General features: G+C 60.9%; 54 protein-coding genes and 1 rRNA gene. 23 read left to right on the forward strand and 32 right to left on the reverse strand.

Annotation, left to right across the window (positions count from 1 at the left end; genetic code table 11):
* Positions 1-150: 150 nt before the first annotated feature.
* A complete protein-coding gene (locus IGW03_RS26150) occupies positions 151-780 on the forward strand; it encodes a LysR substrate-binding domain-containing protein (RefSeq protein ID WP_194725477.1) in 630 nt (209 codons plus the stop codon).
* A gap of 91 nt (positions 781-871) precedes the next feature.
* Here IGW03_RS26150 and ttdB read toward each other — a convergent pair whose 3' ends face one another.
* Genes ttdB through IGW03_RS26165 form a run of 3 tightly spaced genes read right to left on the reverse strand, consistent with a single transcriptional unit; the run spans position 872 to position 3377 of the window.
* Positions 872-1480, reverse strand: coding sequence for a L(+)-tartrate dehydratase subunit beta (gene ttdB, locus IGW03_RS26155; protein WP_194725478.1), 609 nt, complete (start codon positions 1478-1480; stop codon positions 872-874).
* The gene (ttdA, locus tag IGW03_RS26160) at positions 1477-2376 is read right to left on the reverse strand and encodes a L(+)-tartrate dehydratase subunit alpha (RefSeq protein ID WP_194725524.1); all 900 of its coding nucleotides are present in this window, start codon (positions 2374-2376) and stop codon (positions 1477-1479) included. Before ttdA ends, ttdB begins: the two co-directional genes overlap by 4 nt.
* 23 nt (positions 2377-2399) lie before the next feature.
* Positions 2400-3377, reverse strand: coding sequence for a Bug family tripartite tricarboxylate transporter substrate binding protein (locus IGW03_RS26165; RefSeq protein ID WP_194725525.1), 978 nt, complete (start codon positions 3375-3377; stop codon positions 2400-2402).
* Positions 3378-3680: 303 nt separating this feature from the next.
* Here IGW03_RS26165 and IGW03_RS26170 point away from each other — a divergent pair, with 303 nt between their 5' ends.
* Complete coding sequence (locus IGW03_RS26170; RefSeq protein WP_194725479.1) at positions 3681-4430, forward strand: SDR family NAD(P)-dependent oxidoreductase; 750 nt, start codon at positions 3681-3683, stop codon at positions 4428-4430.
* A gap of 82 nt (positions 4431-4512) precedes the next feature.
* Here IGW03_RS26170 and IGW03_RS26175 read toward each other — a convergent pair whose 3' ends face one another.
* Positions 4513-5505 carry a LysR substrate-binding domain-containing protein gene (locus tag IGW03_RS26175; RefSeq protein WP_194725480.1) on the reverse strand — a complete coding sequence of 331 codons (993 nt, stop codon included), beginning with the start codon at positions 5503-5505 and terminating at the stop codon, positions 4513-4515.
* A gap of 126 nt (positions 5506-5631) precedes the next feature.
* Between IGW03_RS26175 and IGW03_RS26180 the strand changes: the two genes are divergently transcribed.
* From IGW03_RS26180 to IGW03_RS26200, 5 genes are all read left to right on the forward strand, one after another.
* The gene (locus tag IGW03_RS26180; RefSeq protein ID WP_323745030.1) at positions 5632-6477 is read left to right on the forward strand and encodes a transketolase; all 846 of its coding nucleotides are present in this window, start codon (positions 5632-5634) and stop codon (positions 6475-6477) included.
* A 1-nt stretch (position 6478) separates the two neighbouring features.
* Positions 6479-7480 (forward strand): transketolase family protein, encoded by a 1002-nt coding sequence (locus tag IGW03_RS26185; protein ID WP_194725481.1) that lies wholly within the window; start codon positions 6479-6481, stop codon positions 7478-7480.
* Between the two features lie 134 nt (positions 7481-7614).
* On the forward strand, positions 7615-8943 hold the full coding sequence (locus IGW03_RS26190; RefSeq protein WP_194725482.1) for an MFS transporter: 1329 nt from the start codon (positions 7615-7617) through the stop codon (positions 8941-8943).
* A gap of 82 nt (positions 8944-9025) precedes the next feature.
* Positions 9026-9574 (forward strand): DUF2939 domain-containing protein, encoded by a 549-nt coding sequence (locus IGW03_RS26195; RefSeq protein ID WP_194725483.1) that lies wholly within the window; start codon positions 9026-9028, stop codon positions 9572-9574.
* Positions 9575-9698: 124 nt separating this feature from the next.
* Entirely contained in the window at positions 9699-10820 is a 1122-nt protein-coding gene (locus IGW03_RS26200) for an MBL fold metallo-hydrolase (RefSeq protein ID WP_194725484.1), read from the forward strand.
* Positions 10821-10843: 23 nt separating this feature from the next.
* Here the strand turns inward: IGW03_RS26200 and IGW03_RS26205 are convergent, their stop codons facing one another.
* Complete coding sequence (locus tag IGW03_RS26205; protein ID WP_194725485.1) at positions 10844-11260, reverse strand: FKBP-type peptidyl-prolyl cis-trans isomerase; 417 nt, start codon at positions 11258-11260, stop codon at positions 10844-10846.
* A gap of 182 nt (positions 11261-11442) precedes the next feature.
* Between IGW03_RS26205 and IGW03_RS26210 the strand changes: the two genes are divergently transcribed.
* The 5 genes from IGW03_RS26210 (at position 11443) to IGW03_RS26230 (ending at position 16446) form a co-directional block, all read left to right on the forward strand.
* Positions 11443-11604: a hypothetical protein gene (locus tag IGW03_RS26210; RefSeq protein ID WP_194725486.1), complete on the forward strand. Its 162-nt coding sequence runs from the start codon at positions 11443-11445 to the stop codon at positions 11602-11604.
* A 397-nt stretch (positions 11605-12001) separates the two neighbouring features.
* Complete coding sequence (locus IGW03_RS26215) at positions 12002-12466, forward strand: carboxymuconolactone decarboxylase family protein (RefSeq protein WP_194725487.1); 465 nt, start codon at positions 12002-12004, stop codon at positions 12464-12466.
* 29 nt (positions 12467-12495) lie between these two features.
* Positions 12496-13392, forward strand: coding sequence for an RNA polymerase sigma factor SigJ (sigJ, locus tag IGW03_RS26220; protein ID WP_194725527.1), 897 nt, complete (start codon positions 12496-12498; stop codon positions 13390-13392).
* Positions 13393-13533: 141 nt separating this feature from the next.
* On the forward strand, positions 13534-13827 hold the full coding sequence (locus IGW03_RS26225) for a hypothetical protein (RefSeq protein WP_194725488.1): 294 nt from the start codon (positions 13534-13536) through the stop codon (positions 13825-13827).
* A gap of 201 nt (positions 13828-14028) precedes the next feature.
* A complete protein-coding gene (locus tag IGW03_RS26230; RefSeq protein ID WP_194725489.1) occupies positions 14029-16446 on the forward strand; it encodes a DNA polymerase II in 2418 nt (805 codons plus the stop codon).
* A gap of 235 nt (positions 16447-16681) precedes the next feature.
* Here IGW03_RS26230 and trxC read toward each other — a convergent pair whose 3' ends face one another.
* The 3 genes from trxC to IGW03_RS26245 all read right to left on the reverse strand — a co-directional run bounded on the left by trxC (position 16682) and on the right by IGW03_RS26245 (position 21370).
* Positions 16682-17125 carry a thioredoxin TrxC gene (trxC, locus tag IGW03_RS26235; protein ID WP_194725490.1) on the reverse strand — a complete coding sequence of 148 codons (444 nt, stop codon included), beginning with the start codon at positions 17123-17125 and terminating at the stop codon, positions 16682-16684.
* A gap of 268 nt (positions 17126-17393) precedes the next feature.
* Positions 17394-18605, reverse strand: coding sequence for a methyl-accepting chemotaxis protein (locus tag IGW03_RS26240; RefSeq protein WP_194725491.1), 1212 nt, complete (start codon positions 18603-18605; stop codon positions 17394-17396).
* A gap of 53 nt (positions 18606-18658) precedes the next feature.
* A complete protein-coding gene (locus IGW03_RS26245; RefSeq protein WP_194725492.1) occupies positions 18659-21370 on the reverse strand; it encodes a bifunctional diguanylate cyclase/phosphodiesterase in 2712 nt (903 codons plus the stop codon).
* Positions 21371-21502: 132 nt separating this feature from the next.
* On the opposite strand from IGW03_RS26245, the gene IGW03_RS26250 reads away from it, so the two are divergent.
* Positions 21503-21934 carry a hypothetical protein gene (locus tag IGW03_RS26250; RefSeq protein WP_228536099.1) on the forward strand — a complete coding sequence of 144 codons (432 nt, stop codon included), beginning with the start codon at positions 21503-21505 and terminating at the stop codon, positions 21932-21934.
* Positions 21935-21957: 23 nt separating this feature from the next.
* Here the strand turns inward: IGW03_RS26250 and IGW03_RS26255 are convergent, their stop codons facing one another.
* The 3 genes from IGW03_RS26255 to IGW03_RS26265 form a co-directional block, all read right to left on the reverse strand.
* Positions 21958-22392 (reverse strand): DUF3597 domain-containing protein, encoded by a 435-nt coding sequence (locus IGW03_RS26255; protein WP_194725493.1) that lies wholly within the window; start codon positions 22390-22392, stop codon positions 21958-21960.
* 167 nt (positions 22393-22559) lie between these two features.
* Complete coding sequence (locus IGW03_RS26260) at positions 22560-23150, reverse strand: hypothetical protein (RefSeq protein ID WP_194725494.1); 591 nt, start codon at positions 23148-23150, stop codon at positions 22560-22562.
* Positions 23151-23227: 77 nt separating this feature from the next.
* Complete coding sequence (locus IGW03_RS26265) at positions 23228-23449, reverse strand: hypothetical protein (protein WP_194725530.1); 222 nt, start codon at positions 23447-23449, stop codon at positions 23228-23230.
* Between the two features lie 366 nt (positions 23450-23815).
* On the opposite strand from IGW03_RS26265, the gene IGW03_RS26270 reads away from it, so the two are divergent.
* Positions 23816-24235: a PACE efflux transporter gene (locus tag IGW03_RS26270; RefSeq protein WP_194725529.1), complete on the forward strand. Its 420-nt coding sequence runs from the start codon at positions 23816-23818 to the stop codon at positions 24233-24235.
* Between the two features lie 34 nt (positions 24236-24269).
* Here IGW03_RS26270 and IGW03_RS26275 read toward each other — a convergent pair whose 3' ends face one another.
* The 4 genes from IGW03_RS26275 to IGW03_RS26290 all read right to left on the reverse strand — a co-directional run bounded on the left by IGW03_RS26275 (position 24270) and on the right by IGW03_RS26290 (position 29603).
* Positions 24270-25349 carry a phosphotransferase gene (locus IGW03_RS26275; RefSeq protein ID WP_194725495.1) on the reverse strand — a complete coding sequence of 360 codons (1080 nt, stop codon included), beginning with the start codon at positions 25347-25349 and terminating at the stop codon, positions 24270-24272.
* A gap of 62 nt (positions 25350-25411) precedes the next feature.
* Positions 25412-26185, reverse strand: coding sequence for an SDR family oxidoreductase (locus tag IGW03_RS26280; RefSeq protein WP_194725496.1), 774 nt, complete (start codon positions 26183-26185; stop codon positions 25412-25414).
* Positions 26186-26252: 67 nt separating this feature from the next.
* Positions 26253-27431, reverse strand: a complete 1179-nt coding sequence (locus IGW03_RS26285; RefSeq protein WP_194725497.1) for an acetyl-CoA C-acyltransferase — start codon at positions 27429-27431, stop codon at positions 26253-26255.
* 81 nt (positions 27432-27512) lie between these two features.
* Positions 27513-29603: a 3-hydroxyacyl-CoA dehydrogenase NAD-binding domain-containing protein gene (locus IGW03_RS26290; RefSeq protein ID WP_194725498.1), complete on the reverse strand. Its 2091-nt coding sequence runs from the start codon at positions 29601-29603 to the stop codon at positions 27513-27515.
* 291 nt (positions 29604-29894) lie between these two features.
* Here IGW03_RS26290 and IGW03_RS26295 point away from each other — a divergent pair, with 291 nt between their 5' ends.
* The gene (locus tag IGW03_RS26295; protein ID WP_194725499.1) at positions 29895-30332 is read left to right on the forward strand and encodes a PaaI family thioesterase; all 438 of its coding nucleotides are present in this window, start codon (positions 29895-29897) and stop codon (positions 30330-30332) included.
* Here IGW03_RS26295 and IGW03_RS26300 read toward each other — a convergent pair.
* From IGW03_RS26300 to IGW03_RS26350, 11 genes are all read right to left on the reverse strand, one after another.
* Positions 30318-31136: an IclR family transcriptional regulator gene (locus tag IGW03_RS26300; RefSeq protein WP_194725500.1), complete on the reverse strand. Its 819-nt coding sequence runs from the start codon at positions 31134-31136 to the stop codon at positions 30318-30320. The two genes, IGW03_RS26295 and IGW03_RS26300, sit on opposite strands and share 15 nt — an antisense overlap.
* Before the next feature lie 134 nt (positions 31137-31270).
* Positions 31271-32257 (reverse strand): Bug family tripartite tricarboxylate transporter substrate binding protein, encoded by a 987-nt coding sequence (locus IGW03_RS26305; protein ID WP_194725501.1) that lies wholly within the window; start codon positions 32255-32257, stop codon positions 31271-31273.
* 137 nt (positions 32258-32394) lie between these two features.
* Positions 32395-33852: an aldehyde dehydrogenase family protein gene (locus tag IGW03_RS26310; protein WP_194725502.1), complete on the reverse strand. Its 1458-nt coding sequence runs from the start codon at positions 33850-33852 to the stop codon at positions 32395-32397.
* 26 nt (positions 33853-33878) lie between these two features.
* Positions 33879-34985 (reverse strand): Zn-dependent alcohol dehydrogenase, encoded by a 1107-nt coding sequence (locus tag IGW03_RS26315; protein WP_194725503.1) that lies wholly within the window; start codon positions 34983-34985, stop codon positions 33879-33881.
* 85 nt (positions 34986-35070) lie between these two features.
* Positions 35071-36258 (reverse strand): ABC transporter substrate-binding protein, encoded by a 1188-nt coding sequence (locus tag IGW03_RS26320; RefSeq protein ID WP_194725504.1) that lies wholly within the window; start codon positions 36256-36258, stop codon positions 35071-35073.
* A gap of 79 nt (positions 36259-36337) precedes the next feature.
* The gene (locus IGW03_RS26325; protein WP_194725505.1) at positions 36338-37045 is read right to left on the reverse strand and encodes an ABC transporter ATP-binding protein; all 708 of its coding nucleotides are present in this window, start codon (positions 37043-37045) and stop codon (positions 36338-36340) included.
* Complete coding sequence (locus IGW03_RS26330) at positions 37032-37796, reverse strand: ABC transporter ATP-binding protein (protein ID WP_194725506.1); 765 nt, start codon at positions 37794-37796, stop codon at positions 37032-37034. The genes IGW03_RS26325 and IGW03_RS26330 overlap by 14 nt, the downstream gene beginning before the upstream one ends.
* A 3-nt stretch (positions 37797-37799) precedes the next feature.
* Entirely contained in the window at positions 37800-38810 is a 1011-nt protein-coding gene (locus tag IGW03_RS26335; RefSeq protein ID WP_194725507.1) for a branched-chain amino acid ABC transporter permease, read from the reverse strand.
* Between the two features lie 2 nt (positions 38811-38812).
* Complete coding sequence (locus IGW03_RS26340) at positions 38813-39676, reverse strand: branched-chain amino acid ABC transporter permease (protein ID WP_194725508.1); 864 nt, start codon at positions 39674-39676, stop codon at positions 38813-38815.
* Between the two features lie 326 nt (positions 39677-40002).
* Positions 40003-40593: a 2-hydroxychromene-2-carboxylate isomerase gene (locus IGW03_RS26345; RefSeq protein WP_194725509.1), complete on the reverse strand. Its 591-nt coding sequence runs from the start codon at positions 40591-40593 to the stop codon at positions 40003-40005.
* Positions 40594-40651: 58 nt separating this feature from the next.
* Complete coding sequence (locus IGW03_RS26350) at positions 40652-41407, reverse strand: SDR family oxidoreductase (RefSeq protein WP_194725510.1); 756 nt, start codon at positions 41405-41407, stop codon at positions 40652-40654.
* A gap of 101 nt (positions 41408-41508) precedes the next feature.
* On the opposite strand from IGW03_RS26350, the gene IGW03_RS26355 reads away from it, so the two are divergent.
* On the forward strand, positions 41509-42141 hold the full coding sequence (locus IGW03_RS26355) for a TetR/AcrR family transcriptional regulator (RefSeq protein WP_194725511.1): 633 nt from the start codon (positions 41509-41511) through the stop codon (positions 42139-42141).
* The gene (locus IGW03_RS26360) at positions 42138-43484 is read left to right on the forward strand and encodes an MATE family efflux transporter (protein WP_194725512.1); all 1347 of its coding nucleotides are present in this window, start codon (positions 42138-42140) and stop codon (positions 43482-43484) included. Before IGW03_RS26355 ends, IGW03_RS26360 begins: the two co-directional genes overlap by 4 nt.
* A 45-nt stretch (positions 43485-43529) precedes the next feature.
* Here IGW03_RS26360 and IGW03_RS26365 read toward each other — a convergent pair whose 3' ends face one another.
* Positions 43530-44393, reverse strand: a complete 864-nt coding sequence (locus IGW03_RS26365; RefSeq protein WP_194725513.1) for a LysR family transcriptional regulator — start codon at positions 44391-44393, stop codon at positions 43530-43532.
* A 136-nt stretch (positions 44394-44529) separates the two neighbouring features.
* On the opposite strand from IGW03_RS26365, the gene IGW03_RS26370 reads away from it, so the two are divergent.
* Complete coding sequence (locus IGW03_RS26370) at positions 44530-44958, forward strand: tautomerase family protein (protein ID WP_194725514.1); 429 nt, start codon at positions 44530-44532, stop codon at positions 44956-44958.
* A gap of 36 nt (positions 44959-44994) precedes the next feature.
* Positions 44995-45156 (forward strand): hypothetical protein, encoded by a 162-nt coding sequence (locus IGW03_RS26375; RefSeq protein ID WP_194725515.1) that lies wholly within the window; start codon positions 44995-44997, stop codon positions 45154-45156.
* Positions 45157-45194: 38 nt separating this feature from the next.
* Here IGW03_RS26375 and clpP read toward each other — a convergent pair whose 3' ends face one another.
* Positions 45195-45815 (reverse strand): ATP-dependent Clp endopeptidase proteolytic subunit ClpP, encoded by a 621-nt coding sequence (clpP, locus tag IGW03_RS26380; RefSeq protein ID WP_194725516.1) that lies wholly within the window; start codon positions 45813-45815, stop codon positions 45195-45197.
* Between the two features lie 237 nt (positions 45816-46052).
* Between clpP and IGW03_RS26385 the strand changes: the two genes are divergently transcribed.
* Positions 46053-46886, forward strand: coding sequence for a sigma-70 family RNA polymerase sigma factor (locus IGW03_RS26385; protein ID WP_194725517.1), 834 nt, complete (start codon positions 46053-46055; stop codon positions 46884-46886).
* A gap of 16 nt (positions 46887-46902) precedes the next feature.
* Here the strand turns inward: IGW03_RS26385 and IGW03_RS26390 are convergent, their stop codons facing one another.
* Positions 46903-48963: an NAD(+) synthase gene (locus IGW03_RS26390; RefSeq protein ID WP_194725518.1), complete on the reverse strand. Its 2061-nt coding sequence runs from the start codon at positions 48961-48963 to the stop codon at positions 46903-46905.
* A 450-nt stretch (positions 48964-49413) separates the two neighbouring features.
* Here IGW03_RS26390 and IGW03_RS26395 point away from each other — a divergent pair, with 450 nt between their 5' ends.
* Positions 49414-51057, forward strand: coding sequence for a VRR-NUC domain-containing protein (locus IGW03_RS26395; RefSeq protein ID WP_194725519.1), 1644 nt, complete (start codon positions 49414-49416; stop codon positions 51055-51057).
* 23 nt (positions 51058-51080) lie between these two features.
* On the forward strand, positions 51081-53375 hold the full coding sequence (locus tag IGW03_RS26400; protein WP_228536106.1) for an ATP-dependent DNA helicase: 2295 nt from the start codon (positions 51081-51083) through the stop codon (positions 53373-53375).
* Positions 53376-53377: 2 nt separating this feature from the next.
* Here the strand turns inward: IGW03_RS26400 and IGW03_RS26405 are convergent, their stop codons facing one another.
* Complete coding sequence (locus IGW03_RS26405) at positions 53378-53845, reverse strand: CreA family protein (RefSeq protein WP_194725521.1); 468 nt, start codon at positions 53843-53845, stop codon at positions 53378-53380.
* A 149-nt stretch (positions 53846-53994) separates the two neighbouring features.
* Here IGW03_RS26405 and IGW03_RS26410 point away from each other — a divergent pair, with 149 nt between their 5' ends.
* A complete protein-coding gene (locus tag IGW03_RS26410; protein ID WP_194725522.1) occupies positions 53995-54486 on the forward strand; it encodes a 5' nucleotidase, NT5C type in 492 nt (163 codons plus the stop codon).
* Positions 54487-54649: 163 nt separating this feature from the next.
* Here IGW03_RS26410 and IGW03_RS26415 read toward each other — a convergent pair whose 3' ends face one another.
* Positions 54650-55153 carry a hemerythrin domain-containing protein gene (locus IGW03_RS26415; protein WP_194725523.1) on the reverse strand — a complete coding sequence of 168 codons (504 nt, stop codon included), beginning with the start codon at positions 55151-55153 and terminating at the stop codon, positions 54650-54652.
* 397 nt (positions 55154-55550) lie between these two features.
* Positions 55551-55650, reverse strand: a 5S ribosomal RNA gene (gene rrf, locus IGW03_RS39305); the annotation flags it as partial.

Here is a 55650-nt window from a genome sequence, read left to right on the forward strand (position 1 = left end):
GTCCAGACTTCAATCCCATTGAACAGGTGTTCGCCAAGATAAAAACATCGCTGCGAGCGGCAGCCAAACGCACCATTGATGAGCTCTGGTCGGTCATTGGAGAATTAATGGACGCCTTCGCTCCGGACGAGTGTGAGCAATATATCCGTCATGCCGGCTATGGCAAGTCAACGTGAAAATGCTCTAGTGTCGGAATTCTCGCTGCGCTATCCCGAAATGGAAGTGCAGCTTCAGCTTACGGACCGGCCCATCAATCTGGCCGATGAATCCTTCGATGTCGGCATTCGCTTCGGCGAGCTGCCCGACACGCGGCTGATCGCCCGCAGGATCGCCGCCAACCGCCGCCTGCTTTGCGCATCGCCGCTCTATCTGAAAACCAAGGGCGAACCCTTGCTGCCCGACGATCTCGCGCATCACAACTGCATCGTGCTGCGCCAGAACGATTCGGCCTATGGCATCTGGCGGCTGACGCAGGGAAAGAAAACGGCAACGGTGAAGGTGCGCGGGTCGCTGTCGACGAACGACGGCGAGGTTGCGCTGGGATGGGCGCTGAAGGGACATGGCATCCTGATGCGCGCCGAATGGGATCTGGCGAAATATCTTCGCAGCGGCAGGCTGCAAGTGATCCTGTCCGACTATGAACTTCCGCCGGCGGATATCTATGCGGTCTATCCGGAGCGGCACAGCCTGTCGGGCAGGGTCAGTGCATTCGTGGAGTTCCTGATCGCCCAGTTCAATGCATCGGCGCCGGTGACGGAAGAAGGGGATGCGCACTGGTAGCGCATCGGCAAGACAGGATTACGGATGTTTCGGAAGCTTCCTTGAAGGCCGCCTTCATTGCGGATGGGGCGCCGCCCCACCCGTTGCTGCCTCAGGAAATGAACCTGACCTGCGCGTTGATCTTTTCGAGGATCGGCTTCTTCTTTTCATTGAAGCGGGCCTTGTTCTGATCGATCAGGTTGTTGCCCTTGGTGTCGATGGAAATGATCAGCGGTCCGAATTCCCTGACGCGGTTCACCCACAAGGTTTCCGGCATGCCGAGATCCTTCCACTCCGCCGCCTCGATCTTCTCGACCTTGGTTGCGGCCAGCACCGCGCATCCGCCCGGGAAGATGGCATGCACGGCCTTGTTTTCCGCACAGCCGGCCGCGGTCTCCGCGCCCATGCCGCCCTTCCCCACGACCAGCTTCACGCCGGTCTGCTCGATGAATTCCTTCTCGAATTTTTCCATGCGCATGCTGGTCGTCGGACCGATCGAGACCATTTCGTATTCTCCGTCTTCCTTCTGGCGCACGATGGGCCCGGCATGGAAGATGGCTCCGCCTTTCAAGTCCACGGGAAGCTTGCGGCCGAGCTCGATCAGGCGGCGATGCGCAACGTCGCGGCACGTGACAAGCTGGCCTGTCAGGTAGACGACGTCGCCCACGTTGAGCGCTTCGAGATCTTCATCCTTGATCGGGGTCGTCAGAATTTTCTTCACAGTGTGGCTCCTTGATGCGAGATGATCTCGTAGGACATATCCGCATTGATCTTGATGCGGCCCCTCCGGTGCGCCCAGCATCCTGTTGACACGGCCACGCCGATGGTCGACGGATGGCGCGCCGACGATTCGATATTGACGCCCATCACGCTGGCGTTCCCGGTCAAGCCCTGCGGACCGAGACCGACCTCGTTCAATCCGTCTTCCAGAAGCTCTTCCATCTTCGCCGCGTTCGGATTGCTGTGGCGTGCATTCACCGGACGCAGGATCGCTTTCTTGGACAGGCGCGCGGCCGTCTCCGCCGAGGTTGACACACCCACGCCGACCAGCAGCGGCGGGCAGGCATTCACGCCGCGCGAGGTAACGACGTCGAATACGAATTCGGCGACGCCCTCGTAGCCCTCACCCGGCATCAGCACCTTCGATGCGCCGGGCAGCGTGCAGCCGCCGCCGGCCATGTAGACGTCAATGGTGACGCTGTCGCTGTCGGGTTCGATCTCCCAGTCCAGCCAGGGAATCTTCGAACCGGTATTGGTGCCGGTGTTCTTCTCGTCGAAGGTTTCGACCGCGTTGTGCCGCAGCGGGCCGCGTCTTGTCGCTTCGAGCGTGGCATTGCGCAGGATCTCTTCCAGTTCACCCAGCAGCGGAAACTTCGCTCCCGCATTGATGAAGTACTGGATGACGCCGGTATCCTGGCAGCTGGGCCGGTCCAGCTTGTCGGCCGCTTCCTGGTTTTCCCTCATCGACTCGTACACTGCCTTGGCAAGCGGATGCGTTTCCTTGCCCCGCAGGTCGGCCAGCTTCTCATGCACGTCCGTCGGCAGGCGCTTGCCGATATACGAGGTGAACTTCCACATGACGTCCGTCAGTTGTCCGACGGCCGCTTCCTTGTCCAATGTCATCATGACGCTTTCTTTCCTTACTCGACGTTGATCTTGCCGGTCTTGACGACGCCGGCGAATTTCTCGGTTTCTTCCTTGATCTGCCTAGCCATTTCGGCCTGCGTGTTGCCGACCGGCTCGGCGCCGATATCGGCCATCTGCTTCTTGAACTCCGGGGTGTTGATGATGTTGACGATTTCCTTGTTGAGCCGCTCCGTGATCTCCTTGGGCGTGGCCGCGGGCACGAGCAATCCGAACCAGGTACCGATATCGATGCCCGGCACGCCGGCTTCCTGCATGGTCGGCACATCGGGCAATGCCGACGAACGCTTGGCAGTCGTCACTGCCAGGGGCCTCAACATGCCCTTCTTGATGAAGGAAATGACAGGCGTGATCGTGTCGAAGGACATGTCGACCTGGCCTCCCAGCATGTCGGTGGTCAGGGGCGCGCTGCCCTTGTAGGGGACGTGCAGCAGGCTGGTGCCGGTGGCCATCTGGAACTGCGTGCCGATCACATGCTGTGCGGTGCCGCTGCCGTTGGAGCCGTAGGCGAGCTTGCCCGGCGAGGCCTTCGCATCCGCGATCAGATCCTTGACGCTCTTGTAAGGCTTGGATGCGCTGACAACGAGCACATTCGGCACCATGGCGACAGTGGTAATCGGTGCGAAATCCTTCTCGAAGCTGTACGGCAGTTTCTTGTAGACGCTGGTGGCAATGGTGTGATGCACCGCGCCCATCAGCAGCGTGTGTCCATCCGGAGCAGATTTTGCAACCAGCGTGGCGCCGAGGGTAGCGCCGGCGCCCGGCCGGTTGTCGACAATGACGGGCTGGTTCAGCACGGGGCTCAGCTTTTGCGCAATCGCGCGCGCCAGCACATCGGTCGTTCCGCCGGCCGGGAAAGGCACAACCACCGTGATGGTCTTTGTCGGCCAGATCTGTGCCGAGCAAACATTGGCGATGGCGAGGGCACTGAACGGAATCAGCATTGCGGCAAGCCGGCGGGCGCGGAATGGCATCTTCATTGTCGTCTCCTAGTTGGTTCTCGGGTCTGTGAATGGCGCCATTCTAGGAGCGTGCAGATTCAATGTACGCCATCAAAGTAAAACCATTCTTAACCCGGAGGTTGACAATAAAACGCGGATTCAAGAGCAACGACATGCTTTCCTCATGACATTACGACGTGGCCGCAGAAGCTGTTTTCGCATGGTGCGCCGCATCATGAATTCAACTTGGGGACCATTGAGTTTTAATCGTTTGCCGCATGCATGCCCATGGCCGAAGATGTGCTCCATGATTAAACCTCACTGTGGAGACAAACCATGTTGCTTGAAGATCGTGTTGCAATCATTACCGGCGGCGCCGGCGTCAATGGCCTCGGATTCGCGACTGCCCGCATGATGGCGGCCCAGGGAGCGCGCGTCGCCATTCTCGACCTCGCCTCCTCCAATCCATCCGCCGCCGCGGCGGAACTGGGTGCGCAGCATATCGGTCTCGTGGCGGACGTCACGAACAAGGAGCAATGCGAAAAGGCAGCGCGGGAAGTGCTGGAACGTTTCGGCCGTATCGACGTGCTCTTCAATAATGCCGGCATCACGCAGCCGCGCAAGACGATCGACATTTCGGAAAGCGATTACGATGCGGTGCTCGACGTGAGCCTGCGCGGCACGCTGCTGATGTCGCAGGCAGTCATTCCGGCGATGCAGAAGCGGAAGAGCGGTTCCATCATCAGCACCTCATCCGTGTCGGCCCAGCGCGGCGGCGGCATACTCGGCGGCCCGCATTATTCCGCGGCCAAGGCCGGCGTGCTCGGCCTGACGCGCGCCATGGCGCGCGAACTCGGCGCGGACGGCATTCGCGTGAACGCGATCACTCCGGGTCTGATCGCCACCGACATCATCCGTGGCAAGATTTCCGAAGACCGCAAGAGCGCGATCGCCGATGACATTCCGCTTGGGCGCCTCGGCAGGCCCGACGACATCGCCGGCGCCGTCGTCTTCCTCGCAAGCGACCTGGCAAGCTACTGCACCGGCATCACGCTTGATGTCAATGGCGGCATGCTGATTCACTAATCCGCTTCGCCGGGAACATCTTCTCGCTGCCGGCGGGTGCGTTCGATGAATGCGCCCGCCGGCAGCCGTCGTGGTTCCATCATCAGCCAGTGGTCGTTGCAGTCGCGGTCTTCTTTCCCTTCGCCGCAGAACCTTGCGAGCCTGCGCCGCCCTGCGCATCTGCTTTCAGGAAGCTCCTGATCCAGTCCAGCACCAGCTGCACCGTCTGCAGCCGCTCCTTGCTCTTCGGTACCGCGATGTGATGCGCGGTCGCCTTGATGCCCACGTCCCCGAACGGACAGACCAGCCTCCCCTGCTGCACATACTCTTGAATGAGCACCGTGCTTTCCAGGCACATGCCGAGGCCGTTCTCCGCCGCGCTCAAGGTCATGAAGGCACGGTCCAGCCGCAAGCCTCGCACGAAGCTGTCGCAGCCCGGCGCATACTGCGCAATCCACTCATCCCAGGAAGTCAGCGACACGTCGTTCTGGATCAGGTAGAAGTTTTCGATGTCGGCCGGTGGCAGGGGCAGCGTCCATCCTTCCACGAGCGCCGGACTGCAGACCGGCACATATCTTTCGTTCTCCGAAATCGCTTCCACATGGACGCCGGCGGAAGCCTGCGGCCGGCCGTAGGTGACGGCCACGTCGACGCCGGTGTTGGAGAAGTCCGGAGCCTGGTGCACGGCCCAAAGGCGCACGTCGATATCGGGATGGGCGCGAAGAAACGCCGGCAGCCTCGGCATGACCCAGATCGCCGCGAAGCTCGGGGCGCACTGGATGGTGACGACATGCTGCTTGCTGCTCTTGTCGAGAATGGCGCGCAGTTCGTCGTCGATATCGGTGAACGACCTGCGGATGACTGCGTACAAACGCGTACCCGCTTCGGTGGGAATGACGCCGCGCTTGGCGCGTTCGAAGAGCAAGGTGCCCAGCGCCTCTTCAAGCGTCTGGATCGAGTGGCTGACCGCCGATGCGGTGATCGCCAGTTCCTTCGCTGCATCGGCAAAGGACTTGTGCATGTAGGCAGCCTCGAACGCTTGCAAGCCTTTAATGGAGGCCTTGCGCAGCGCAATATATCGCTGAACTGATTTCATCTATCGCCAAGAATTACTCGCTATACGATTCATCTATCCATTCATACACTTCAATCAGAAGAGCGTGTTACAGAGTTTTAAATACCTGGACGCTCAATCCTATAAACCTGATTGGAGACATGCCTCGTGAAACGGGAAACCTCTCTTACCTCCTTGAAGAGCGCCGCCTATCGGATCCGCCGCTATGCGTTGCAAATGGGCGCGGTGCAGGGCCAGGGCTATATCGGCCAGGCGCTCGGCATGGCCGATATTCTTGCCGTTGCCTACCGCCATGCCTTGAATTATCGCCCCGACGAGCCTGAATGGGAAGGCCGCGACCGCTTCCTGCTTTCGCACGGGCATTATGCGATCGCGCTGTATGCCGCCCTGATCGAAGCCGGCATCATCCCGGAAGCCGAACTCGAAACCTACGGCAGCGACGACAGCCGCCTGCCGATGTCGGGCATGGCTACCTACACGCCCGGCATGGAAATCTCGGGAGGTTCGCTCGGGCAGGGCCTGAGCATCGCGGTCGGCATGGCGCTCGGCCTGCGCCAGAAGAACAGCACGTCCTTCGTCTACAACTCCATGTCGGACGGCGAACTCGACGAAGGCTCGACATGGGAAGCCGCAATGTCGGCCGCCCATTTCGGCCTCGGCAATCTCATCAACCTCATCGACATCAACAATCAGCAGGCTGACGGTCCTTCGGGCAAGGTGCTCGGCTTCGAGCCGCTTGCCGACAAGTGGGCTTCTTTCGGCTGGCATGTGCAGCGTGCCAACGGCAACGACATCGGCGCCGTACTCGAAGCCTTCGACAATGCCCGCAATCATTCCAAGGCACAGCCGCGCGTGATCCTGTTCGATACGCTCATGGGCAAGGCAGTGCCTTTCCTCGAACAGCGCGAGAAGAATCACTTCATCCGCGTCGAGGCGGACGAGTGGCAGCAAGCCATCGCGATTCTTGATTCCCTTCAGCAAGGAGACAAATGACATGAGCAGCGCAACATTGGAAAAGCCGCGCCTGAAAACGTCGGCCATGATCGCCTCGATCGCCGGCGAAGGACAGCGGACCAGCAGCGCACCCTTCGGCAACGCACTGGTGAAACTCGCGGCCGAACGCCAGGACATCGTAGGCATGACGGCCGACCTCGCCAAGTACACCGATCTGCATCTGTTCGGGCAAGCCTATCCGGAGCGTTTTTTCCAGATGGGCATGGCCGAACAGCTATTGATGGGAGCGGCGGGCGGCATGGCCAAGGAAGGTTTCACGCCTTTCGTAACGACGTATGCGGTGTTTGCGTCGCGCCGCGCCTACGACTTCATTCACCAGGTCATCGCAGAGGAAAACCTCAACGTCAAGATCGCCTGCGCCCTGCCCGGCCTGACGACGGGATACGGACCGAGCCACCAGGCCACCGAAGACATCGCGATCTTTCGCGGCGTGCCGAACCTGACCATCGTCGATCCCTGCGATGCGCTCGATACCGAACAGGCCGTCACTGCCATCGCCGCGCACCAGGGTCCGGTGTACATGCGACTGCTGCGCGGCCGGGTGCCGCTGGTGCTGGATGAGTACGACTACAAGTTCGAGCTCGGCAAGACGAAGATGCTGCGCGACGGCCGTGATGTGCTGCTTATCTCGAGCGGCATCATGACCATGCGCTCGCTGGAAACCGCCGCCGCGTTGCGCGCAGACAATGTCGACGTCGCCGTCATGCATGTGCCGACCATCAAGCCTCTCGATGAGAAAGCCATCATCCGGGAAGCGTCGCGCAGCGGCCGCCTTGTGGTGGTTGCGGAGAACCATTCCGTCATCGGCGGACTCGGCGAAGCCGTCGCGACGACACTGCTGAGGGCCGGCGTTGCCCCGGCATTCCGGCAGATCGCCCTGCCCGACGCCTTCCTCGATGCCGGGGCGCTGCCCACGCTGCATGACCGCTACGGCATCTCGGTGAATGCCATGGCCGCCAGCATCAAGTCCTGGCTTCGATAACTCGGCTCAGGCCCCCTCGCGTGTTCCGGCGTAGGCCGGAACGCCAGCTCAAAACAAGAATAAACTTGCGTCAGCCAGCGGGAGGACGCATCGCCTGATCTTTCAAGCGCAAAACAGATATTCAGGAGACTTACATGAAATCCCATACCGCCCTGTCCCCCGATGGACATGTCCCCGCAGTCCCGGTGCAAGTCGATGATTTCGAATCACGCACCTATGCAAAGGTGGCGCGCCGCCTCATTCCCTTTCTGATGCTGTGCTATCTCGGCGCCTACCTCGACCGCGTCAACGTCGGTTTCGCCAAGCTGCAGATGCTCAATGACCTCAAGTGGAGCGACACTGTCTACGGCTTGGGTGCGGGCATCTTCTTCATCGGCTACTTCATCTTCGAAGTGCCGAGCAACATGATCCTGCACAAGTTCGGCGCGCGGCGCTGGCTGGCCCGCATCATGATCACCTGGGCGATCATCTCCGCCGGTTTCAGCTTCGTATCAACGCCGACGACCTTCTACGTGCTGCGCTTCCTGCTCGGCGTTGCCGAGGCGGGCTTTGCGCCGGGCGTGATTCTGTACATCACCTACTGGTTTCCAAGCACCCGCCGCGCCAAGATGATGTCCATCTTCTTCATGGCCATTCCGCTTGCGAGCATCGTCGGCGCGCCCTTGTCCGGATGGATCCTCGGCACATTTTCCGGCACCCACGGCTTGCAGGGATGGCAGTGGATGTTCATTCTCGAAGCGATACCTTCGCTGGTCCTGGGCATCGCGATTCTCTTCTATCTCGATGACAGCATCGGCGCAGCGAAATGGCTGACCCCTGAGGAAAAAACTCTCCTGCAGCGCAATATCGCCGACGACGAGAGCGAGAAGGTGTCGCACCACTCCATCGGCGCCTTCCTCGGCGACCGCCGCTTGTGGCTGCTCACCGCGATCTACTTCTGCATCGTGATGGGCCAGTACGGCATCACGTTCTGGCTGCCGACGATCGTGAAGAACGCCGGCGTGACCAGCATGGTGGCAGTCGGGATGCTGTCGGCGATTCCTTACATGGTGGCGCTGATTGCGTTGCCGTTCGTCGGCAAGAGCTCGGACCGGACCAAGGCGCGACGCCTGCATTGCGCCGTGCCGATGCTGGTGGCCGCTGCAGCATTGTTTGCCCTGCCTTTCAGCGGCGGAGTAGCCACCGCGATTGCATTGCTGAGTCTGGCTGCGGCGGGCGCCATCTCCGCCACCTCCCAGTTCTGGGCGCTCCCCACTGCATTTTTGGGCGGCATGGCGGCTGCTGCGGGCATTGCAACCATCAACTGCATTGCCAACCTCGCCGGCTTTTTCTCCCCTTCCATCGTCGGCTGGCTCAACGACGTGACAGGCAAACAGGGGGCGGGCCTGATGTTCACCTCGGCTGCGCTGCTGGCCGGCGTGGTCCTGGTCTCCTTCGTTCCCGGGAAAATCGTCAACCGCTGATTGCAGAGCATTGGTAAAAGCCCGCATATCCGGGTAAGGTTATGTGCTCAAAGCATTCGATGCACACTCCTGCCCGGACACCATGACACTCAAAAAACTCGCCGCTGCCGCAGCCGTACTCGGCGCCTTGCTGGCAACGGCAAGTTACTTCAGCCCCCACTGGACGATTTACCGCATGCGCGCGGCAATCGAGAAGCGCGACACCAAGGCATTCTCTTCCTACGCCGACTTCCCTTCCTTGCGCGAGAGCTTTCGGCGCCAGCTCACATCTCCCGCAGCCGATTCCGGCAAGGGCCCGGAAGCCGGCAACGGACTCCTGGACCGGCTTGGCAAGGAAATCACCGGCCTTGTGGCAGGTCCCATGATCGACACGATAGTACGGCCTGCCGGCGTCATGGAAATGCTCAATATCGGCATACCCGGAATCAGCCGCCAGGTCGTCCAGAGCACCATCACCCAAGTGCCTGCCGCGGGCGAGACCATGCCGGAAATGAGCATCGCCTATGACGGCTGGAACCGTGTCGTCTTCCGGGATGCCCGCGTCCCGAGTCATGAGGGAAGCTTCGTATTGGTCCGTGCCGGGCTGTGGAGCTGGAGACTTGCGGAGGTGGAGCTGCCGCGGCAGCGCTGAAGCCAGGTCGCGGGAGAGGTCGGAACGGGCCAGAGCATAACTTCAGGACTCAGGCTTGATCCTCGGCCAGCACTGCAGCGCCGGACGCCATATACTGTCTCGCGCTTATTTGCGACCCGACGATATGAAATCTCTCATCCTGACCTCCGCGTTCCTGCTTGTTGCCGCCACGTCCGCATGCACCAACATCAATCCGCACTACGACGCCGCCAAGCCGCATCACACGGCGGATGGGTTCAAGAACAACTATCCGCCGAATCCGGCTTATCGGCGTCCGGAAGTCGGCTTCTTCGAAGGCTGGATGACGCGGATCAGGAACTGGACGAGTTCCGGCGACCAGCGCGCGCCGGCCGCGCCGATACACGGCATCGCACCCGACCTGGCTTTCATTCGCGGCAATCCGGGCGAAGCGGCGTTGACCTGGATAGGCCATGCGACCTTTCTGTATCAAACGGGCACCGGGATCAATATCCTCACCGATCCTGTGTTCGAGGACCGCGCGTCGCCGGTCAGCTTTGCCGGTCCGAAACGGCACCAGCCGCCGGGCTTGGCGCTTTCCGCCCTGCCTCGCATCGATGTCGTCCTGATCAGCCATTCCCATTACGACCACCTGTCGATCGACTCCCTGCGCGCGCTGTGGCGCCAGCAAGGCGGTCCGCCGCTTCTGGTGGCGCCGCTCGGCGTGGATATCTGGCTGGAGAAACATATTACCGGCGGCGACCGGTCGAGGATCGTCAAGCTGGACTGGTGGGACAAGACATCCATTCAAGGCATGGACGTGCATTTGCTCCCGGTGCATCACTGGTCCTCGCGTACGCCCTGGGACCGCGATGCCAGCCTGTGGGGAGCCTTCGCGCTCAAGACGCCGACATCGTCCTTTTTCTTCTCGGGCGACCTGGGTTATTCAAAAGACATCGAGGATATCGCGGCGCGCTTCAACGGTTTCGACCTTGCCGCCATCGGCATCGGTGCCTACCAGCCGATCTGGTATCGCAATTCCCACGTCAGCCCGGACGAAGCGGTCAGGATCCACCGCGAACTCAGGATCAGGCGCAGCGTAGGCATGCACTGGGGTACCTTCCCCATGGGCCAGGAGCGCCTTGACCAGGCGCCCATCGATCTCGCCCAGGCACGCCGCGACCAGGGAGTGCCGGATGACGAATTCATCGTACTCCGGCACGGCGAAACCTTCCTGCCGGCTGCAAACATCAGGCGCCATGCCGGACAGCAGAGCCCGGCGCAGTGACGCTGATGCAAACCTGCCAACCCTTACTGGATTGCCAGCAGTTCCACTTCGAAATTGAGATCGCTGTTGGGCGGAATCACGCCGCCTGCGCCGCGCGCGCCGTATGCGGTTTTTGACGGGCAGAACAGCTTGGCCTTTTCCCCGACGTTCAGCTTCTGGACACCCTGCGTCCAGCAGGGAATGACGCCGGACAAGGGGAAAGTGGCGGGCTCCCCTCGCTTGTAGGAGCTGTCGAACTCGGTGCCGTTCTGCAGCGTGCCGCGGTAATGCACCTTCACCACATCGGAAGCCTTCGGACTCGGGCCCTTGGCCGTCTTGATTTTCTGAACCTTGACGCCGGATTCCAGCGTTTCCACCGGGGCGTCTGCGGCGCTTGCAAGGATGGGGGCGGTGCCGGCTGCCATGATCATGACGGCGAGAAGGGCTGACTGTGTTTTCATGAGAGGTTCCAGTAAAAAGCGGGAAACCGAAACCTAGCAGAGTGGGCAGCATGCTGCAACGTCTATCGGTTCGCAGAGATTCACAAGCCTTATTTCTCTCCATCACCACTTGAAATTGGGAATGTTGCGAGGGCAGGCCTACATTGTCTTCAACAGCAGAGGACATTACGAAAGGAAAAGCCATGACAACGCTCGCACTCAATGCCGCAAACCGCTCCTTCGCCTTTCTGGGCAGCTTCATGGACGCACTGGACAAAGCCATCACCATGGCGAGAGCCGTTCACCACGACAGCCCCAGCGAAGCAGACATGCACAAAGTACGCGCCATCGCGGAAACCATCTGAGAATTATTCCGGCATCGGCCGGCACGACCGGCAACCTCCCGCAAGGCCCGTCGACCGCAAGGTCCGCGGGCCCTTGTCTTTTGCAGGCGGCCAGGGTTGCTTCTACCAGACGGCTTCCTTGTCCCTTTCCTTCACATCAACCGACATTCACGGGCTGAGATCTGGTTCGTTCCGGCGCGGATGCAATATCCATAGCCGCCATGCGAACCGGCAAATGGCTCCCGCATTCATTTCCCCTATCATTGCGGCATCGGGCGCGGCAACGTGCATTCCCGCCGGACAGATTTTCAAGACTTTTTGTTCAATCTGTCACAACAACGGCAGCTTGCCCGTCTAGTCTTCGAAGGCAGCGCATTGGACGCCTGCCTGCTTAACCATAAAGCCAGAAAGGACTGCCATGCCGCACACCGCCCGCATTTCCATCGTCAAGCACGCCCCGGCCAACTTCAAGGCCCTGATCAACCTGTCGGCTTCGGTCAAGCAGAGTTCGCTCGGCGAAAGGCTGGTTGAACTTGTCAATCTGCGCATTTCGCAGATCAACGGCTGCGGTTTCTGCATCGACATGCACTGGCGCGACCTGATCCGACAGGGCGCCGATCCGCGCCACCTCAATACCGTCGCAGCATGGCGCGAATCGCCCTTCTTCAGCGAGCGCGAAGCCGCGGCGCTGCGCTGGGCCGAAATCGTCAACGCCCAGCCGCATGCCGATGCCAGCGACGCGGAATTCGCAAGGGTGCGCGAGTATTTTTCGGAAACCGAAGTCGTAGAGCTGTGCTACGCGGTGGGCACGATCAAAGCCTGGAACATGCTGAACCTGAGCCTGCGCAATCCGGTGCCGGAAGTCCCCGCCCCGGGATTCTGATGGACGCCGGGCACGACAGGGAAGCGGCGATGAACGGGCACAACGATGATGCCGGAGCCGAGGAAGTCTTCGCGGGACTGCGTACGCGCCTGTTCTCGACCGCCTACCGCATGCTGGGTTCGCGCGCCGACGCGGATGATGTCGTTCAGGATGCCTGGTTGCGCTGGCAGGACGCCGATCATGCCAGCCTGCGGTCGGCGGAAGCCTGGCTAATCACGGTCACCACCCGTCTTGCCCTCGACCGGCTGCGCGAACGCAAGGCCGAAAGGGAAAGCTATCCCGGATCGTGGCTGCCGGAGCCCCTGGTCGAGATGGACGAGAATACGCCGGAGTCGGCGGCGGAACTGGCAAGTGATGTTTCGCTCGCCCTGCTCTGGACGCTCGAACGCCTGAGCGCGGACGAGCGCGCCGCCTTTCTCCTGCGGCAGGCTTTCGACCAGGACTACGGCGACATCGCTGCCCTGCTCGGCAAGAGCGAAGCAAGCTGCCGCCAGCTCGTGCATCGTGCTCAGGAAAAGGTGCGCGAGGAACGGCCGCGCTTCCAGCCTTCGCCGGACGCGCACCGCGCTCTGATCGGCGCTTTCATGCAGGCAGCCGGGCGCGGCGACCGTGAAGCGATGAAAGCGCTGCTTGCATCCGATGTCGCCCTGGTCAGCGACGGCGGCGGCAAGATGCCGTCATTCCATCGCGTGCTGCATGGCGCGGGTCGCATCGCCGGACTGTTCTGGGCGGTTGAGCACAAGCACCCAGGAGGCGTGCACTACCGGATGGCACGGATCAACGGTGAGCCGGGGTTGCTGCGTTACATCGATGGCCTGCTGGAGTCGATCCAGTCCTTTAGTATTCACGATAGCAGGATCACCTCGGTATTTGTCGTGCGCAACCCGGACAAGCTGGGCAGTGCCCCGAAACAACTCCTGGTGTAAACAGCATGCAATCTCAGGATGTATCCAATGGTCCAGCATGGGCAGTATTGCTTGAGAGAGGTCAAAAGTCTGTACTTATATTGAACAATTCCCAACTAGACATATCAATAGGCTTCTGCGTCTGGTTTATTGGATTATTTAATGGAAGAACACGCTGAAAATTACCGAGTCTATGATCCAAACCGCCTTCTCGACCGTGTGCGTGAAACCTTGCACCTGGCAAACGATGCGGCGCTTGCTCGCACGCTTCAGGTGCGCCCGCCCGTCCTGAGCAAGATACGGCACCGCCGCACTCCCGTCAGCGCCTCGCTCCTAATCCGCATTCATGAAGAAACGAACCTGAGCATCGCCGAACTGAGGGAAATGCTCGGCGACCGTCGGCAAAAGTTTCGAGTCACCGATGCCTATATCAAGGTCAGCCCGCTGCAGCAGTGAGAAGGCGACATGCCGGTTCTGCTGCTTTCGGTAACATTCGACATGCCAAATCAGTTCCACGTAGATTTTCCGCCTTAGCCTCCGTCCCTGTTCCCAAGGTAAAGAAACCCTTCCTTACTGAATCATAAACCGGTCACATGGTTTAAGATGCCTGGTGTCATTATTGCCTTCATGCAGCTGCATGGAGGTAGCACGAATTGCATGATTCCGGGAGGGTGCTTTGAACACGGCGGGCGGGTGGAACTGATACAGGGACTAGGGTTTCTCCTGACCCGGCATTGGCGCGATACGGCTGCCGGCACCGAGGTGGATTTTTGGGTGGCAACCGAGGACGGTCCCCGACACCTTCGCTTGCCGTTTCAGGTTTCGGTCGCTTTCATACCGGCGGAACAGGGGCAACAGGCGGAAGCGGTATTGCAGGGAGAGCGCGCATGGGAACTGCGCCCTCTTGCGCTTCGCGATTTCCAGCGCCGCCCGGTGCTCGGGCTGTACTGCCGCCAGTATCGCCATCTGCTCAAGCTCGAGAAACGCTTGCGCGACAGCGGCATCGACGTCTATGAAGCCGATGTCCGCCCGCCGGAGCGCTATCTGATGGAGCGTTTCATCACAGGACCCGTGGCCTTCGGCGGCCGCCCTTCCAAGATTGAAGATCGCAGCGGACCGCTGCTCGATTGCCATTTAAAGCCGGCAGGCGGATACCGTCCCTCCCTGCGTACGGTGTCGCTCGATATCGAAACGAGCGCTCAGGGCGACCTTTACTCCATTGCACTCGAAGGCTGTGGCCAGCGCCAGGTCTACATGCTGGGACTGGCCAGCGGCATGCAGGATGCCCTGGATTTCGAGCTGGAATACTGCGGCAGCCGATCGCAGATGCTGGAACGCCTGAACGGCTGGATGGAACGTCACGATCCCGACGCCATCATCGGCTGGAACCTCGTGCAGTTCGACCTGCGCATTCTGCAGCAGCATGCCGACAGTCTTCACGTGCCCTTGCGGTTCGGGCGCGACGGCAGCGCGCTCGGCTGGCGCGAACACGGAGGCAAGGGCCAGCATTACTTCGCCTCGGCGGCCGGGCGGCTGATCATCGACGGCATCGAAGCGCTCAAGTCGGCGTCATGGAATTTTCCTTCGTTCAGCCTGGAGCATGTGTCGCAGACGCTGCTGGGCGAAGGCAAGTCCATCGACAATCCCTATGAGCGCATGGCTGAGATCGACAGGCGCTTCGCCGAAGACAAGCTCGCCCTGGCGCGCTACAACCTGAAGGACTGCGAGCTGGTGACGCGCATCTTCGACAAGACGAGGCTGATGAGCTTCCTGCTTGAACGCGCCAGCGTCACCGGGCTGGCCATCGACCGCAGCGGCGGCTCGGTGGCCGCGTTCGAGCATTTGTACATGCCGATGATGCATCGCCGGGGTTACGTCGCGCCGAGCCTGGGAGATGTCGCGGGCGAGAACAGCCCGGGCGGCTTCGTGATGGATTCGCGCTCCGGCCTGTATGACTCGGTGCTGGTGCTCGACTATAAAAGCCTGTATCCCTCCATCATCCGCACCTTCCTGATCGACCCGGTCGGCCTGGTGGAAGGATTGCATCATGCGGACGAGGCGGCTACGGTGCAGGGCTTCCGAGGTGCGCGCTTTTCCCGGGACAAGCACTGCCTGCCCTCCATCGTGCGCCAGATCTGGCAAGAGCGGGAAGCCGCCAAGCGCGACGGCAATGCGCCGCTGTCGCAAGCCTTGAAAATCATCATGAACGCTTTCTACGGCGTGCTGGGATCGAGCGGCTGCCGCTTCTTCGATCCGCGCCTCGCTTCGTCGATCACGATGCGCGGTCACGAGATCATGCGCCGCACGCGCAGGCTGATCGAGGAACGGGGCTATGAGGTGATCTATGGTGACACCGACTCCCTGTTTGTCCGGCTCCCGCATGCGCATACGAACGAGGCGGCGGCCATCGTTGCCGATGCGCTGGTCAAGCATGTCAACCAGTGGTGGGAATGTCACCTGCGAGAGGACTTCGGACTGGCAAGCGCGCTTGAACTCGAATTCGATACTCACTACCGCAGGTTTCTGATGCCGACCATCCGCGGCTCGGAGGAAGGCAGCAAGAAGCGTTACGCAGGTCTTGTTGCCAAGCCGGACGGCACTGAAGAGACCGTCTTCAAGGGACTGGAATCGGTGCGCACCGACTGGACGCCGCTCGCACAGCAATTCCAGCAGGCGCTATACCTGCGCATCTTCAAGGGCGAGCCCTACCGCGACTACGTGCGCGACTATGTCGGCCGTACGGTCAGCGGCGAATTCGACGCACTGCTTGTGTACCGCAAGCGGCTGCGCCGTCCGCTGGACGAATACGAGCGCAACCTGCCTCCCCATGTGCGCGCCGCACGCATGGCCGACGACTACAACCTGCGCCACGGCCGGCCCCGGCAGTATCAGAACGGCGGCTGGATACGCTACGTGATGACCACCGCAGGCCCGGAACCGCTGGAGACGCAGCGCTCGCCCATCGACTACGACCACTACCTGACGCGCCAGCTGCAGCCGGTGGCCGATGCGATCCTGCCGTTCGTCGATGATGATTTCACGATGCTGACGAGCCGGCAGCATATTTTGTTCTGAGGCGGAAGTTGAAAAGCCGCGTTCTTCACGTGTTTCTGGCACCTTTCGCAAGCCTCTATTTTGGCCGACTTATATCGTTGCGCATACGCGGTCTCCAGCGATACTGTGAGTCGCACATCGCGACGATGACAGGCCGTGCTGTTTCCATGCACATGACGAGAAATGCCGATGTCGCCTGACTCGCCAGAGCTGCACCTGCAAGATCATTGCTCGAAACAGGGTGATAGCAATGTCGTCAGACAGGAGATGAGGCCATCGCCGCGCGGGTCCAGCGGACGATATCCGCCGCCCCCATGGCGCCGGGCTGACGAGCAATTTCGCGGCCGTGCAGAAAGAGCGCCAGGGTCGGGATGCTGCGAATGCCGAAACGGGAGCCGAGCATGGGTTCATCCTCGGTATTGACCTTGGCCAGCCGCACCGAAGGCTCCAGCTGCGCGGCGGCCTGCTCGAAGGCCGGCGCCATCATCCGGCAAGGTCCGCACCATGGCGCCCAGAAATCGACCAGCAGCGGAATGTCGTTGCGGTCGGCATGCCGGTCAAAATCCGCGCTTGTCAGCGCGATCGGCTTGCCGCTGAAGACAGGCTTGTGGCAGCGGCCGCAGTCGGGGGCGTCGCCCAGCCTCTCTTGAGGAACACGATTGACGGCCTGGCAGTGTGGACAGACGATATGCAAGCTCATGACTTTTTCCTCGCATGACAGTGGAAGTTTGGATCTACCCTGCGGTGACAGAATTCATCCTCCGCAAGATGCGCTGAATGCCATGTGGAGACGCATGCCGTCATGCTCAAGGCCGTCACGGGAAAATTGCAACGATTTCGCTGCAGCCGGGCAACAACCTGAAAAAGCTATACCCAGCCGGCATGCTTGCATCGGAAAAGAACAAGCCCCTGAAATTCTGTTCCAGGGGCTTGTTTTTCGCACATCAAATGCAGGCAGGAGAAGCCGTTCAGGCAGCCGGTTCGTCGTCCAGCTTGAAGGATGCGACCACTTCGACCAGCGCACCGGCCTGCTGCTGCAGCGAGTCTGCCGCGGCTGCTGCGTCTTCCACCACCTTGGCATTCTGCTTGGCCGCATCATCCATCTGGGCAACGCTGCCATTGATCTGCTCGATATCGGCTGCCTGTTCACGGCTCGCTGCGCTGATTTCCGCCATGATGTCGGTGACGCGGCTTGCGCTGGCGACGATGTCCTGCATGGTCGCGCCGGCTTCGGCGACCCGCTTGCTTCCCTCTTCCACCTTTTCGACGGAATCGTCGATCAGTACCTTGATTTCGCGGGCGGCGTTGGCGGCACGCTGCGCAAGGTTGCGCACTTCGCCGGCAACCACCGCGAAGCCCCGTCCCTGTTCGCCGGCGCGCGCCGCTTCGACCGAGGCATTGAGCGCGAGAATGTTGGTCTGGAAAGCGATGCCGTCGATCACGCTGATGATGTCCACGATGCGCTGCGACGAGGCACTGATGGAATCCATGGTATTGACCAGTTGCGATACGCTGCTGCCGCCCTTGCTTGCAAGCGTCGAGGTCGACACTGCAAGCTCATTGGCGCGGGTCGCGCTGTCGGCATTCTTTTTCACGTTCAGCGTGAGCTCCTGCATGGTGGCGGCGGTGCCGACCAGAGCATCGAGCTGTTCCTGGTTGCGCGCGGAGAAATCCTGGTTGCCGGAGGCGATCTGCTTCGATGCAACCATGATGGAATCGCTCGACTCCTTGATCTTGCCGACCAGGTCGGTCAGCCTGTCTTCCATGTCTCCCAGGGTCGACAGCAGCCGGCCGAAGTCGCCGCCGCGCTCGGTGTCGAATTCCTGGCTGAGGTCGCCGGAGCTTACCGTTTCCGCAATCAGAATGGCTTCCTGCAGCGGCTGCACGATGCCCGCGGCCAGCCAGAATGTCAGGCCCGCAGCGGCTGCCAGTGCCGCAATGCCGAGGCCGTAGATCGCAATACGCGTTTCGCCGATGCCGGCAGCGGACTCGGCGGCCGCGGTCTTGAGCGCTGCAGCGGCCGGACCTGCGCTCTGCTCCATCGCGGCGGCCCTGCGGCTGAAGGCTTCCATCTCGCTCAGCTGCCGGTCGGCCACGCCGACGACGGCGGCCATGAACAGCAAGATGACGGCAAAGCCGATGGCGATACGATGGGTGATTTTCAGGTTGTCCAATAACATGCTTGCCCCGTGGTTTAGTTATCTGATTATTCAGTCGTCTTGATGTTTGCCGCTCAGGCGATTATCGCTTCTCTATCCAGCAGCACGATACCCGGTCTCAGAAATTGCCGGATTTCAAGCGGCGGCAGGGGGCGCGATACCAGATAGCCTTGCACCTCGTCGCAGCCGAGCTGCTGCAGCAGGCTCAGCTGTCCGGTGTGTTCGACACCTTCGGCCACCACCCGCATGTTCAATGCCTTCGCCATGGAAATAATGGCCTTGAAAAGAATCTCGCCCTCCCTTCCCGTGCCCAGCTGTGCGGTAAATGCGCGGTCGACCTTGAGCACATCCACATCCAGCTTGTGCAGGATGGAGAGCGAAGAATAGCCGGTGCCGAAATCGTCCAGATGCACGGAGACGCCCATTGCATGCAGCGCAGTGAGCTGATCGAAAACCTGTTCGGCGTTGCTGACCATGATCGACTCGGTGAGCTCGATTTCAATAAGGCTGGAAGGAAGCCCATGGCGCCGCACATGCATGGCCAGCACCTCATCCACGCTTCCTTCGTTGAACTGCCGGGCAGAAGCATTCACCGACACCGGCACCGGTTCCAGTCCCTCGGCACGCCACTGCGCCAGCTGTGCGCAGACCTTGTCCATCACCATCGCGCCAAGCTGCAGGATGAGGCCGGAGCCTTCTGCAATCGGAACGAAGTCGCCCGGATACACCAGTCCGCGCACAGGATGCTGCCAGCGGACCAGGGCTTCCAGGCCGAGCAGCGTGCCGGACCGTGCATCCACCCTCGGCTGGTAATGAATGACGAACTGGTCCTGCTCGAGCGCCTGCATCAGTTCGGCTTCCATTTCACGCCGGCCTTGGATGCGTGCGTAAAACTCCTGGTCGAAGAACCGGAAATGCCCGCGCGTGCCCGACTTCACCGTGTACATGGCGATGTCGGCATTGCGGATCAGGGTTTCGGCATCGCTACCGTCCTTGGGAAACAGGCTGATGCCGATGGAAGCGCCTACCTGGCATTCCCGCGGGCCGATCCGGAACGGCTCTTCGAGCGTCGCGCAGATACGATGCGCGATCTCGGCGGCGTCGACTTCGCGCACGATGCCCTCTAGCAGGACGATGAATTCATCGCCTCCGAAACGCGTGATCCTGTCGGCAGGTCTGAGCACGCCGCGCAGGCGCGCGACCACCGCCTGCAGCAGCAGGTCACCGGCGGAATGGCCCCAGGAATCATTGACCGACTTGAACTTGTCGAGATCGACGAACAGAACGCCGACCAGGCTGCCGCCGGCAGCAGCGCGGGATAGCGCCGCCGGAAGATAGCCCGCGAGCCAGTGGCGATTCGGCAGGCCGGTCAGGCTGTCCTGTTCCGCCATCCTGTCCCTTTCCTGTTCCATCCTCTTGCGTTCGCTGATGTCGCGCAGCGTGACGGCAATACCGTCGTCGGCACGCACGAATTTCCGGTAGATCCAGGTCGGCGCCGTCACGCTCGATACAGCGGTCCGGAATTCATCCTCGTAATAGCCGGTGCGCATGACGTATCCCGCCAGTTCCATCAGGCGTTCGAGTAGGTCGCCGCTGTACATGCTCTTCAGGCGACCGCCCAGGATGTCCAAACGCCGGCTGCCGTAGAGCTCGGCACCGCGCTCATTGCAATCCACCAGTTCGTAATCGAGCACTTCGCCATCACGGTCATAGACAGGCCGCCACATGTAGAAACCTTCATTGGCCCCCTCGGTGGCCACGCGATAGGCCTGTTGCACGATGTCTTCCCGATGACGTCGCCATGCCAGGCGCAGCGACATGACGGTCGCAGCCATGGCAAACAGGGCCAGCACGCAGGAGCCTCCTATTCCGATCTTGATATAGGTCGCTTGCGCGTTCTGAAGTGGTTTAAGCACATCGGGCTCGCCCAGGCCGACCACGGCATGAAGCGGATATCCCGGCACGGCTGCGGCTGCGAGATAACGGCGCGCGCCATCCGCAAACCACTCCGGACGGCTTACGTCGCTGAAGTCAGGGCCAGCCCTGAGCATTTCCCTGGTGATGACCGACGGCGCGAGCAGGCTATCGATCTCGTTGCCGATCTTCGCCGCACGCAGGACGCGGTCCTGTCCTATCAGCGCCAGGATGCCCGTTGCACCGAGCGTGGAGCGATTGGCGGAGGCGGCTAGAAACTGGGTGCCGGTCGATGCGGTAATGACACCGTCGAATTCGCCGCCGTCCCGGTTGAGACGGCGGCTGAAGGTAACGATCTCCTTGTCGTTGAAGCGTCCGGTGAGAGGCACTCCGATGTGCAGGGCCGAGGAGGCATTCGCCGCGTGGTGCTGGAAATAATTCCGATCATCGACTCGCATGCCGACCGCGTCACGCATCGTGCTGGAAACGATCACGCCGTCACGGTTGCTGATCGAGATGCCGACCAAGGTAGGGTTGATGAAGTCAACCTGATCGCGTACGTGCTCCAGTTTGAATTTGCCCTGCGAGCGTTCCCAGTTGCTTTTCAGCAGGGCGGTGATGTGATCGAGTTCGCCGATGGTATGTGCAATCTGTTTGGCATAGGTGGCCGACAGCATTTCCGCATCGACGCGGGCTTCGTTTTCCAGATGCTGGCGATGGGATGCCAGCAGGGAAACCAGCAAGCCCCATAGCAACGCCCCGAGCAGTACGCACAGCGCTGGCCAGGCACAGATCAACCGTCCATGCTGTCGCAGAAAACGCTGTTTCTCCGGCGTGAGCCGAAGCGAACGGGTAAAGAAATGGAAATGCATGGAAGTGCATCGAGACTGAGCCAGGCAAAAGGGTAACGCATTATGTTGCCCTTCGGCAACGCAATACGTTACAAAAATTGGCTCTTGTCCTTTTAGACTGCGCTTCCCTTTGCCCGAGGCAGCATTTTATTGTTGGATCAACAAATATTGCTGGCGCCGAGAGATAGTTTTGCCGTGTACATGGTCAGTATGGAAGAGCGCGGTGCTTGCCAGAAAAACACCAGAAGGAACACTCAAGGAGGCATCATCAAATACCCCGTAACGCCGGATGGCCGCTATTTCGTCGTGCGCGGACGCCTGTGGCGCATGTCGGATCCTGCCTTGCCGGAAGATCGCCGCCAGGCTTTGACATCTGAGCTAATGGCCGCCCGACGTGAAGTCGCCGCTGCCCAGCGAACCAATGATGACGGTCGGCTCGCTGCGGCACGTGCTGCAGTACACGAGGCGAAAGTGGCGCTTGGAGAGCGCGGGCCTGTATGGTGGAAAGACGGCGAGCCGGATTACAACCGGCACATGGCGAAAAACACGCCTTATGCCGGTTGGCATGCCGAACTGGCGGAGTGATCTCCAGCGCTGCAGTGCGACCTTCAGTCCTTCAAGTCGGCTGGCACCTTGCCGCCGTTGGCAGCCAGCTTGTTCATGACCTGTCTGTGCAGCCAGATGTTCATGGAGGCCGAATCGTTCATGTCTCCGGTGTAATTCAATTCCTGAGCGAGTTCCTTGCGTGCGGTGAGACTGCTGTCGAGGTCGAGCAGCTTGAGCAGATCGACGATGGACGTGCGCCAGTTGAGCTTCTGGGAATTCTTCTGCGCCATGCCGTTCAGGATCTGCTCGACGTCTACCTGCTCCATAGCGGCAGGGGCGGCTTGCGGCGTCTGGGCTGGAGCGCCGGGAGCTGCAGGTGCCGCCTGCGGTGATGGCTGTGAAGTTGTCTGCGCGGAAGGCTGCTGGCCCTGGTTCTGACTATTGGCAGCATGCGACGAAGGGAAGATCTTGCCGAAGATATTGCTCAGGATGCCCATGTTTCCTCTCCTAAAGATTGTTAAATTGCTCAGCTTGGAGCATGGGAGATTCCTTTAGTTTCAATAGTTCTGCATGCTTCCGATCCAGCGCAAGCATGACGTTCAGAAATGCGGAACTTCGATTCCGGTCGGAAGCATTCCGCATCCCCCGCCATGTCACCAGCTACTCAGCGATATCTCCGGTTCGCCATCAGCCTGTCGATGTCGCGATCGAGCATGGCGACTTCATCGCGCAGCTGCCGCCTTTCACCCATCGACAGGTAACCGTCGGCTTTGAAGCGAGCCTCAAGACGGTAGAGCTCCATGTCCTGCATCCGCAGCCTGTCGGCTTCGCGCTGCGTAAGCCGCCCGCTGCGCACGCCCTCATCGATCCGGGCCTGGATGCGTGCATGCGACATGTCGGCTCCCTGACCCCGCATGCCTGCCGAAGCCGAGGGGCGCGCGATGGCGCGTTCGACGTCGGCGCGCATTGCATCCAGATCCTGCATGAGCGCCTGACGTTCGTGCGGCGAGGCATAACCGTCGCGCTTCATCCGCATTTCCCGCGCTTGCAGTTCGCTCTCCCTCTGGTACAAGGCATCGGCCTCGCGCGGATTGATCCGGCCGCTGGCGACTCCCTGCTCGATGCGTGCCCTGATCTGCGCCTGCGTCTGATCGATCCCGGCAAGCGGAACGCCCTGCGCGACTGCAGCGGACATGCCTGCGCCGGCAAGCATCAATGCGGCAACGAGTGTGGAAACAAGCTTCTTTGCATTCATGGCTGACTATCCTTTCCTGGGGTATCGACGTTGCTTGTCGCGGCATGCAATGCGCCTTGCCGCACGGCCTTCAAGAATCAGTAACGGTAGGGATTGTTCGGACGGCGGTCGTAACGATTCGGAACGCCGTCGCCGTCCCGGTCGTAGCCATAACCGCGTCCGCGCGGGTAACCAGCAGCCGGGTAATTGGAAACACGAGCGCTTCCGCTGACATGAACGCCGGGATCGCTGACCGGGACGGCGATGCAGCCGCTCAGCATGGCGCAGGCCGCCGCCGCGGGTAACAGGAATGCTTTCATTTCTTCTCCTTGTTCGACTTTGCACTTGGTACTGGGCGCTTGATGCTGCTTCAGCACGGTTCGAGGTTTGCGCATTGCGCATCAAACCGGCGGGAGAAGCTCGCATGGCCTGCATGTCTGCGAGCCGGCAATGCGTTTCTCCATGACCGTATTAAAGGCCGAAGCGCGTTTTTCGCCTACGTGAAAAGCGTAAGGAGAGTTACCGGATGTATGTACCGCAATGTATGCGGCATGTATCGAAGCATCACCATATCGATACGCATGGCGCGGCGGAAAATATTTTTCGCCGGATTGCTTACAATGCCTGTTTCGCCGTCCGGAAATTTTTCATGGCCGGTTTGCAACGAACAAGAAACAGGATCTGTTTTGCAAGGAATCAAGCGCAAAGTCGTTTACGTCTGCCTGTACGAGGCCATTGCCATTACCATCTGCAGCGTGAGTTTTTTCGCCCTCTCGGACAAGGATCTGGGACATGCGACCGCCCTGTCGATCGCATGTTCGGCCATTGCAGTGATGTGGAATCTGGCGTTCAACGCCATGTTCGAACGCTGGGAATCGGTTCAGACGGTGCGCGGCCGCAGCTTGGCACGCCGGGCCGCGCATGCCGTCGGATTCGAAGGCGGATTGATCGTGCTCCTGGTGCCGCTCATCGCATGGTGGCTTGAAGTGAGCCTGCTGCAGTCGCTGGTGATGGACATCGGCTTGTCCATCTTTTTCCTGGTCTATACCTTCGTGTTCGGTTGGGTATTCGACCGGATTTTCGGCTTGCCTGCATCGGCGGCCTAGGCTTCCATCGCGGCTCCAAAGGCATCCGCGCTCATCAACCGCGCTTTTCTATCTGCTCCACCAGCGCCCACGCCTGCTCCGCAAGCGGGCGGGTACGCTTGCCGGTTTCCACCGCATCGGCGCTGGCAGCGTTGCCCAGCTGCGCGCGCTTGACGATGCCCTGCAGAATGCCGACCAGGCGGAACATGTTGAACACCATGTAGTATTCCCAGTCGCTCCTGGGAAGATCGCCGCGGCCGGTGCGTTCGCAATACATGCGCACGTACTCCTCTTCGGTCGGAATGCCCAGTTCGGCCAGCGGCACGCCCGCCAGCCCGCGCGAACGGCCCGGCGGCATGCGCCATGTCATGCAGTGATAGGCGAAGTCGGACAGCGGATGGCCCAGCGTCGACAGTTCCCAGTCGAGCACCGCGAGAATGCGCGGTTCGGTCGGGTGGAAGATCACGTTGTCGATGCGGAAGTCGCCGTGCACCACCCGCGTTTCGTCGCCCGGAGGAATATGCTTGGGCAGCCATTCAATCAGATTCTCCACCGCCTCGATGCGCTCGGTCTCGGATGCGCGGTATTGCTTGGTCCAGCGCGCCACCTGTCGTTCGATGTAGCTGCCCGGCTTGCCGTAGCTGCCCAGCCCGACCGCTTCATAGTCGACGCTGTGCAGCGCCGCGATGACGCGGTTCATCTCATTGAACAGCGCACGCCGCTCCGCCGGCTCGAAGCCGGGCAGCGCGGAATTCCAGAGAATGCGGCCCTGCACATAATCCATGATGTAGAAGGCGCTGCCGATGATGGAGTCGTCCTCGCACAGCGCATGGGCCTTGGCAACCGGCACGTCGGTCTGTGCCAGCGCACTGATGACCTTGTATTCGCGATCGACCGCATGCGCCGAGGGCAGCAGCGTACCCGGCGGCTTGCGGCGCATGACATACTGCCGGCCGCCTGCCGTCAGGAGAAAAGTGGGATTGGACTGGCCACCCTTGAATTGTTCAACCTGCAGCTCGCCGCGGAAATCGTCGACGTTCTGCCGCATGAAGGCGGCCAGCCGGTCGACGTCGAAGGCATGCTGGGGCGCCACCGGGCGGGTACCGACGAAACGGTCTTGGGGATCGAGAGTCATGATGTCAGTTTGTCGGAATGGGATGCGGTTCGGTTTTGAGTCGTCGGTGCCTGGCTATGTGATCACACCGCGCTGACGCCGCCGTCGACCGCGATGGCCTGGCCGGTGATGTGGCGCGACGCCTCGGAAGCGAGGAATACCACGACGCCCTTCAGGTCTTCATCACCGCCGATGCGATGCAGCGGCGCGCGGGCAATGATCGCATCGCCGACTTTTTCCAGCAGCCCGGCCGACATCTTGGACGGGAAGAAGCCGGGGCAAATCGCATTGACGTTGATGTTGTACTTGCCCCATTCGGAGGCGAGCGCGCGCGTGAAGTTGACCGCCGCGCCTTTCGATGTGTGATAGGCGATGGTGGTGACGTTGGTGGCGCTGCCGCGCAGGCCGGCGACCGAGGCGATGTTGATGATCTTGCCCGAATTCTGGGGAATCATGCAGCGCCGCGCGACTTCCCGCGCCAGGAAGAACAGCGAATCGACGTTGAGTCCCAGCACCTTGTGCCAGGCCTCGTCGGGATACTCTTCCGCCGGCGCGCTCCAGGTGGCGCCGGCATTGTTGACGAGGATGTCGATGGTGCCGAAGCGCTGCACCACTTCCTCTACGAGCGCGGGAATCTGCTCGGTTTTCGACAAGTCGTTCACCACGGTGAGCACGTCGTAGCCGAGGCCTTCGAGATGCTGCTTGGCTTCGGCGAGTTCATCGGCCTTGCGGGCGCTGATGGCGAGCCTGCAGCCCATTTCGCCAAGCGCTTCGGCCATCTGCAGCCCGAGGCCGCGCGAGCCGCCGGTGATCAGCGCGATCTTGCCGTCGAGCTGGAATAGTTGTTTGACGCCCATCGCTTGTCTCCTTCCGTGTTTAGTTTGGTCCCCTCCCCTTCAAGGGGATGGAGTCCAGAATGCTGCTTCAGCAAACCTCGAACAACCCCGCAGCCCCCTGCCCGCCCCCAACGCACATGGTCACCACCACATACTTCGCACCGCGGCGCTTGCCTTCGATCAGCGCATGTCCAGTCAGGCGCGAGCCGGTCACTCCGTAAGGGTGGCCCACCGCGATCGCGCCGCCGTTGACGTTGAGCAGTTCATCGGGAATGCCCAGCTTGTCGCGGCAATACAGCACCTGGCAGGCGAAGGCTTCGTTCAACTCCCACAGGCCGATGTCTTCCATCTTCAGGCCGTTGCGCTCCAGCAGGCGCGGAATCGCAAACACCGGACCGATACCCATTTCATCAGGCTCGCAGCCGGCGACGGTAAAGCCGCGGAAGATGCCGAGCGGCTGGATGCCGCGACGTTCGGCAAGCTTGCCGTCCATGACGACGCATGCCGACGAACCGTCGGAAAACTGGCTGGCATTGCCGGCTGTGATGACGCCGCCCGGCAAGGCGGAACGGATCTTCGACACGCCTTCGAGCGTGGTGTCGGCCCGGATGCCTTCGTCGGCAGATATGGTGACTTCGCGCGTGGTAATGCGGCCGGTCTCCTTGTCCACCACGCCCATGGTGGTGGTCATCGGTACGATCTCGTCGTCGAACTTGCCGGCGGCCTGCGCGGCGGCCGCGCGCAGCTGACTGCGCACGCCGTATTCATCCTGCGCTTCCTTGGAGATGTTGTAGCGCTTGGCGACCTGCTCGGCGGTCTGCAGCATGCTCCAGTAGATTTCCGGCTTGTGCTCCAGCAGCCACGGGTCCTGGCGCATGTGGCGGTTGGTCTCGTTCTGCACGCAGGAGATCGATTCCACGCCGCCGGCCACCATGACCGGTACGCGGTCGACCATCACGCGCTGCGCGGCCATGGCGATGGTCTGCAGGCCGGAAGAGCAGAAGCGGTTGATGGTCGCGCCGGCGGTGGTCACCGGCAGCCCGGCGCGCAGCGCAATGGCGCGGGCGACGTTGCCGCCAGTGGTGCCCTCGGACAGCGAGCCGCCCATCAGCACATCTTCCACTTCCGCCGGATCGATGCCGGCGCGCTCGACGGCGGCACGCACCGCATGCGCGCCGAGCGTGGCGCCGTAGGTCATGTTGAAGGCGCCCTTCCACGACTTGGCAAGTCCGGTGCGGGCGGTGGAGACGATGACTGCATCATTCACGGTGGATTCCCTTTGCATTCTTTGAAGAGGTTGAGCAAGCTGCAAGCCGGTGGATGCCGGCCGATCTTTTCCCGGTCTTGTTCAGCTGAACGATTCTCCGCTGTTGGCCATGCACACCAGCGAGGAGGCCGGCGTCCAGAAAGCCTTGTCGGCGCCGGGCATGGCCGCGAAGCGGCGCATCTTCTCGACCACGTTCGGCAGGCCGACGGTTTCCGCATACAGCATCGGCCCGCCGCGATGCGCAGGAAAGCCGTAGCCGGTGAGATAGACCATGTCGATGTCCGATGCGCGCGCCGCAATGCCTTCCTCGAGAATGCGTGCGCCTTCATTGACCAGCGCAAACATGCAGCGCTCGACGATTTCCTCGTCGCTGATCTTGCGCGGCGTGACGCCGGCTTCGGCACGCGCCGCCTTGATGATGTCATCGACTTCCGGATCGGGAAGCGCATCGCGCTTGCCGGCTTCGTAGCGGTACCAGCCCTTGCCTGTCTTCTGGCCGAAGCGGCCCAGTTCGCACAGGCGGTCGGCGATCACCGAACGCTTCATGTCGGGGTTCTCCGCATACTGGCGCTTGCGCACCGCCCAGCCGATGTCCAGACCGGCCAGGTCGCCCATGCGGAACGGCCCCATCGCCATGCCCCACTTCTCGAGGGCGCGGTCGATCTGCTGCGGCGACGCGCCTTCATCGAGCAGCGCATTGGCCTGGTTGCGGTAAAACTTGAGCATCCGGTTACCGATGAAGCCGTCGCAGACGCCAGATACCACGCCGACCTTCTTGATGGTCTTGGCCAGCTGCATCACGGTCGCCAGCACGTCTTTTCCGGTCTGCTCGGCGCGCACGATTTCCAGCAAGCGCATCACATTGGCCGGGCTGAAGAAATGCAGGCCGACCACATCCTGCGGGCGCTTGGTGAAACCGGCGATGCGGTTCATGTCCAGCGTCGAGGTATTGCTGGCCAGGATGGCGCCTTGCTTCATGACCTGGTCGAGCCTGGTGAATACCTGCTCCTTGACGCCCATGTCCTCGAACACCGCTTCGATCACCAAGTCAGCGGAGCCGATATCGTCATAGGACAGCGTCGGCGTCAGCAGCGCCATGCGCTGTTCGAGTTTCTCGCTGCTCAGCTTGCCCTTCTTGACCGAGTTTTCGTAATTCTTGCGGATGGTCGCGATGCCGCGGTCGAGCGCTTCCTGCTTCATCTCGAGCAACATCACGGGAATACCCGCATTGAGGAAATTCATCGCGATGCCGCCGCCCATGGTGCCGGCGCCGATCACGGCGACGCGCTCGATCTTGCGAGTGGGCGTATCGGCAGGGACATCGGGAATCTTCGCCGCGGCCCGCTCGCCGATGAAGGCATGGCGCAGGGCGCGCGACTCAGGGGTGCTCATCAGCCACAGGAAGCCTTCGCGCTCGATCTTCATGCCTTCGTCGAAAGGCTTGGCGAAGGCGGCGGTCACCGCCTCGACGCACTTGAGCGGCGCCGGGAAGTGTTTGGTATTCGCAGCCACGGTATTGCGTGCGAAGGCGAGATAGGCTTCGCCGTTCGGCTCGCTGATGCGGATGTCGCGCACGCGCTTGAGCGGCCGGTTCTCGTCGATCAGCTTGCGGGCGAATGCCAGCGCCGCGTCCGCCAGGCTGCCCTCGACCATCTCGTCGAACAGGGCGGTGTCCTTCAGCTTGGCTGCCGGGACCGGATTGCCGGAGACGATCATGTTGAGCGCGGTATCGAGACCGACGACGCGCGGCAGGCGCTGCGTGCCGCCCGCGCCGGGCAGGAGACCGAGCTTGACCTCGGGCAGCGCGATCTGGGCATCCGGCCGGGCGATGCGGAAGTGGCAGCCCAGCGCGAGTTCAAGTCCGCCGCCCATGCAGGCGCCGCTGATGGCGGCGATGACCGGCTTGGCGGAGGCTTCGATGATGCGGATCACGCTCAGCAGATTGGGTTCCTGGCTGGCCTTGGGCGTGCCGAACTCCTTGATGTCCGCGCCGCCGGAAAAGGCGCGGTCGGTTCCGATCAGTACGATGGCCCGCACCGCGGCATCTTCCTGGGCGCGTTCGACGCCGGCAATGATGCCCCGCCGCAGGCTCAGTCCGAGGCCGTTGATCGGCGGATTGTTCATGCTGATGACGGCGACGTCTCCCTTGATCTCGTACTGCGCAGTGTCCATGCTTGCGGCTCTCCTGTCGGGTTCATTTTTGATATAGCCGGCACAACTGCGCCGTCCGTAGTTTTGCAGAGCAAAACAATGTTCCACACAATGCGGTCGATGTTAGCAGTTGCATCATCCCATGTAAAGCGCATGCCCTAGCTGAATCAAGACGATTAAAAGTTCATTACAAGAGACATTGCTCAAACGCATTTTGAAATCCATGCAGCTGTTTTACTCTGCAGAACAAACTACATAGTCACTTCCTGAAATGGCCTTTACAATGCGTGCATCTCCTCCAACGAACACACCATGACAGAAGAACGCGATACGGCGGAATCCCTTCCGGTGCCGGAAGGCTTTGAAAAGCTGAGTCGGGGCGGCCCCTACTTCATTGCCTTGGGACCGGTCTATGAAAAGAAAACCGGCGAGCGCGATGCGATATTCGGCGTGCGTATCTCGCCCGGCCATCTGAATGCCGGCGGCATCGCGCACGGCGGCATGCTGGCTACCCTGGCGGACAGCATTCTCGGCATCGCCATCCTGCGCGCCAACCGCGACAAGCGCATCGCCACCGTCAACCTCACCACCGACTTCCTGGAAGCGGCGCGCCAGGGAGACTGGGTGGAGGCGCATGTGGAAATTCACCGCAGCGGCAACAGGCTGGCCTTTGCCGACTGCGTGCTGCAGGTTGGAGAACGCCGCATCCTGCGCGCCAGCGGCGTCTTCGCGATGTCACCCAAAGTTTGAGGATTCAAGCCTGTGCACCAGTTCCAGCAGGCGGGGCCTGACCTCTTCGAGCAGGAAATCCTTCGACAGGCTTGAAGACGGCCCGCCGCAGTTCATCACCATCGCCGGGATGGTGCCGCTGGAGCGGAATGCCACGGCGATGCCGTTCACATCCTTCTGCCACTCGCAGAACGAAGTCGCGCAGCCGAACTCCTGGTAATCCTGCAGGCCGCGCGCGATGCCTTCACGCATGGCTTCGCCGGCGGAATCGTCGAGTTCGGTCGCCAGCTTGACGATGGCATTGCGCTCCTGCAGCGAGGCGTTGGCCAGATAGGCGCGGCCGATGGCCGAAGTCGCCAGCGGAAGGCGCGAGCCGACCTGCAGCGTCAACGCCAGCGTGGCCGTGCTGCGCACCACTTCGGTATAGATGATCGACAGGCGGTCGCGCACGCCCAGCGCCAGCGTTGCGCCCGCATAGTCGGCCAATTCCTGCATCAGCGGCCGGGCAATCTGGCGGATGTCCATGCGCGCCAGCATGGAACTGCCCAATGCCAGCGTGGCGGTGCCGAGCGCATAGCGCCCGCCCGGCTCGACCTGTATCAGGTAGCCGCGCTTGGACAGCGTATAGACGATGCGGGTGACGGTGGACTTGGGCAGGCCGCATCGTTCGGAAATCTGCTGATTGCTCAGCGAGACGTCGCCGGAGCGGAAACAGGAAAGCACATCGAGTCCGCGCGAAAGCGCCGTGATGAAATAACGGTCTTCGCCCGTCTTGGGCTCCTCGGCGGAAGCCAGGTCTTCAATATCTTTGTCGCGGGAATTCATGTGGGTACCTTGGAGACAGCGGATCAACTCGAACTGCGGGGGCGCCGCTGCCGTTGCTTGCATGCCGGGAAACTTTACAGGATGCCCGTGCAGACATCAATGACAGCGGCGTACATCGGACACCCCTGCCCGGCTTATTCCGCCTTGGCGCCCGAATCCTTCACCACCTTGCTCCATTTCGCGATTTCGGTGCGCTGGTAAGCCGCCAGTTCCTCGGCAGTCGAGCCTACCGGCTCCAGGCCGATGTCTTGCAGCTTCTTCGACGCTTCCGGAGACTTCAGGATTTTCTGCACTTCCGCCTGCAGCTTGTCGACGATCGGCTTGGGCACGCCGGGCGACGTGAACAGCGCAAACCACGATACCGCCTCGAAACCGGGCAGGCCCTGCTCGGCGATGGTCGGGATGTCCGGCGCAGCCGCGGAGCGCTTGGCGCTGGTGACGCCGAGCGCGCGCAGCTTGCCTTCGCGCACCAGAGGCAGGCTGGAGGGCATGTTATCGAACATCATCGTCACCCTGCCCCCGAGCAGGTCGGGAATCGCGCTGGCGCGGCCCTTGTAGGGAATGTGCTGCATGTCGATGCCGGTCTGGGTCTTGAACAGTTCGCCCGAGACATGGATCGACGTACCCGAACCGGAGGAAGCAAAGGTCATCTTGCCTTCCTTCTTGCCGAGCGCGATGAATTCCTGCAGGTTCTTCGCCGGCACGCTGTTGTTCACCACCAGCATGTTGGGCGTGGTGGCCAGCAGGCTGATCGGACTGAAGTCCTTCACCATGTCGTAAGGCATCTTTTCATACAGCGCGCCGTTGATCGCATGGGTACCTACGGTGCCGACCAGCAGCGTATAGCCGTCGGACGGCGACTTCGCCACCACGTCGGCGCCGATATTGCCGCCTGCGCCCGGCTTGTTCTCGACGATGACGGGCTGCCCCCAGTCGGCCTGCATGCGGTCGGCCAGCAGCCGGCCGAGGATGTCCGGGGCGCCGCCCGGCGTGAAGGTGACGATGATGCGCATCGGCTTGCTGGGGAAATTCTGCGCCGACTGCGCGAAAGATGGTGCCGTGGCTACTGTCGCGACAGCCGCGAATGCGAAGGTAAAGCTTGCTGCGATTTTGCTAAGCATGTTGTCTCCTGCCTTGTTATGAATGTGTTACCGCTTTCGAACTGCTCCTGGGTTTTGTTGTTGTTATGCTTTTTCGATCCGGATTCGGTGCAGGCATCCATGCATTCGGGCCCGCTCGCCTGAATGCCCGCATGCGCCTAATGCGGCGCCTTTTCGCTCAGCACCGGCGCGCCGGGCTTGAACTGCAGCGACTTGTATTCCAGGAACTCCTCCATCCCGTACTTGCCCATCTCTCGCCCGCGGCCCGACTGCTTGTAGCCGCCGAAGGGAGCGAACAGATTGAAGGTGCCGCCGTTGATGTCAACCTGACCGGTGCGCAGCTTCCGAGCTACCTGCTGGGCGCGCTCGTCGGAACCGGCCCAGACGCCGCCGGCAAGGCCGTAGAGCGTGCCGTTGGCGATGCGCACCGCTTCATCCTCGTCCTTGTAGGTGATGATGGAGAGCACCGGCCCGAAGATCTCTTCCTGCGCAATCGTGCTGTCGGGCTTGACGCGGCCGAACACCGTGGGCTGCACATAGAAACCCTTGGGCAGGTCGGGCGGCGCATCGGGTCCGCCGCACAGCAGTTCGGCGCCCTCCTCGATGCCCTTGCGGATATAGCTGCGCACACGCTCGCGCTGCGCTTCCGACACCAGCGGGCCGAGCTTGGCCGAGCCGCCGAAGGGGTCGCCGACGGTGAACTTGGAGGCGACTTCCGCCGCGATCTTCGCCGCCTCGTCATAACGCGATTCCGGAACGAGCATGCGGGTATGGGCGGAACAGGTCTGCCCGCTGTTGAGGAAGCAGGCATTGACCGTACCCTTGACTGCGGCTGCGAGATCCGCGTCGTCGAGAATCACCGAGGCCGACTTGCCGCCGAGTTCCAGCGCCACGCGCTTGACCGTAGCCGCGGCCACTTCCGAGATGCGCTTGCCGGCACGGGTGGAGCCTGTGAACGACACCATGTCCACATCGGGATGGCGCACCAGCGCCTCGCCCAGCACCGGGCCGGTGCCGCTGACGAGATTGAATACGCCGGGCGGCAGCCCGGCGGCATCGATCACCTCGGCCAGGATAAAGGCATTGAGCGGTGCCACTTCCGAGGGCTTCAATACCACGGTGCAGCCTGCCGCCAGCGCTGCCGCCACCTTGGCGGCAATCTGGTGCAGCGGATAATTCCAGGGCGTGATGCAGACCACGACGCCGACCGGTTCGCGTACCACGCGCGAATTGCCCGCTACCTCCTCCCATTCGAATTCATTGGCCAGCTTGGCGTAATAGCCGAAATTGGCCACCGGAGAACCGACCTGGATCGCGGCAGACAGCTTGACCGGCATGCCCACTTCGCCGGCGATGATTTCGGCCAGTTCCTGGCTGCGCGCCTTCAGTCCCTCATGGATCTTGCGCAGGTAATCCGCGCGCGCGGCCGGCGGCGTGGCGCTCCAGGCATCGAATGCGGCGCGGGCCGCCGCCACGGCGGCATTGGCGTCGTTCTCGTCGCCGTCTGGAATGGCGGCCATGACTTCCTCGGTCGCGGAATTGATCACGTCAATGGTGTTTCGGCCCGAAGGCGTGACCCACTGGCCGTTGATGTAAAGCTGATTTCGATTCTGCATGCTGTATCTCCTTGCGGATGCCCGCCTTACTCGAACAGGATCACGCCGCGCGCATTGCGGCCGGCGTTAAGATCGGCGAATGCCTGCGGCGCTTCGTCGACGGTATAGGTACGGGTGATCAGTTCATCCAGCTTCAGTCGCTGGGCGCGGTACAAGCCGATAAGACGCGGAAAATCCTCGGTCGGCCGGGCCGAGCCGAAATAGCTGCCGGTCAGCGTCTTCTCGCCGAAGGTCAGCGAGGCGGTCTTGACCGTGGTCGTATCCTTCTGGTTGGCCACGCCGACCACCACCGCCGTGCCGCCCTTGCCCAGCACGCCGTAGGCCTGTGCCGCGATGTCGCCGAGGCCGACGCATTCGAACGCATAGTCCGCGCCGCCGGTCAGCTTGAGAATCGTCTTGACGGCGTTCTCGTCGGTCTTGCTGTTGACGACGTGGGTGGCGCCGAACTGCTTCGCCATGTCGAGCTTGGCGTCGGAGGTATCCACCGCCACGATCATGCGCGCGCCGGCGATGGCGCAGCCCTGGATCGCATTCAGCCCGACGCCGCCGCAGCCGAACACCACTGTGACGGAACCGGGCTCCACCTTGGCAGTATTGACCGCCGCGCCGACGCCGGTCATCACGCCGCAGCCGATGAGTGCAGCCTTGTCGAGCGGCACCTGCTGGTCGATCTTCACCACGTTGTCGGTATGCAGCGTCGCGTATTCCGCCATCACGCCGCAGCCGGAAAACACGTTGAGTGCATTGCCCGACGTATCGCGCGTACGCACCGTGCCGTCGGGCAGGGTGAACATGGCCTTGCCGGCCTGGTCGCACAATTGCGGCCTGCCTGTCTGGCAATAGCGGCACTTGCCGCACATGCTGACAAAGGAGCTGACCACATGGTCGCCCACCTTGAGATTGCTGACGCCCTCGCCGACGGCAACGATGCGGCCGGCGCCTTCATGGCCGAGTATCACCGGCGGCGGAAAGGGAATCGTGCCGTTGGTCGCCGACAGGTCGCTGTGGCAGACGCCGCAGGCGGCCAGCTTGATCATGACCTCGCCGCGGCGCGGCGCTTCCACGATGATTTCCTCGACCACCACCGGCTGATTGATTTCTCGGCAGATCACTGCCTTTGCTCGTTGCTCCATGAAACTGTTCCCTGCCTGAGTTGAATGAAACAAGCCGGCATGGCGGCCGGCTTGAGATGGTTCGTGCTGCTGGTTTCCGGCTCGCTTATTTTGATTCCGCCAGGCTGCGCAGATTCAGCGACTTCACCTTGCCGCCCTCGACCGTGCCGACATACGTATTGGCCAGCATGCCGCCGACTTCATTGACGCCGTCCAGGTCGTTCGGGTTGTACTCCTTCGGCAGCTGCTTGACCGCCTTGTCCATCTGGGCACGGATCGCGACAGGATCGGTGACCGAGTTGGCCAGCTTCATCGCAATCGCGGTCGCATGCACGGCCGAGTAGTTGAGTGAAACTTCCGAGCTCGGGTCGCGGTTGTCATGCGACTTGCGATAGCGCTCCACGAACGACTTCGCATCGCCGCGGGAATCCTCGACCAGCGGCAGCACGCCGATCGCACCCTCCAGCGGCTGGTAGCCGCCGATCACCTTCGCCATTTCGTCCATCTTGGCCTGGTCGATGATGATGAAGCCGCCCTTGAAGCCGAGTTCGCGCGCCTGCTTGGCGACCAGCGCCGTCGGTTCCGATGCGCCGCCGATGAACAGCACGTCCGGCTTGGCCTGCATCACGCGCGAGACGCCGCTGTAGAAGTCGGTCGCCTTGTTGTAGGACATCGGATTCTCGGCAACGATCTTGCCGCCTGCCGCTTCCCATGCCGGCTTGAAGGCTGCGGTCCATGCCTTCGCATAGTCATGGTCGGCATTGGCGATGGCGGCATTCTTGCCGTATTTGCTCATCGCATGCTTGACGAAGGGATCGACATAGCCGGTGAATTCCGGTGGAATGCGCACGGTCATCTTGTTGCCGCGTGCTGTCACCTGCGGCAGGCTGGTATAGGCCAGCAGCAGGACATTGGATTTTTCATTGAAAGCCTGCACCGCGAAGATACCGCCGGAGTGCGGCACCAAGACAGCAGGTGTCTTGTGCTGCTGGATCAGGCGCTGCACGTTGATGCCGGTCTGGCTCGGGTTGTACTGGTCGTCGAGCGAGACGATTTCAAGCTTGTATTTCTTGCCGCCGATTTCGAGTCCCTTGGCGTTGATTTCATTGACGGCCATCTCCATGCCGGACAGCACGTTCTTGCCGTAGAGCGCGGCGCCGCCGCTCAGCGGACCGGAGTAGCCGATCTTGACCACTTCCTGCGCCAGCGCGGCACCGGCCATGGTCAGGCCCAGCGTGAGGGCAGCTGCGGCTGTAGCGATGCGGGTGAACTTGAATCCAGACTGCTTGATCATTCCTGTCTCCTTGTGGATAGTCATGCCGGGTAGGTTTTCCGGTTACTGCATGCGTTAAATGCGCCAAATGCCGGGTGGATCAGGCGCCGATATAGGCCTTGCGCACCTGCTCGTTATTCAACAATTCATCCTGCGAGCCCTCCATCACGATGTGACCGTTCTCGATCACATACGCGCGGCTGGCGATCTTCAGTGCCGCAAAGGCGTTCTGCTCCGCCAGCAGCACCGTGGTGCCGCTGCGGTTGATCTTCTGGATCACCTCGAAGACCTGCTTGACCACCAGCGGCGCAAGGCCCAGCGAAGGCTCGTCCAGCAGCAGCGCCTTCGGGCGGCCCATCAGTGCGCGGCCGATGGCCACCATCTGCTGCTGTCCGCCCGACAGCGAGCCGGCATTGGCCTCGCGCTTCTCATGCAGGATGGGGAACAGCTCGAACACCTCGTCCAGCGTCTTCTGCACGCCGGCCTTGTCCTTGCGGTGCACATAGGCGCCCAGCATCAGGTTCTTCAGCACCGACATGCCGGGAAAGAGCTTGCGTCCCTCGGGGCAATGCACCACGCCGTCATGCACGATCTGCGACGGCTGCATGCCCACCAGTTCCCTGCTGCCGAACTTGATGCTGCCGCTTGCCGCCTTGTTCAGGCCGCTCACAGTGAGGAAGATGGAGCTCTTGCCGGCACCGTTCGCGCCCAGCAGCACCACCAGCTCGCCTTCCTTCGCATGGATGTTGACGTTGTCCAGCGCGCGGAAGCTGCCGTAGTTGACCGATACGTTTTCAAGCCGCAGCATGTTCACTCCCGAGATAAGCTTCGATGACGACCGGATTCGAGCGGATCTCAGCCGGCGTGCCTTCGGCAATTTTTTCGCCGTAGCTCAGCACCATGATCTTGTCCGCGAGGTTCATGATCATGTTCATCTTGTGTTCGATCAGGCAGACCGTCAGGCCGCTCTTCACCATCTTGCGAATCAGTTCCGCCAGGCCGACGGTTTCTTCCGGATTGACGCCGCCGGCCGGCTCGTCCAGCAGCACCAGCTTGGGTTCGGTAGACAGTGCCAGCGCAAACGCGACGCGCTTGCGCTCTTCCTGCGAAATGTCGGCCGCGATGCGGTTCGCCACATGCGAGAGGCCGACGAAGTCGAGTGCCTCGCGCGCCTTCTCGCGGCACTTGGCTTCCTCCTCCTTCAGACGGCGCGTGCCGAGCAGCACGTCCATCAGCCCCGAACGTGTGCGCAGCCGGTGGCCGACGATCAGGTTGTCGAGCACTGTGGCACGGTCGAACAGGCTGGTCGCCTGGAAGGTGCGCGACACGCCGAGCTGCGCCACCTGGTCGGCGCGCATGCCGGTCACGTCCTGGCCGTCGAAAATAATGCGGCCCGAAGTCGGCTTGATCGCGCCGCTGATCAGGTTGAAAAACGTGGTCTTGCCGGCACCGTTCGGTCCGATGATGGCGTTGATCTTGCCCTTCTCTATCGTGGTCGATACTTCGCGCACCGCATGCAGGCCGCCGAAACGCTTGTTGAGTCCTTCAATCTGCAGCATGGATCATCCTTCCTGTTTTGCGGTTGCCATCACTGTCGGGCGCTTGACCGGCGCAGCCGCGCTTGCCTTGCGCGACGCATTGCGTGCCTTCCAGGCGAGATAGGTGCCGACGATGCCGTTGGGCAGGAAGATCACCAGCGCAACAAGGATCGGACCGAAGACGATGAAGCGGTAGTCCTGAAGGAATTGCAGATACTGGGTCAGCCAGGGCATGGAGATCGAACCGAGCAGCGGTCCGAACAGGGTACCGATGCCGCCCACCAGCATGAACATGGTCATGTCGAAGGTATGCTCGACGCCGGCCAAGCCCGGACCGAGGAAGCGAACCGACCCGGCATACAAACCGCCTGCGAAGCCAGCATAGAAAACCGACAGCACGAAAGCCAGCACCTTGTTGCGCATCAGGTTGATGCCTAGCGCCTCGGCGAGGTCATCGCTGTTGCGGATCGCCATGAAGGTGCGGCCGAGCAGCGAGGTCACGATGCGATGCATCACCCATACGCTCAGTACCAGGAAGAACAGCACCAGATAATACTGTGCGCGCGGTGTTTCGAAGTCGATGCCGAAGATCGATTCCGGCGCGGGAATGCCGATGATGCCCACCGTGCCGTGGGTCAGGCTTTCCCACTTCTCGATCAGCAGATACATGATGTAGCCGACGCAGAGCGTGAAGATCGAGAAGAAGTGCCCTTTCAGGCGCAGGGAAATGATGCCCACCACCACCCCGATGCCGGCCGACACGAAACCCGACAGCGCGAACGCCAACCAGAACGAGACCTTGTGGTCGACCGTGAGAATGCCGACGGTATAGGCGCCGATCGCCATGAAGCCGGCGTGCGCCAGATTGAACTGGCCGGTATAGCCGGTGATCAGGTTCAGGCCGATGGTGGCGATTGCGTAGATATATGCAAGCGACATCACGGTCAGCAGGTAATCATTGGATGCCACCAGCGGAAAGACCAGGCCGAGGATCAGCAGCAGGGTCCACCCAAGTTTGCCTTCGAGATAGTTCATGCTTACCGCACTCCTTTCGTGAACAGGCCTTCCGGACGAACCGAGAGGATGGCGACCAGGAGCACGAAGGCGATGATGTCCTTGTAGTCGGTCGAGATGTAGAAGGCGCCGAAGGCTTCGGCGAAGCCGATGATGAGGCCGCCGACGATCGCTCCCGGCACGCTGCCCATGCCGCCGAGCACGATGATCACGAATGCTTTCGTAATCACCAGATTACCCATGGCCGGATACACCAGGTTGATCGGCGCATAGAGTGCGGCAGCGACTGCAGCCAGCGCGCCGGAAATGGCGAAGGTCATCATGGCCACGCGGTTCGGATCGATGCCGACCAGCGCAGCGCCGTCACGGTTCTGAGCCATTGCGATGATGGTCGCGCCGGTTGTGGTCTTCTTCAGGAAGAGATGCAGCGCCACCATGAGGCCGAACGCGGCGACGATGATCAGCAAGCGCTGCTGCGGCATCACCAGTCCGCCGAAATTCATGATGCCGCTATAAGGCGTCTGCATGCGATGGAAATCCGCGCCCCACAGCGCCTGTGCGCCAGACTCGAGAAACAGCAGGATGCCGATGGCCGCGATCATGTGATGCAGGCCGGGAGAATTTCGCAGCGGATGAAACACGAGGCGTTCCGCGACAACGGCCAAGAGAGCCACCACGACAGCGGCGCCTGCCATGGCGACCCAGTAATTGATGCCGAACTTGCTCATCAACATGAAGGCGGCATAGGCGCCGGCCATGTAGAAGGCGCCATGTGCAAAATTGGGTACGTGAAGAATGCCGTAGACGAGAGTGAGGCCCAAAGCAACCAGGCTGTAGACACCCCCAAGCGTCAGTCCGTTAAGGACCTGTTGAAGTATGAGTTCCAAATTGTCGTCTCCAAAAGAGTTGCCATGCAGCCGGGAAACCGAAGGCATCGAACGGACTTTTTGTCCGCTTTCTAGTTGTACGAAAGCTACCGAAAGCGAACGGTCGTGTCAATAAATTTGGAATGATGTTTTGCACAGCAAAACAAAATCATAATAGCTTGCAAGTTTCTGACGGAGAGATGCGGATTTGGCGAGGCTGGGCCCGTTTCACATCAAGTTTTACGGAATGAGGAACAGCGGTACAGCTCAGAGGGAAATAAGAGAATGCCCGGGGTGCAGTTCTGCCGCCCGGGCAAGTGAAAAATGGTAAGGAGAACGGTAAAGGCTTAGCCCAGCGCAGATTCCACAAAATGCAGACGGTCCTGTCCCCAGTACATGTCGTTGCCGACGAAGAAGGTCGGTGCGCCGAACACGCCGCGTTCGACGGCTTCGTCGGTGTTGCGCTTCAAGGCATCCTTCACCGCCTGATCGTTGATCATTTCCTGGAAGCGCATTGGGTCGATACCGTTTTCGGTCAGCAGCGCGACAACTTCATTGACATCGTTGAGATTGCGCGGCTGCCCGAACATCGCATGAAACACGGCTGCGAGATAACGCCGGAACTCCGCCTCGCCGGCCATCTGCATGCCGACCGCGCCTCGCATCAACTGCAAGGTATTGATGGGGAAATGCGGATTCTGGTTGAACACCACGCCGAAGTGATCGGCCCAGCGCTGCAGGTCGGTGAGAAGATGCTGCCCCTTCAGCGGTACCGCCATCGGACTCTGATTTTCTGCTGCCTTGAGCACCGCACCCAGCAGCATGGGCTTCCAGACGATTTCCGCACCCTTGGCCTGCGCGATCTTCGGCAGCTGGTGATAGGCGAGATAGCTGTAGGGACTGCCGACGTCGAAGAAAAACTCCACTTTCCTGCTCATGACAACCTCCGGAAGGGAAGAATGCAAAGATAAGCCGCAGCCAGCCGTTTGAAGAGCGTCACCAGCGTTCCGACCAGGGCCGCAAATCGAGCTCATGGGTCCAGGCATCGCGCGGCTGGGTATGGAGATGCCAGTAATTGTCGGCGATATGCGCCGGATTGAGGATGCCGTCCTGATCTTTCAATGCATAGCGCTCGGGGAAATTGTCGCGGATGAACTCGGTATCGATGGCGCCGTCGATCACGACATGGGCGACGTGAATATTTTTCGGTCCGAGTTCACGCGCCATGCTCTGCGCCAGTGCCCGCAGCGCATGCTTGGCGCCGGCAAATGCAGCGAAGTTGGCTGATCCGCGCAGGGCGGCGGTAGCGCCCGTATAGATGATCGTGCCGCGTTCCCGGGTCACCATGCGGCGCGCCACTTCGCGTCCTACCAGAAAGCCGCTGAAGCAGGCCATTTCCCAGATCTTGAAATACTTGCGCGCCGTTTCCTCAAGAATGCTGCATGGCACGTTGGCGCCGATATTGAACACCATGACTTCGATAGGCCCGATGTCGCGCTCGATGTCGTCGATCAGCTTGACGACCTCCTCCTCCTTGCGCGCATCCGAGGCAAAGCCGTAAGCCTGGCAGCCTTCGCTGCGAATCTCGTCGATCAATGGCTGCAGCTTGTCGGCGCTGCGGCGGGTTGCACAGACAACCAAGCCCTCCTTTGCGAAGCGCTTTGCAATGGCGCCGCCTGTGGCGTCCCCTGCTCCCACTATCAGTGCCGCACCTGTACGAGTTGCAGATGTGGCAGGCGTCGTCTGCTGCATGGCATGTCTCCGATTGGATAACGGCAGTTATGGTAACGAACGTTATGTTATGATCAGCCGCACTGTCAAGCCCGTCTCAACATCCTGCCGACTGCATCAAGATGAGATATCCGCCCGGACACAAGGAAGAAAAGCGCAAGGAACTGCTCAAGGCCGGCGGCGCGCTGGTCAAGGAGCGCGGCTTCGCCGCATCCGGCGTCGATGCACTGACCGAAGCCGCCGGCGTGACCAGCGGCGCCTTCTACAGCCATTTCGCTTCAAAGAACGACTTGCTCAAGGCGCTGGTTGAAAGCGAACTGCGGGCCAGCAACGAGATGTGGGCCGCCAATCCGCACGAGACCGCCGCAGAGTGGATCGGCTACGAGCTCGATCGCTATCTCTGCATGAGCCATGTGCGGCATCCTGAAGCGGGCTGCGTGCTGCCGACGCTAGGGGCCGAAATCGCACGCGCCGACGGCGAGGTCAAGGAAGCCTATGCAAGGGAGCTGGCAAAGGGCATCGACATCCTGGCGCAGCGCCTGGGCGACAAGGATCGTGCATGGGCATTTCTCTGCCAGATGGTCGGGGCGATACTGCTGGCGAGAACCATGCCTGACCAGAAGTCCCAACGCGCCCTCATCGAGTCGAGCAAACGATTCCTGCAGGAGGCCGTCGGCGGACTGAACAATGCGGCAAGCATGCAAAAGCCCGCCAGTGCAAAGTCCAAGCGCAAGAACCCGGTGCCGCGACAATGAGATCGGGCTCCCTTGCGCAAGACGCGCCGGCGCCGGCCAATGCAGCGCTGCTGCGCAACGTCTTCGCCCTCGCCGCGCCGACGACGTTCGTGGCGATACTTCAAGTCATCGCCCAGCTGGTGGAAACCTGGCTTGCGGCGCGCCAGGGCACGGCAGCCCTCGCCGGATGGGCCGTGATCCTGCCGTTCGCGCTGCTGATGCAGCAGATGTCCACCGGCGCGATGGGCGGCGGCGTGGTGTCTGCCATCGCAAGAGCGCTTGGCGCGTCACGCACCGACGAAGCCTCTTCGCTGGTGATGCATGCATTGATGATTGCCCTGACGGCCGGTCTCGCCTTCACCCTCGGGCTTTGCCTGTTCGGCCGGCCGATGCTGGAAGCGATTGCCGGCCCGGCGGCTGCCGAAGCTGCGCATCTTTACGTGCTGCTCCTCTTCGGACTGGGCGCCGTGCCGTCCTGGCTCGCCAACACTCTGGCTTCGGTGCTGCGCGGCGGCGGACGCCATGCGCTCGCCGCACGCACGCTGACGCTCACCTGGATCGTATTCCCTCCGCTGGCTTGGCTGCTGTGCGAACCGGCCGGCATGGGGTTGGCCGGCATCGGCGCCGCCTTCGCGCTGGTATTCATCGCAGCCGCCCTGTCGATGGCCATTGTCGTTACGCGCGGCGGCGCCGGATTCATGCCGATCTTCAGGCAAAGGCTGACAGCCACGCTCTTCAAGCGCATTCTTGCCATCGGCGCTACCGCCTGCGCGCTCGCGGCCATCGCCAATCTGACGACGATCCTCGTCACGCGCCAGCTGCGGGAATACGGCACCGCCGCGGTCGCCGCCTACGGCATTTCCGCGCGTCTGGAATTTCTGATCATTCCGCTGGCATTCGGCGTGGGCTCCGCCTTGACGGCGCTGGTCGGCAAGGCGGCGGGAGGCAATGACTGGCCGACCGCGCGACGCCTCGCCTGGCTGGGCGGGATTGTGACCTTTGCCGCGACCGCCTTGCTGGGACTTTTGGTCGCTTCTAACTCCGGCCGCTTCGCGGCATTCTTTACGCAAGATGTGCAGGTGTCCGCCATTGCTTCGATCGCCCTGAGTTTCATCGGACCAGCCTTTGGCGGCCTCGGCTTGGGCATGGCGCTGTATTTCGCTTCGATGGGTGCCGGCCGCATGAAATGGCCCGTCATTGCGGCTCTCTCACGAATCGTGCTGGCGGTCGGCGGCGGCTGGCTGTTCGCCGATGTCGCCGGCATGGGCATGAGCGGGCATTTCCTTGGTGTGGCGCTCGGGCTGGTGGCCTACGGACTCTGCGGCGCCATCGGGGTACGGCGCGCCGTCTGGTCGGCGCGCTAGGTCAAGACCGGTGATGGACTCGAATGCGTTCTTGCATTCTCGCCCTTAAAGCTGCTCGTGCAGCACATCCAGCAAAGCTTGGCGCAGACGCTGCACCGCCTGGCTCTCCGCCTTTGGCGACTGCTTGATCCACAGGCCGATGCTGGGCAGCGGCGGCAGCGCCAACGCACTGCCCAGATCGACCAAGCCGCGCGGCATCGATACACCGGTTCTCACCGTGATGCCCATGCCCGCCTCCGCTGCCGCCCATAACCCGCCCAGGCTCGGGCTGCTCGCCACCATGCGCCACTTGATCCGCGCCGCATCCAGCGCCTGCAAGGCAGCCTGGGTGAACGCGCAGGGCTGCTCCAGCAACAGCAGCGGCAGCGGCTGTTCCGGCCTCCATGACAGATCCGGCTGTCCGATCCAGACCATGCCGACATCGGCGATGCGTTCGCTGCCCGGTCCACCGTCGTGCGTGAACAGCAGCGCGATGTCGATTTCGCCGCGCTCGACCTGGGCCGAGAGCACCGCGTTGCGATCCATGCGGATTTCCACTGCCACATTGCCATGGGAACGGGAAAAGCGCGCCAGCGTGGCCGGCAGCCAGGTATTCTCGAAATCGACCGACATGCCGAAGCGCACTTCACCGTCCACGGCAATGCCGCGCACCGCGCCGACGGCCTCCTCATTGAGTTCGAGCATCCGTTTCGCATAGTCGTACAGGGTCTTGCCTGCCGCGGTCAGCGCGAGCGAGCGCCCCTGCCTCTCGAACAGGGCAATATTCAGCTGCTCTTCCAGCTTCTTCATCTGCAGGCTGACCGCCGACTGCGACCTGCCGATCTTTTCCGCTGCACGGGCAAAGCTGCCGACGTCGATGCCGGCTGCAAATGTTTTCAGCACATCCAGTTCGAGTAATGGCAGGCCCATATATGAGTTCGGCTAAAGTGATTCAACAGTTATTTCAATTTTACAAATGTATTTTAGCGCCATATATTGCAGGTGTCGACATGAAACCTAGCCACTGCAGCGCTTGCTTGAATCAACTTTCAAAAGGAGAACCGCCATGCCGCTCGTCCGTATTTCCCTTGCTCAAGGCAAATCCGCCGCCGTAAAAAACCATATCTCGGAAGCCATCCACCACGCACTGGTCAATACCTTCAACGTGCCTGCAGACGACGTTTTTCACGTCATCAGCGAACACCCTGCGGAGGACTTCATCTGCACTCCCGAGTATCTCGGCATCCGCCATACCGCCGACGCCGTCTTCATCCAGATCACCTGCAATGAGGGCCGCAGCCTGGAAATGAAACAGACCTTGTACCGGCATATCGCGGATGGCATCACAGGGCGCACCGGTATACCTCGATCCGACGTCATCATCAACCTGCTGGAGACGAAAAAGGAAAACTGGTCGTTCGGCAACGGCATTGCACAGTACGCACTCCCCGGAGCCAACGTACCCGGACAATCACCCGCTCTGGCGCCGCAATAAGCCGGGCTTCTTAAACACCTGATCTGGAGAATTTTCATGAGCACAACCTATTGCGACATCGACTATTACGAAGACATCACGTCTTCATTGTCCTTCAATGAAAAGCGTTCAGTCGCCGCCGCACTCGCCTTCTCCCTGGCTTTTTCGGGCGGTCTTGCCTGCCTTGCAGTGGAAATGCTTTTGCGTCTGCAGGCATGACGGACTTGTTCGGACACCGGCGCTGCCGGCGAAACGGCTCAGTCCCCGGGACGCGCATGCAGGACGCGGTCGATCAATCCGAAATGCACCGCAGCATCGGCGGACATGTAATTGTCGCGGTCCGAGGCCAGTCGTATGCTTTCCATCGCTTGCCCGGTTCGTTCGGAAAGCATGCCGTTCAGCCGTTCGCGGAGATACAGGACTTCCCTGGCCTGTATCTCGATATCCGCGGCGGTGCCCTGCGAGCCGCCCGAGGGCTGATGAATCATGATGCGTGAATTCGGCAGCGAAAAACGCTTGCCCTTGGCACCGGCGGCGAGCAGATGCGCGCCCATGCTCGCCGCGAAGCCGGTGCACAAGGTCGAGACATCGGGCCTGATGAACTGCATGGTGTCGTCTATCGCCAGGCCGGCATAGACGGACCCGCCGGGAGAGTTGATATACAGGGAGATATCCTTTTCCGGGTTTTCCGATTCAAGGAACAGCAGCTGGGCGATGACGATATTGGCCGCCTGCTCGGTCACCGGCCCGACGAGAAAAATGATGCGTTCCTTCAGCAGCCGGGAATAGATGTCGAAGGCACGCTCGCCTCTGCCGGTCTGTTCAATGACAGTCGGAATCAGGCCGATCGATTGTTGGGGAAACTGCGGTGATTGCATGAAAAAGTCCTTTGCAGAAATCGAAATGCACGAAGGGGAAACGATTCAAGGTTTCATCAATGCATGACGCTTGTAAGGACGCAGTCATGACAACAATATTTTTTATCGCCGATGTCACGTTTCCGTTCCCCTGCGCGTCAAGGAGATATCGGAGCAGTTCTGCCTGAGGCAGGGACAGAAGATTTGCAATATGCTGCTCTGCATGCCGACTCTTTCGACGCATTTCCGGAGCACTCAATGAAAAACAATATGACCGAGACGGACGACCGGAAGCTGCAGGTCTTTCTGGCATTTCGCCAGCGCCTGCTGGGCCACGCCGGCCGCATACTCCGCGACCGCGCCGAAGCGGAAGACGTAGTACAGGACACCTTCCTGCGCTGGCAGGACCAGCATGGTTCAGACCTGCAGACGCCGGAGGCATGGCTGACCACGGTCGCCACGCGTCTTGCCATCGATCGTCTGAGAAAAAGTGAACGTCATGCAATCTCGCTGCTGACGCTGGCAGGACCCGACGATAGCGACATACCTGCTGGCGGATCCGGCGCGCAAGGCGATGCTGCCCTGCTGTCCGAACTGACCGACGGCTTCCGGCTGCTCTTCGGCGTATTGTCGGAAGATGAAAGAAAGATACTGGTGCTGCGGGAAGGATTCGAATTCGACTTCGATGAAATTGCCGCCCTGACCGGGAAAAGCGTGGCGAACTGCCGTCAGATCGCCAGCCGAGCCAGGCAGCGCCTGGAAAACCAGGGCCGCGGCATTCGCCTGCCGGCGGCGGATGGAAGGGAGTTGGCCAGACAGTGCGTCCGTGCTTTCCAGGGCGGCGACTGCCGCGCCCTGATGCGGCTCCTGTGCCTGCCGGCGGCAATCGGACCGGGCGCGGACATGCGTACCTCGCAAGGAGGAACGGCGGCATCCTCTTTCGCCGCGTGCCTGCTGGTGCATATGCTGGCCCGAGCGGCTTGCAGGGCATGGATGGGCAAAGCCATCGTGCAAGATAGGTACTTTGCCGGCGAAGCAGATCCCGTCAATCTGCAGCCGCTGGAAGCGCAGGTGCATTGGCAGCCTGCGTGAAGGATGCTCGCGCAGCTTACTCCCCGGCCTGATCCGGAATCCGCTTCAGGTCCTCCATCCATACCGATGCTTCCGAATCGCTCGGCGCGCGCCAGTCGCCCCGCGGCGACAGCGATCCGCCGGAACCGACCTTCGGTCCGTTCGGCATGCAGGTGCGCTTGAACTGGCTCAGCTTGAAGAAGCGGTACAGGAAGATGCCGAGATTCTGCTTGATGGCGGCAAGGTCATACTCGTTGCGCGCAACATGCGGGCCCTCGGGCCAGTTTCCGGCTTCCTTGTCGCCCCATGCCGACAGCGAGAGAAATGCCACCTTCGAGGGCGAGAAGCCGAAGCGCAGCGTGTAATACATATTGAAGTCCTGCAGCTCATACGGCCCGATCACGCTCTCGGTCTTCTGCTCCGGACGGTTCTTCGATTTTCCCGGCACGAGCTCGGGGCTGATTTCAGTGTCGAGAACATGGTGCAGCACATCCGAACCTGATTCTCCGATCTGGCCAGTCTCGGCCACCCAGCGCACGAGATGGGAGATCAAGGTCTTTGGCACGCTGGCATTGACGTTGTAATGCGACATCTGGTCGCCCACGCCATAGGTACACCAGCCCAGCGCGAGTTCGCTCAGGTCGCCGGTGCCGATCACGATGCCGTTATGGAAGTTCGCGATGCGGAACAGGTGGCTGGTGCGTTCGCCGGCTTGCACGTTCTCGAATGTCACGTCGTAGTCTTCCTGCCCTTCCGCATACGGGTGGCCGATATCCTTGAGCATCTGCAGGCAGCTGGGACGGATGTCGACTTCGCTGGCCGAGCAGCCGACGACTTCCATCAGTTCGCGCGCCTGTTTCAATGTACGGTCGCTGGTGGCGAAGCCCGGCATTGTAATGCCGAGAATATTAGTGCGCGGCAGGCCCAGCCTGTCCATCGCCTTGGCGCAAACCAGCAGCGCATGGGTGGAATCGAGCCCGCCCGATACGCCGATGACGACTTTCTTGATGCCCGCTGCCGACAGGCGCTGCACCAGCGCCTGCACCTGGATGTTGTAGACCTCGGAGCAGCGTTCGTCCCGCCGCTTCTGGTCCGCCGGCACATACGGGAAGCGTTCGACGATGCGTTCCAGCGGCAGTATCCGGTCTAGCGGCAGATCGACCGAGTAAGTCACCGTGCTGAACCTGCTCACCTCGTCGCGGTGCCGGCGCGCCGAATCGCCGAAGGTGGTAGCGCGCATGCGTTCGCGCGAAAGGCGCTCGAGGTCGACGTCGGCATGGATCAGGTGCGGGTCGTCCGAGAAGCGCTCCGACTCGGCCAGCAGCGCGCCGTTTTCATAGATCAGCGCCTGTCCGTCCCAGGCCATGTCGGTCGACGATTCACCCTTGCCTGCCGAGCTGTACAGATAGGCGGAGAGGCAGCGCGCCGACTGCTGCGAAACCAGCTGATGGCGATAGCCCGACTTGCCCACGACGATGTTGGACGCCGACAGATTGATCAGCACCGTTGCGCCCGCCAGCGTGGCGAACGAGGATGGCGGGATCGGCACCCAGAGGTCTTCGCAGATCTCGACATGAAAGCGCAACAGGGGAAGATTTGCGGCGGCGAACAATGTCGTCGGGCTGAAAGGAACGTCCTGCCCGAGCAGCTCGATCCGCTCCGATGTTGCGGAGTCGGCGGCATTGAATTGCCGCGCCTCGTAGAACTCCCCGTAATTCGGGAGATAGCTTTTTGGCACCACGCCGAGGATGCGGCCGTTGGCAACCACGACCGCGCAATTGAACAGCAGATGATCGACCCGCATCGGCATGCCGACCACCATCGCAAGCGGAAGCTTTCTGGACTCGTCGACGATGGAAGCCAGCGCTGTGATGCAGGCCTCCAGCAATGCGGACTGGTGAAACAGGTCGTCGCAGGTATAGGCGGACAAGCCCAGTTCCGGAAACACAACCAGCGCAGCGCCTGCCTCGGCAGCCTTTCGCGCAAGCTCGAGAGTGCGTTCGGCATTGTAGGCGGGGTCAGCGACCTTGCAGACGGGAACGCCAACCGCGACGCGGGCGAAGCCATGGGAATAGAGATTGAGGAAACGGTTGCTCATCTGGTTTTTTCGAATTCGACAATGAGGGAATGGATGTTTGCGAACAGCGACGATGAATCAAACTATAGCCTTGTGGCGCTGAGACCGGCCTTGAAGTGTCATACGGTTTGAACATTCACTGTTCTTGACTCTTTGGCATGTTTCAGTGCGGACAAGTTCACCGTGCATCGTCTTGCAACTTTCGCTACTTTAACATCTGGGACTATTCGCGCCAGATCAATACCGGCCTGAACGAAAACGTAGAAAGACAACAGCGATCATACGGCCTCAGGCTTAACTTTCTTGTATTGCGGAAGCATGCAGGCCCGCGCATAATTGCCTGGTGCATGCATGCGGCAACAATTAGCTTGCACACAATCTTTCTTCGATGAATCTATCACCGCGTACATACAGGCATCCCCGTAATGCCTCCGCATAGCGCGAAAACTATTGCGGCACGGCGACTTCAGCATGATCAGGACTCTTGACAATCCCCTTTACTATCTCGACAACTTCCATCGCGTGGTGGAATGGATAGGCCGGCATTACCGAGGCTTGATGAACGCAAGTGAAAGCGCCTTCATTGCAGCGTTCCACGATCTGCCGCAGCCGTCGCAGGCCCTGCTGGTGCGAATGATCATGCGCAGGGGCGATCTCTTCCGCCTTTCCAAGTTGCACTACGAAGAGATCGGCTGCACCCGCACAGCGGTGGCACCTCTGATCGAACAGGGATGGGTAGGCGCCGATCCGCCATTGTCTATCGACGGCCTGTTTGCCCTGCTGACCAAACCCGAGCTGGCCGGCGTATTCAAGCTCGAGGCCAGCGCCCGCAAGGCCGATCAGCTGGAGGCGCTGCGCGAACTGCATCCCGGCGAGCGTCCGCTCGGGGAATGGTGTCCGCAGTTCGACGACTGCCTGTACCGTCTGCTGATCGGGGAAATGTGCGACCGCTTCCGCTTGATGTTCTTCGGCAATTTGCGGCAGGACTGGACCGAATTCGTGCTCGCCGATCTCGGCATCTTCAAATATGAACAGGTGCCTCTGACCTCGGCATCGCTGGCATTTCGCACGCGCGAGGATGTCGATCATTACCTGCAATTGCATCGATGCCGGCAACGCTTTTATGAAGGCGAACCGGTGTTGGACATCCTGCCGGAGGTGCCGGCGCAACCGTTCGAAAATGCATGGCTTGAAGGACGCCGTGCCAAGCTGCTGTTCGGCATCGGCCAGCAATGCGAAAAGAGCGGCATGCTGGACGAGGCGCTGGAGATTTATGCCCGATGCACTTATGCCGGCGCGCGTATCCGCGCAATTCGGGTCATGGAGCGCTGCGAGCAATTCGAGGCCGCGCATGCACTTGCGCTCAAGGCTGCCGAGAACCCGGAAGACGATGCGGAACATCAGCAGCTCGAACGCATTCTTCCACGCCTCAAACGCAAGCTTGGACTGTCGGCGAAAATCGTGCGAACGAAGGCCACGCCGGTCGAGAGCATTGCCCTCACTCTTCCGCAGCCGCAGACCGAGATGCATGTCGAGCATGTGGTGCGCACCCACCTGAGCTCGGATGCGGCGCCGGCCTACTATGTCGAGAACACGCTGATCAATTCCCTGTTCGGACTGCTGTGCTGGCAGGCGATCTTTCATCCCGTGCCGGGCGCCTTCTTCCATCCGTTTCACAGCGGGCCGTCGGATCTGACGGCACCCGATTTTCACCGCCGCCGCCAACCCCAGTTCGAACAATGCCTGGCGCAGCTCGACAGCGGCGAATACCGGCAGACGATACTCGTCAACCTGAATGCCAAGGCTTATATCCAGTCGCCTTTCGTCGCTTGGGGCGCGGTCTCGCCGGCATTGGTGGAGCAGGCGCTGGACTGCATTCCGCCCGCGCATTTGAAGAAATGGTTCCGGCGCATCCTTGCCGATATCCGCTCCAACCGCAACGGCTTTCCCGACCTGATCCAGTTCTGGCCGCAGGACAAGCGCTATCGCATGATCGAGGTGAAAGGCCCGGGCGACCGGCTGCAGGATAACCAGGTGCGCTGGCTGGAATTCTGCGCCCAGCACGACATGCCGGTCACCGTCTGTTATGTGCAATGGCAGGAGGCCAGCTGTTGAAGTACGCGGTCGCAGTGCGCGCCATGACCGAGTTCACCGCCAAGCGCGGCGATCTCGACCTGCGTTTCACGCCGGCGCCCACAGCGCAGGAAGGCATCGCGGGTCACGCCATCGTGGCGAGCCGCCGCCCCGCCGGCTACGAAAGCGAAATTACGCTCAGTGCGGAGTACAAGCACTTGCTGGTTCGGGGTCGGGCGGACGGCTATGATCCGGCGCTCAATCGTCTGGAAGAAGTGAAGACGTACCGCGGCGATCTGGATCGCATGCCTGCAAACCACCGTTCCCTGCACTGGGCGCAGCTGAAGATCTACGGATGGCTGCTGTGCCGCGAGCGAGGCCTGCAGGAAGTGAATCTGGCGCTGGTCTATTTCGACATCGGCAGCCAGAAGGAAACCTTGCTTGCCGAACTGCATGCTGCTTCAGATCTGCAGGCCTTCTTCGAACAGCAGTGCGAATGCTTCCTGGCTTGGTCGCAGCAGGAACTGGAGCATCGTGCAGGGCGCGATGCGGCGCTGACTGACCTGAGTTTTCCGCATGCATCCTTCCGCCCGGGTCAACGCCAGCTCGCGGAAGCGGTGTATCGGGCGGCTTCCGGCGGCCTGTGCCTGATGGCGCAAGCGCCCACCGGGATCGGAAAAACGGTGGGCACGCTCTTTCCAATGCTGAAGGCCTGTCCCGGCCAGAAGCTCGACAAGATTTTCTACCTGTCCGCAAAAACATCCGGGCGCGGCCTTGCACTCGACGCGCTTGCCTGCATCGGCGAGTCGGATTCTTCTCTGCCCTTGCGCGTCCTGGAACTGACCGCGCGCGACAAGGCATGCGAGCATCCCGACAAAGCCTGTCATGGCGAATCCTGCCCGCTGGCGCAAGGGTTTTACGATCGTTTGCCGGCGGCGCGGCAAGCTGCGGTCGAAGTGAAGTTCCTCGACAAGAACAGGGTGCGCGAAGTCGCAGCGGCACACGAGGTCTGTCCGTATTATCTGGCGCAGGACCTTGCACGCTGGGCAGATGTGGTCGTGGGCGACTACAACTATTATTTCGACGCGTCTGCCATGCTGCATGGCATGACGCTCGCCAATCAATGGCAGGTCGGCGTACTCGTGGATGAAGCGCATAACCTGGTCGACCGCGCCCGCAAGATGTACAGTGCCGAACTTGACCAGGCGGCGCTGCGGCAACTGCGGAGAACCGCGCCAGCGATATTGCAGAAATCTCTCGACCGGCTCAACAGGCAATGGAACGCGCTGCACAAAGAGCAGACCCTGCCTTATCAGGTTCATGCTGAGGTGCCCGAGAAGTTCTCGACCTCGCTGCAGCAGGCCATCACCGAAATCACGGAATATTTCATTGAACATCCTGTAGCCGTCGATCATGCGCTGCAGCGGTTCTACTTCGATGCGCTGCATTTCTCACGCCTGCTTGAGGCGTTCGGCAAGCACTCCCTGTTCGATATCTCCAAGACATCGCATGCCGACGGCTACGCAGGCAATGCCGTGCTATGCCTGCGCAACATCATTCCGGCGCCCTTTCTCGAGTCTCGCTTTGCCGCAAGCCGCTCCACAATCCTGTTTTCCGCCACGCTGAGCCCGTGGTACTTCTATAGCGACACGCTCGGGCTGCCTGCATCCACGGTATGCGTCGACGTGGATTCTCCTTTTTCCGCCGAACAGCTGTCGGTGCAGATCGTCAGCCGCATCTCGACGCGCTACCAGCATCGGGACCGGTCGATCGAACCTATCGCCAACTTGTTGGCGGAACGGTATGCCGCCCACCCCGGCAACTATCTCGCATTTTTCAGCAGCTTTGACTACATGCAGAAGGTGGCCGACCTGATCAGGGAGCGGCATCCCGGCATTCCGTCATGGGCGCAGGAGCGGCAGATGCAGGAAAACGAAAAGGAAGCCTTTCTTGCGCGGTTCGCGCCCGGAGGAAAAGGCATAGGCTTCGCCGTGCTTGGCGGCGCCTTTGGCGAGGGCGTGGATCTTCCCGGAGATCGGCTGGTTGGCGCCTTCATCGCCACGCTCGGCCTGCCGCAATACAACCCTGTGAATGAACAGATCCGCGAGCGCATGGATGCAGTATTCGGTGCGGGCTCGGGTTATGACTACGCCTATCTTTATCCAGGCATGCAGAAGGTGGTGCAGGCTGCAGGCCGCGTGATCCGGACGCAAACCGATCGAGGCGTCGTGTTCCTGATCGACGACCGCTTCGCGCGCGGCGAGGTGCGAGAACTGCTGCCCGCATGGTGGAAGGTCGAGATGGAGCATGGCAGAGCCATGCGCACTGCCGTCCGTGCCGCCGCTCCTTTGGAAACCTGAGCTTATTGGACAGGTACCGGCAGATTCGCCGGCACCGGTACGGCGGTCACGCTGTTTTGAGGACTGCCCTCGATCACCCTGTCGGAATAAACCAGGTAAATCAGTGTATTGCGCTTCTGATCGACCATGCGCACGACACGTACGCGCTTGAAGAGGATCGATGCCCTTTCTGAAAACACTTCCTCCTGACGCGGTACCTTGCCATTGAAACGTACTTCGCCGACTTGCCGGCAGGCGACCGATGCTTCGGATTTGTCTTCCGCAACGCCGATGGCACCCTTGATGCCCCCGGTACGCGCGCGTGACATGTAACAGCTCACGCCTGATACCTTGGGATCGTCGAATACATCGACAACGATCTTGTGATTGGGGCCGATGAATTTGAATACCGTATCGACTTCGCCGATCTGCTCCGCAAATACGGGAGTCAACGTGCCGAGGAGCAATGGAAGAATAGCGAGCAAGCGCATGATTTTCCTTATGATGATGACATGTAGGAACATGCTACGCCAATTTCGCTCGCGAACGCTTGACGCGGTTCACCTGTCTATCGGCAGAACGGCCGCGATCGGCAACGATTTCCTCTGGATGCCTACGTCAATGCTTTTCTCAAGGAACCATGTCTCTTCACCCCAAACTTCAAGTTTTCCTGGACCTCGACGGTGTGTTTGCCGATTTCGACGCTCGCGTCAAGCATCTCACCAGCAAGCATCCCAGTCAGCTCGATCGATCGCGGCTCTGGAAAATGATCAACTCCGACAAGCGCTTCTTCGCCAAACTGGAACTTATCGAAGGATGCATGGCATTGTGGGAGGCGACGCGCGACCTTGAACCTGTCTTCCTCACCGGCGCCCCTTCCAACAAAACCTTTCAGCAGCAAAAAAAGGAATGGGTGGCGCGCATTTTCGGACCCGAATTCACGGTCCATGTCGTGCCGAAAAAACTCAAGCAGGACTACAGCGGACCCCACAAGGTCCTGATTGACGACACGCCTGAGAATATCGAACAGTGGATCGCAAGAGGTGGGCATGGGATTCTCCACAAGGGAGACCATGCATCAACGATCAAAGCTCTGCAGGAATTGATCTCAATTTATGAGAACGAGAAATAACGGCTATCGCTGCTGATAGCTGCCGGGGAGTAGCCGCCTGAAAAGCAGGCGGAGCAAGGCCTGTTCCAATCCATAGCTTTGCGTCGTGCAAGGAAACGCCTTCCCTCACGCTTACGGAGAGAAGGCGAAGAATGATTCGCAAAGGTCTGACTCGATCGATAGATCAGTGCGCACGTTTATCGGATGCGCGGGCCTGATCGCTGACCATGCTTGCCTCATAGGCTTGCATCTGTATGCCCAGTTGCGCCAAGTCCATGCCGGACTGCTGCACCTCGGGGAAAAGCTTCTGCTCCTCGCTCTGGACATGCTGCATGATGGCATCACGAAGCTGCACCATCATCTGGTCGTACTGCGCGCTCCCGACCTGCATGCTTTTGAGCTGGTCGATTAGTTGTTTAGCTTCCTGGTGTTCCTGTTCGGAATGATCAATAAGAGAAGCGTCGATCTGATGAACCGCAGGATAGAAGACCGTTTCTTCCAGGCTCGTATGCATTTCAAGCAGTTCCAGAATCCGAGGGCCGGCTTCTTGCTTGACCTTCATGTCTTGCGTCGTCGTATAACGCTCGAACAACTGCTTCACGAATGCGTGGTCCGCTTTCAAAGCTTCCAATGGTTGATCAACGGGAAATCCTGATTGGCTGCGATGCTCATTGGGGTCGATATCCATTCAATGCTCCTTATGTCATCTTTGGCTAGAGGTAGAAGTGTAGAAAACCGCGAGCCGATAACAAGGTACTGTCGGAAACAATATGGACTTTTATGACGCCTGAGTCGGCATGGAAGAACGCGCCATGATATGCGGTACGTTTTTGATCAGGTATGGAAGGGAATTGTGTAATGTGCCCTGGACGGCAATAATCTGTGCCACGCAGTACATCGTCCGGCATCAAGAACAGGAGCTTGGCCGGAATCTTGGATCACCCGCCGCGGCCTGCTACGGATCACGCGATGGCACACTTGTCCGAGCACGCGCCGGGCATGCACTGCGCATGTGCTGCAATTCCGTCCGCGCAAAGCAAACAGCCCTGCGTCCGGATGGAGGCAGGGCTGATGCGGTAGAACTAGCCTGACGATTACCTACTTTCACACTGGTTGCAGCACTATCATCGGCGCGATGTCGTTTCACGGTCCTGTTCGGGATGGGAAGGGGTGGGACCAACTCGC

Source organism: Noviherbaspirillum malthae (assembly GCF_015352985.1).
Classification (GTDB): Bacteria; Pseudomonadota; Gammaproteobacteria; order Burkholderiales; family Burkholderiaceae_D; genus Noviherbaspirillum; species Noviherbaspirillum malthae.

Excerpts from the sequence above, each read along its gene's own strand:
- IGW03_RS26350 (WP_194725510.1), bottom strand. The coding sequence starts at position 41,407 with ATGCAGCAGACGACGCCTGCCACATCTGCAACTCGTACAGGTGCGGCA.
- IGW03_RS26205 (WP_194725485.1), bottom strand. The coding sequence starts at position 11,260 with ATGAAAACACAGTCAGCCCTTCTCGCCGTCATGATCATGGCAGCCGGC.
- IGW03_RS26345 (WP_194725509.1), bottom strand. The coding sequence starts at position 40,593 with ATGAGCAGGAAAGTGGAGTTTTTCTTCGACGTCGGCAGTCCCTACAGC.
- IGW03_RS26375 (WP_194725515.1), top strand. The coding sequence starts at position 44,995 with ATGAGCACAACCTATTGCGACATCGACTATTACGAAGACATCACGTCT.
- IGW03_RS26370 (WP_194725514.1), top strand. The coding sequence starts at position 44,530 with ATGCCGCTCGTCCGTATTTCCCTTGCTCAAGGCAAATCCGCCGCCGTA.
- IGW03_RS26265 (WP_194725530.1), bottom strand. The coding sequence starts at position 23,449 with ATGAAAGCATTCCTGTTACCCGCGGCGGCGGCCTGCGCCATGCTGAGC.
- IGW03_RS26295 (WP_194725499.1), top strand. The coding sequence starts at position 29,895 with ATGACAGAAGAACGCGATACGGCGGAATCCCTTCCGGTGCCGGAAGGC.
- IGW03_RS26170 (WP_194725479.1), top strand. The coding sequence starts at position 3,681 with ATGTTGCTTGAAGATCGTGTTGCAATCATTACCGGCGGCGCCGGCGTC.
- sigJ (WP_194725527.1), top strand. The coding sequence starts at position 12,496 with ATGAACGGGCACAACGATGATGCCGGAGCCGAGGAAGTCTTCGCGGGA.
- IGW03_RS26150 (WP_194725477.1), top strand. The coding sequence starts at position 151 with ATGCCGGCTATGGCAAGTCAACGTGAAAATGCTCTAGTGTCGGAATTC.
- clpP (WP_194725516.1), bottom strand. The coding sequence starts at position 45,815 with ATGCAATCACCGCAGTTTCCCCAACAATCGATCGGCCTGATTCCGACT.
- IGW03_RS26185 (WP_194725481.1), top strand. The coding sequence starts at position 6,479 with ATGAGCAGCGCAACATTGGAAAAGCCGCGCCTGAAAACGTCGGCCATG.
- IGW03_RS26320 (WP_194725504.1), bottom strand. The coding sequence starts at position 36,258 with ATGATCAAGCAGTCTGGATTCAAGTTCACCCGCATCGCTACAGCCGCA.
- IGW03_RS26360 (WP_194725512.1), top strand. The coding sequence starts at position 42,138 with ATGAGATCGGGCTCCCTTGCGCAAGACGCGCCGGCGCCGGCCAATGCA.
- IGW03_RS26390 (WP_194725518.1), bottom strand. The coding sequence starts at position 48,963 with ATGAGCAACCGTTTCCTCAATCTCTATTCCCATGGCTTCGCCCGCGTC.
- IGW03_RS26215 (WP_194725487.1), top strand. The coding sequence starts at position 12,002 with ATGCCGCACACCGCCCGCATTTCCATCGTCAAGCACGCCCCGGCCAAC.
- IGW03_RS26165 (WP_194725525.1), bottom strand. The coding sequence starts at position 3,377 with ATGCCATTCCGCGCCCGCCGGCTTGCCGCAATGCTGATTCCGTTCAGT.
- IGW03_RS26200 (WP_194725484.1), top strand. The coding sequence starts at position 9,699 with ATGAAATCTCTCATCCTGACCTCCGCGTTCCTGCTTGTTGCCGCCACG.
- IGW03_RS26310 (WP_194725502.1), bottom strand. The coding sequence starts at position 33,852 with ATGCAGAATCGAAATCAGCTTTACATCAACGGCCAGTGGGTCACGCCT.
- IGW03_RS26395 (WP_194725519.1), top strand. The coding sequence starts at position 49,414 with ATGATCAGGACTCTTGACAATCCCCTTTACTATCTCGACAACTTCCAT.
- IGW03_RS26255 (WP_194725493.1), bottom strand. The coding sequence starts at position 22,392 with ATGGGCATCCTGAGCAATATCTTCGGCAAGATCTTCCCTTCGTCGCAT.
- IGW03_RS26195 (WP_194725483.1), top strand. The coding sequence starts at position 9,026 with ATGACACTCAAAAAACTCGCCGCTGCCGCAGCCGTACTCGGCGCCTTG.
- IGW03_RS26335 (WP_194725507.1), bottom strand. The coding sequence starts at position 38,810 with ATGAACTATCTCGAAGGCAAACTTGGGTGGACCCTGCTGCTGATCCTC.
- IGW03_RS26190 (WP_194725482.1), top strand. The coding sequence starts at position 7,615 with ATGAAATCCCATACCGCCCTGTCCCCCGATGGACATGTCCCCGCAGTC.
- IGW03_RS26210 (WP_194725486.1), top strand. The coding sequence starts at position 11,443 with ATGACAACGCTCGCACTCAATGCCGCAAACCGCTCCTTCGCCTTTCTG.
- IGW03_RS26280 (WP_194725496.1), bottom strand. The coding sequence starts at position 26,185 with ATGGGCGTCAAACAACTATTCCAGCTCGACGGCAAGATCGCGCTGATC.
- IGW03_RS26290 (WP_194725498.1), bottom strand. The coding sequence starts at position 29,603 with ATGGACACTGCGCAGTACGAGATCAAGGGAGACGTCGCCGTCATCAGC.
- IGW03_RS26405 (WP_194725521.1), bottom strand. The coding sequence starts at position 53,845 with ATGCGCTTGCTCGCTATTCTTCCATTGCTCCTCGGCACGTTGACTCCC.
- IGW03_RS26300 (WP_194725500.1), bottom strand. The coding sequence starts at position 31,136 with ATGAATTCCCGCGACAAAGATATTGAAGACCTGGCTTCCGCCGAGGAG.
- IGW03_RS26315 (WP_194725503.1), bottom strand. The coding sequence starts at position 34,985 with ATGGAGCAACGAGCAAAGGCAGTGATCTGCCGAGAAATCAATCAGCCG.
- trxC (WP_194725490.1), bottom strand. The coding sequence starts at position 17,125 with ATGAGCTTGCATATCGTCTGTCCACACTGCCAGGCCGTCAATCGTGTT.
- IGW03_RS26385 (WP_194725517.1), top strand. The coding sequence starts at position 46,053 with ATGAAAAACAATATGACCGAGACGGACGACCGGAAGCTGCAGGTCTTT.
- IGW03_RS26330 (WP_194725506.1), bottom strand. The coding sequence starts at position 37,796 with ATGCTGCAGATTGAAGGACTCAACAAGCGTTTCGGCGGCCTGCATGCG.
- IGW03_RS26365 (WP_194725513.1), bottom strand. The coding sequence starts at position 44,393 with ATGGGCCTGCCATTACTCGAACTGGATGTGCTGAAAACATTTGCAGCC.
- IGW03_RS26230 (WP_194725489.1), top strand. The coding sequence starts at position 14,029 with ATGATTCCGGGAGGGTGCTTTGAACACGGCGGGCGGGTGGAACTGATA.
- IGW03_RS26400 (WP_228536106.1), top strand. The coding sequence starts at position 51,081 with ATGACCGAGTTCACCGCCAAGCGCGGCGATCTCGACCTGCGTTTCACG.
- IGW03_RS26260 (WP_194725494.1), bottom strand. The coding sequence starts at position 23,150 with ATGAATGCAAAGAAGCTTGTTTCCACACTCGTTGCCGCATTGATGCTT.
- IGW03_RS26240 (WP_194725491.1), bottom strand. The coding sequence starts at position 18,605 with ATGTTATTGGACAACCTGAAAATCACCCATCGTATCGCCATCGGCTTT.
- IGW03_RS26245 (WP_194725492.1), bottom strand. The coding sequence starts at position 21,370 with ATGCATTTCCATTTCTTTACCCGTTCGCTTCGGCTCACGCCGGAGAAA.
- IGW03_RS26325 (WP_194725505.1), bottom strand. The coding sequence starts at position 37,045 with ATGCTGCGGCTTGAAAACGTATCGGTCAACTACGGCAGCTTCCGCGCG.
- IGW03_RS26410 (WP_194725522.1), top strand. The coding sequence starts at position 53,995 with ATGTCTCTTCACCCCAAACTTCAAGTTTTCCTGGACCTCGACGGTGTG.
- IGW03_RS26275 (WP_194725495.1), bottom strand. The coding sequence starts at position 25,349 with ATGACTCTCGATCCCCAAGACCGTTTCGTCGGTACCCGCCCGGTGGCG.
- IGW03_RS26225 (WP_194725488.1), top strand. The coding sequence starts at position 13,534 with ATGGAAGAACACGCTGAAAATTACCGAGTCTATGATCCAAACCGCCTT.
- IGW03_RS26175 (WP_194725480.1), bottom strand. The coding sequence starts at position 5,505 with ATGAAATCAGTTCAGCGATATATTGCGCTGCGCAAGGCCTCCATTAAA.
- IGW03_RS26355 (WP_194725511.1), top strand. The coding sequence starts at position 41,509 with ATGAGATATCCGCCCGGACACAAGGAAGAAAAGCGCAAGGAACTGCTC.
- IGW03_RS26415 (WP_194725523.1), bottom strand. The coding sequence starts at position 55,153 with ATGGATATCGACCCCAATGAGCATCGCAGCCAATCAGGATTTCCCGTT.
- IGW03_RS26305 (WP_194725501.1), bottom strand. The coding sequence starts at position 32,257 with ATGCTTAGCAAAATCGCAGCAAGCTTTACCTTCGCATTCGCGGCTGTC.